64 protein-coding genes, 1 riboswitch and 1 other annotated feature (2 of these 66 only partly in view) are annotated in these 55,705 nt (G+C 52.0%); of the genes, 17 read left to right on the forward strand and 47 right to left on the reverse strand.

Annotated features, from left to right (window positions below; genetic code table 11):
* The 12 genes from EDC33_RS05805 to EDC33_RS05860 form a co-directional block, all read right to left on the reverse strand.
* Positions 1-205, reverse strand: partial view of a PD-(D/E)XK nuclease family protein gene (locus EDC33_RS05805; protein WP_124010499.1) — the 5' portion only. It extends 3,305 nt beyond the left edge of the window; only the first 205 of its 3,510 coding nucleotides appear in the window; the start codon lies at positions 203-205; the stop codon falls past the left edge of the window.
* Positions 206-253: 48 nt separating this feature from the next.
* The gene (gene lepB / locus EDC33_RS05810; protein WP_124010500.1) at positions 254-787 is read right to left on the reverse strand and encodes a signal peptidase I; all 534 of its coding nucleotides are present in this window, start codon (positions 785-787) and stop codon (positions 254-256) included.
* Between the two features lie 12 nt (positions 788-799).
* Positions 800-1,411 (reverse strand): TVP38/TMEM64 family protein, encoded by a 612-nt coding sequence (locus tag EDC33_RS05815; RefSeq protein WP_228311127.1) that lies wholly within the window; start codon positions 1,409-1,411, stop codon positions 800-802.
* 70 nt (positions 1,412-1,481) lie between these two features.
* The gene (locus EDC33_RS05820; protein ID WP_094906557.1) at positions 1,482-2,804 is read right to left on the reverse strand and encodes a glucose-6-phosphate isomerase; all 1,323 of its coding nucleotides are present in this window, start codon (positions 2,802-2,804) and stop codon (positions 1,482-1,484) included.
* A gap of 63 nt (positions 2,805-2,867) precedes the next feature.
* Positions 2,868-3,665: a tryptophan synthase subunit alpha gene (gene trpA / locus EDC33_RS05825; RefSeq protein WP_124010501.1), complete on the reverse strand. Its 798-nt coding sequence runs from the start codon at positions 3,663-3,665 to the stop codon at positions 2,868-2,870.
* Complete coding sequence (trpB, locus tag EDC33_RS05830; protein WP_124010502.1) at positions 3,662-4,867, reverse strand: tryptophan synthase subunit beta; 1,206 nt, start codon at positions 4,865-4,867, stop codon at positions 3,662-3,664. Before trpB ends, trpA begins: the two co-directional genes overlap by 4 nt.
* Complete coding sequence (locus tag EDC33_RS05835) at positions 4,839-5,474, reverse strand: phosphoribosylanthranilate isomerase (protein WP_124010503.1); 636 nt, start codon at positions 5,472-5,474, stop codon at positions 4,839-4,841. The genes trpB and EDC33_RS05835 overlap by 29 nt, the downstream gene beginning before the upstream one ends.
* Entirely contained in the window at positions 5,471-6,238 is a 768-nt protein-coding gene (trpC, locus tag EDC33_RS05840; RefSeq protein WP_094906561.1) for an indole-3-glycerol phosphate synthase TrpC, read from the reverse strand. The genes EDC33_RS05835 and trpC overlap by 4 nt, the downstream gene beginning before the upstream one ends.
* 1 nt (position 6,239) lies before the next feature.
* Positions 6,240-7,259, reverse strand: a complete 1,020-nt coding sequence (gene trpD, locus EDC33_RS05845; protein WP_124010660.1) for an anthranilate phosphoribosyltransferase — start codon at positions 7,257-7,259, stop codon at positions 6,240-6,242.
* Between the two features lie 317 nt (positions 7,260-7,576).
* Positions 7,577-7,810 (reverse strand) — a binding site (T-box leader).
* Positions 7,811-7,912: 102 nt separating this feature from the next.
* Complete coding sequence (locus EDC33_RS05850) at positions 7,913-9,103, reverse strand: MalY/PatB family protein (RefSeq protein ID WP_124010504.1); 1,191 nt, start codon at positions 9,101-9,103, stop codon at positions 7,913-7,915.
* A gap of 107 nt (positions 9,104-9,210) precedes the next feature.
* Positions 9,211-9,594, reverse strand: a complete 384-nt coding sequence (locus tag EDC33_RS05855; RefSeq protein WP_031547363.1) for a DUF302 domain-containing protein — start codon at positions 9,592-9,594, stop codon at positions 9,211-9,213.
* Positions 9,595-9,656: 62 nt separating this feature from the next.
* Entirely contained in the window at positions 9,657-10,253 is a 597-nt protein-coding gene (locus EDC33_RS05860; RefSeq protein WP_124010505.1) for a TetR/AcrR family transcriptional regulator, read from the reverse strand.
* A 136-nt stretch (positions 10,254-10,389) separates the two neighbouring features.
* Between EDC33_RS05860 and EDC33_RS05865 the strand changes: the two genes are divergently transcribed.
* Positions 10,390-13,698 (forward strand): efflux RND transporter permease subunit, encoded by a 3,309-nt coding sequence (locus EDC33_RS05865; RefSeq protein WP_124010506.1) that lies wholly within the window; start codon positions 10,390-10,392, stop codon positions 13,696-13,698.
* A gap of 80 nt (positions 13,699-13,778) precedes the next feature.
* Here the strand turns inward: EDC33_RS05865 and EDC33_RS05870 are convergent, their stop codons facing one another.
* The 9 genes from EDC33_RS05870 to EDC33_RS05900 form a co-directional block, all read right to left on the reverse strand.
* Positions 13,779-15,023, reverse strand: a complete 1,245-nt coding sequence (locus tag EDC33_RS05870; protein ID WP_124010507.1) for a Glu/Leu/Phe/Val family dehydrogenase — start codon at positions 15,021-15,023, stop codon at positions 13,779-13,781.
* 251 nt (positions 15,024-15,274) lie between these two features.
* The gene (locus EDC33_RS05875; RefSeq protein ID WP_094906566.1) at positions 15,275-16,519 is read right to left on the reverse strand and encodes a Glu/Leu/Phe/Val family dehydrogenase; all 1,245 of its coding nucleotides are present in this window, start codon (positions 16,517-16,519) and stop codon (positions 15,275-15,277) included.
* Between the two features lie 69 nt (positions 16,520-16,588).
* Positions 16,589-17,782, reverse strand: coding sequence for an ornithine--oxo-acid transaminase (locus EDC33_RS05880; protein WP_040105023.1), 1,194 nt, complete (start codon positions 17,780-17,782; stop codon positions 16,589-16,591).
* A gap of 93 nt (positions 17,783-17,875) precedes the next feature.
* Entirely contained in the window at positions 17,876-18,001 is a 126-nt protein-coding gene (locus EDC33_RS12865; protein WP_255620658.1) for a hypothetical protein, read from the reverse strand.
* Entirely contained in the window at positions 18,001-18,153 is a 153-nt protein-coding gene (locus EDC33_RS12640; protein WP_170156364.1) for a hypothetical protein, read from the reverse strand. The genes EDC33_RS12865 and EDC33_RS12640 overlap by 1 nt, the downstream gene beginning before the upstream one ends.
* Before the next feature lie 245 nt (positions 18,154-18,398).
* Entirely contained in the window at positions 18,399-18,773 is a 375-nt protein-coding gene (gene ygs / locus EDC33_RS05885) for a S1 domain-containing post-transcriptional regulator Ygs (protein WP_124010508.1), read from the reverse strand.
* A gap of 128 nt (positions 18,774-18,901) precedes the next feature.
* Complete coding sequence (locus tag EDC33_RS05890) at positions 18,902-19,162, reverse strand: DUF1871 family protein (protein WP_094906567.1); 261 nt, start codon at positions 19,160-19,162, stop codon at positions 18,902-18,904.
* Positions 19,146-19,349, reverse strand: a complete 204-nt coding sequence (locus tag EDC33_RS05895) for a hypothetical protein (protein ID WP_040105025.1) — start codon at positions 19,347-19,349, stop codon at positions 19,146-19,148. Before EDC33_RS05895 ends, EDC33_RS05890 begins: the two co-directional genes overlap by 17 nt.
* 128 nt (positions 19,350-19,477) lie before the next feature.
* Positions 19,478-20,068 carry a peptidylprolyl isomerase gene (locus tag EDC33_RS05900; RefSeq protein WP_094906568.1) on the reverse strand — a complete coding sequence of 197 codons (591 nt, stop codon included), beginning with the start codon at positions 20,066-20,068 and terminating at the stop codon, positions 19,478-19,480.
* A gap of 189 nt (positions 20,069-20,257) precedes the next feature.
* Here EDC33_RS05900 and EDC33_RS05905 point away from each other — a divergent pair, with 189 nt between their 5' ends.
* The 7 genes from EDC33_RS05905 to mnhG are packed head-to-tail and all read left to right on the forward strand — an operon-like array spanning position 20,258 to position 26,084.
* Entirely contained in the window at positions 20,258-22,672 is a 2,415-nt protein-coding gene (locus tag EDC33_RS05905) for a Na+/H+ antiporter subunit A (RefSeq protein ID WP_124010509.1), read from the forward strand.
* Entirely contained in the window at positions 22,641-23,108 is a 468-nt protein-coding gene (locus EDC33_RS05910; protein WP_031547384.1) for a Na(+)/H(+) antiporter subunit B, read from the forward strand. The genes EDC33_RS05905 and EDC33_RS05910 overlap by 32 nt, the downstream gene beginning before the upstream one ends.
* Entirely contained in the window at positions 23,108-23,449 is a 342-nt protein-coding gene (locus EDC33_RS05915) for a Na(+)/H(+) antiporter subunit C (protein ID WP_031547385.1), read from the forward strand. The genes EDC33_RS05910 and EDC33_RS05915 overlap by 1 nt, the downstream gene beginning before the upstream one ends.
* Positions 23,439-24,932: a Na+/H+ antiporter subunit D gene (locus EDC33_RS05920; RefSeq protein ID WP_124010510.1), complete on the forward strand. Its 1,494-nt coding sequence runs from the start codon at positions 23,439-23,441 to the stop codon at positions 24,930-24,932. The genes EDC33_RS05915 and EDC33_RS05920 overlap by 11 nt, the downstream gene beginning before the upstream one ends.
* Complete coding sequence (locus EDC33_RS05925; RefSeq protein ID WP_124010511.1) at positions 24,933-25,412, forward strand: Na+/H+ antiporter subunit E; 480 nt, start codon at positions 24,933-24,935, stop codon at positions 25,410-25,412.
* The gene (locus EDC33_RS05930; RefSeq protein WP_040105030.1) at positions 25,409-25,708 is read left to right on the forward strand and encodes a Na(+)/H(+) antiporter subunit F1; all 300 of its coding nucleotides are present in this window, start codon (positions 25,409-25,411) and stop codon (positions 25,706-25,708) included. Before EDC33_RS05925 ends, EDC33_RS05930 begins: the two co-directional genes overlap by 4 nt.
* Positions 25,701-26,084, forward strand: coding sequence for a monovalent cation/H(+) antiporter subunit G (gene mnhG, locus EDC33_RS05935; protein WP_229716611.1), 384 nt, complete (start codon positions 25,701-25,703; stop codon positions 26,082-26,084). Before EDC33_RS05930 ends, mnhG begins: the two co-directional genes overlap by 8 nt.
* Positions 26,085-26,129: 45 nt before the next feature.
* Here the strand turns inward: mnhG and EDC33_RS05940 are convergent, their stop codons facing one another.
* The 6 genes from EDC33_RS05940 to EDC33_RS05965 all read right to left on the reverse strand — a co-directional run bounded on the left by EDC33_RS05940 (position 26,130) and on the right by EDC33_RS05965 (position 30,400).
* Complete coding sequence (locus tag EDC33_RS05940) at positions 26,130-26,507, reverse strand: PaaI family thioesterase (protein WP_124010512.1); 378 nt, start codon at positions 26,505-26,507, stop codon at positions 26,130-26,132.
* Positions 26,500-27,987, reverse strand: coding sequence for a leucyl aminopeptidase (locus EDC33_RS05945; RefSeq protein WP_124010513.1), 1,488 nt, complete (start codon positions 27,985-27,987; stop codon positions 26,500-26,502). The genes EDC33_RS05940 and EDC33_RS05945 overlap by 8 nt, the downstream gene beginning before the upstream one ends.
* Positions 27,988-27,998: 11 nt before the next feature.
* Positions 27,999-28,316, reverse strand: coding sequence for a YuiB family protein (locus EDC33_RS05950; protein ID WP_179287267.1), 318 nt, complete (start codon positions 28,314-28,316; stop codon positions 27,999-28,001).
* Positions 28,317-28,388: 72 nt separating this feature from the next.
* Positions 28,389-29,594: an NAD(P)/FAD-dependent oxidoreductase gene (locus tag EDC33_RS05955; protein WP_094906572.1), complete on the reverse strand. Its 1,206-nt coding sequence runs from the start codon at positions 29,592-29,594 to the stop codon at positions 28,389-28,391.
* 129 nt (positions 29,595-29,723) lie between these two features.
* Entirely contained in the window at positions 29,724-30,083 is a 360-nt protein-coding gene (locus EDC33_RS05960; protein ID WP_040105035.1) for a HesB/IscA family protein, read from the reverse strand.
* Between the two features lie 53 nt (positions 30,084-30,136).
* The gene (locus tag EDC33_RS05965; RefSeq protein ID WP_040105036.1) at positions 30,137-30,400 is read right to left on the reverse strand and encodes a DUF1450 domain-containing protein; all 264 of its coding nucleotides are present in this window, start codon (positions 30,398-30,400) and stop codon (positions 30,137-30,139) included.
* Between the two features lie 103 nt (positions 30,401-30,503).
* Here EDC33_RS05965 and EDC33_RS05970 point away from each other — a divergent pair, with 103 nt between their 5' ends.
* Entirely contained in the window at positions 30,504-31,565 is a 1,062-nt protein-coding gene (locus EDC33_RS05970) for an NAD(P)/FAD-dependent oxidoreductase (RefSeq protein ID WP_040105037.1), read from the forward strand.
* A 41-nt stretch (positions 31,566-31,606) separates the two neighbouring features.
* On the opposite strand, the gene EDC33_RS05975 is transcribed toward EDC33_RS05970, so the two are convergent.
* A complete protein-coding gene (locus EDC33_RS05975; protein ID WP_031547410.1) occupies positions 31,607-31,849 on the reverse strand; it encodes a NifU family protein in 243 nt (80 codons plus the stop codon).
* 56 nt (positions 31,850-31,905) lie between these two features.
* On the opposite strand from EDC33_RS05975, the gene EDC33_RS05980 reads away from it, so the two are divergent.
* A complete protein-coding gene (locus EDC33_RS05980; RefSeq protein ID WP_229716610.1) occupies positions 31,906-32,256 on the forward strand; it encodes a YuzD family protein in 351 nt (116 codons plus the stop codon).
* Positions 32,257-32,295: 39 nt separating this feature from the next.
* On the opposite strand, the gene EDC33_RS05985 is transcribed toward EDC33_RS05980, so the two are convergent.
* From EDC33_RS05985 to EDC33_RS06000, 4 genes are all read right to left on the reverse strand, one after another.
* Positions 32,296-32,838 (reverse strand): biotin transporter BioY, encoded by a 543-nt coding sequence (locus EDC33_RS05985; RefSeq protein ID WP_124010514.1) that lies wholly within the window; start codon positions 32,836-32,838, stop codon positions 32,296-32,298.
* Between the two features lie 115 nt (positions 32,839-32,953).
* Positions 32,954-33,910, reverse strand: coding sequence for a 2-hydroxyacid dehydrogenase (locus tag EDC33_RS05990; protein ID WP_040105040.1), 957 nt, complete (start codon positions 33,908-33,910; stop codon positions 32,954-32,956).
* Positions 33,911-34,675 carry a TIGR01457 family HAD-type hydrolase gene (locus tag EDC33_RS05995; protein WP_040105041.1) on the reverse strand — a complete coding sequence of 255 codons (765 nt, stop codon included), beginning with the start codon at positions 34,673-34,675 and terminating at the stop codon, positions 33,911-33,913.
* Positions 34,665-35,096 carry a DUF86 domain-containing protein gene (locus EDC33_RS06000; protein ID WP_124010515.1) on the reverse strand — a complete coding sequence of 144 codons (432 nt, stop codon included), beginning with the start codon at positions 35,094-35,096 and terminating at the stop codon, positions 34,665-34,667. The genes EDC33_RS05995 and EDC33_RS06000 overlap by 11 nt, the downstream gene beginning before the upstream one ends.
* An 88-nt stretch (positions 35,097-35,184) precedes the next feature.
* Here EDC33_RS06000 and EDC33_RS06005 point away from each other — a divergent pair, with 88 nt between their 5' ends.
* Entirely contained in the window at positions 35,185-35,451 is a 267-nt protein-coding gene (locus EDC33_RS06005) for a DUF3055 domain-containing protein (RefSeq protein ID WP_040105043.1), read from the forward strand.
* A gap of 59 nt (positions 35,452-35,510) precedes the next feature.
* Here EDC33_RS06005 and EDC33_RS06010 read toward each other — a convergent pair whose 3' ends face one another.
* The 6 genes from EDC33_RS06010 to EDC33_RS06035 form a co-directional block, all read right to left on the reverse strand.
* Positions 35,511-35,927 (reverse strand): YutD family protein, encoded by a 417-nt coding sequence (locus tag EDC33_RS06010; protein WP_084217635.1) that lies wholly within the window; start codon positions 35,925-35,927, stop codon positions 35,511-35,513.
* A 5-nt stretch (positions 35,928-35,932) separates the two neighbouring features.
* The gene (lipA, locus tag EDC33_RS06015) at positions 35,933-36,853 is read right to left on the reverse strand and encodes a lipoyl synthase (protein WP_040105044.1); all 921 of its coding nucleotides are present in this window, start codon (positions 36,851-36,853) and stop codon (positions 35,933-35,935) included.
* Positions 36,854-36,993: 140 nt separating this feature from the next.
* Complete coding sequence (locus EDC33_RS06020; RefSeq protein ID WP_124010516.1) at positions 36,994-38,586, reverse strand: Na+/H+ antiporter NhaC family protein; 1,593 nt, start codon at positions 38,584-38,586, stop codon at positions 36,994-36,996.
* A gap of 82 nt (positions 38,587-38,668) precedes the next feature.
* A riboswitch (Lysine riboswitch) is annotated at positions 38,669-38,831 on the reverse strand.
* 47 nt (positions 38,832-38,878) lie between these two features.
* Entirely contained in the window at positions 38,879-40,195 is a 1,317-nt protein-coding gene (locus tag EDC33_RS06025; protein ID WP_040105046.1) for a bifunctional metallophosphatase/5'-nucleotidase, read from the reverse strand.
* Between the two features lie 10 nt (positions 40,196-40,205).
* Positions 40,206-41,027 (reverse strand): sulfite exporter TauE/SafE family protein, encoded by an 822-nt coding sequence (locus EDC33_RS06030; protein ID WP_040105047.1) that lies wholly within the window; start codon positions 41,025-41,027, stop codon positions 40,206-40,208.
* 72 nt (positions 41,028-41,099) lie between these two features.
* Positions 41,100-41,948 (reverse strand): DUF72 domain-containing protein, encoded by an 849-nt coding sequence (locus tag EDC33_RS06035; RefSeq protein WP_094906580.1) that lies wholly within the window; start codon positions 41,946-41,948, stop codon positions 41,100-41,102.
* Between the two features lie 256 nt (positions 41,949-42,204).
* Here EDC33_RS06035 and EDC33_RS06040 point away from each other — a divergent pair, with 256 nt between their 5' ends.
* From EDC33_RS06040 to EDC33_RS06050, 3 genes are all read left to right on the forward strand, one after another.
* Positions 42,205-42,630 (forward strand): cupin domain-containing protein, encoded by a 426-nt coding sequence (locus EDC33_RS06040; RefSeq protein WP_094906581.1) that lies wholly within the window; start codon positions 42,205-42,207, stop codon positions 42,628-42,630.
* 103 nt (positions 42,631-42,733) lie between these two features.
* Positions 42,734-43,438, forward strand: coding sequence for an ABC transporter ATP-binding protein (locus tag EDC33_RS06045; protein ID WP_094906582.1), 705 nt, complete (start codon positions 42,734-42,736; stop codon positions 43,436-43,438).
* Between the two features lie 17 nt (positions 43,439-43,455).
* Entirely contained in the window at positions 43,456-44,199 is a 744-nt protein-coding gene (locus tag EDC33_RS06050; protein WP_249036082.1) for an ABC transporter permease, read from the forward strand.
* A gap of 178 nt (positions 44,200-44,377) precedes the next feature.
* Here the strand turns inward: EDC33_RS06050 and EDC33_RS06055 are convergent, their stop codons facing one another.
* On the reverse strand, positions 44,378-44,935 hold the full coding sequence (locus EDC33_RS06055; RefSeq protein WP_124010517.1) for a thioredoxin family protein: 558 nt from the start codon (positions 44,933-44,935) through the stop codon (positions 44,378-44,380).
* 129 nt (positions 44,936-45,064) lie between these two features.
* On the opposite strand from EDC33_RS06055, the gene EDC33_RS06060 reads away from it, so the two are divergent.
* Positions 45,065-45,979 (forward strand): EamA family transporter, encoded by a 915-nt coding sequence (locus EDC33_RS06060; RefSeq protein WP_170156365.1) that lies wholly within the window; start codon positions 45,065-45,067, stop codon positions 45,977-45,979.
* A gap of 22 nt (positions 45,980-46,001) precedes the next feature.
* Here EDC33_RS06060 and EDC33_RS06065 read toward each other — a convergent pair whose 3' ends face one another.
* From EDC33_RS06065 to EDC33_RS06080, 4 genes are all read right to left on the reverse strand, one after another.
* Entirely contained in the window at positions 46,002-46,934 is a 933-nt protein-coding gene (locus tag EDC33_RS06065; RefSeq protein WP_094906586.1) for a prenyltransferase, read from the reverse strand.
* Between the two features lie 20 nt (positions 46,935-46,954).
* Entirely contained in the window at positions 46,955-47,281 is a 327-nt protein-coding gene (locus tag EDC33_RS06070) for a hypothetical protein (protein WP_040105055.1), read from the reverse strand.
* Positions 47,278-48,819, reverse strand: a complete 1,542-nt coding sequence (locus EDC33_RS06075; RefSeq protein WP_124010519.1) for an NAD(P)H-hydrate dehydratase — start codon at positions 48,817-48,819, stop codon at positions 47,278-47,280. Before EDC33_RS06075 ends, EDC33_RS06070 begins: the two co-directional genes overlap by 4 nt.
* Before the next feature lie 132 nt (positions 48,820-48,951).
* Positions 48,952-50,058 (reverse strand): alanine racemase, encoded by a 1,107-nt coding sequence (locus EDC33_RS06080; protein ID WP_124010520.1) that lies wholly within the window; start codon positions 50,056-50,058, stop codon positions 48,952-48,954.
* 318 nt (positions 50,059-50,376) lie between these two features.
* Here EDC33_RS06080 and EDC33_RS06085 point away from each other — a divergent pair, with 318 nt between their 5' ends.
* Positions 50,377-50,928, forward strand: coding sequence for a M15 family metallopeptidase (locus EDC33_RS06085; protein ID WP_094906589.1), 552 nt, complete (start codon positions 50,377-50,379; stop codon positions 50,926-50,928).
* A gap of 75 nt (positions 50,929-51,003) precedes the next feature.
* Here EDC33_RS06085 and EDC33_RS06090 read toward each other — a convergent pair whose 3' ends face one another.
* Both EDC33_RS06090 and EDC33_RS06095 read right to left on the reverse strand, forming a co-directional pair.
* On the reverse strand, positions 51,004-51,792 hold the full coding sequence (locus tag EDC33_RS06090) for a VLRF1 family aeRF1-type release factor (RefSeq protein WP_094906590.1): 789 nt from the start codon (positions 51,790-51,792) through the stop codon (positions 51,004-51,006).
* A gap of 109 nt (positions 51,793-51,901) precedes the next feature.
* Positions 51,902-53,095 (reverse strand): MFS transporter, encoded by a 1,194-nt coding sequence (locus tag EDC33_RS06095; protein WP_094906591.1) that lies wholly within the window; start codon positions 53,093-53,095, stop codon positions 51,902-51,904.
* 231 nt (positions 53,096-53,326) lie between these two features.
* On the opposite strand from EDC33_RS06095, the gene cyoE reads away from it, so the two are divergent.
* Positions 53,327-54,220, forward strand: a complete 894-nt coding sequence (gene cyoE, locus EDC33_RS06100) for a heme o synthase (RefSeq protein ID WP_229716609.1) — start codon at positions 53,327-53,329, stop codon at positions 54,218-54,220.
* A gap of 65 nt (positions 54,221-54,285) precedes the next feature.
* Here the strand turns inward: cyoE and sufB are convergent, their stop codons facing one another.
* Positions 54,286-55,683, reverse strand: a complete 1,398-nt coding sequence (gene sufB, locus EDC33_RS06105) for a Fe-S cluster assembly protein SufB (protein ID WP_124010521.1) — start codon at positions 55,681-55,683, stop codon at positions 54,286-54,288.
* A 15-nt stretch (positions 55,684-55,698) separates the two neighbouring features.
* Positions 55,699-55,705 carry the 3' portion of a Fe-S cluster assembly sulfur transfer protein SufU gene (sufU, locus tag EDC33_RS06110; RefSeq protein ID WP_040105063.1) on the reverse strand. 434 nt of this gene lie beyond the right edge of the window, so only the last 7 of its 441 coding nucleotides appear in the window; its start codon lies beyond the right edge, outside the window; its stop codon occupies positions 55,699-55,701.

A 55,705-nucleotide genomic window follows, 5' to 3' on the forward strand; every position in this document is an offset into this window, starting at 1 on the left:
ACACCGCAGTACGCAGACTCCCGACACTTGGGTTCTCCCCCGTCGGGTTGGTGATGATGTTCTCATAGCGTAATGTATTCTGGGTAGGGGTGACGATATAGATGCTCGAACCGAGCGGTGCTTCACTTGTGATGGCATCTATCTCATCGAACATGCGCTGTGTCTTTCCGGTTCCGCTGATTCCTGTCCAGATGTTGATTCCCATGTATTTCCTCCTTATGAGTAGACAAAAGACACCCCAAGGGGTGCCTTTCTAATCAAAATTTACTGCAATCCTATTGAATGGCCAGAACCTGAGCTGTACCTCACCGATGATCTGGGATTCATCGACGGTGCCGAAATCGCGGCTGTCGCGGCTCAGCGGCCTGTTGTCCCCGAGTACGAGGTACTGCCCTTCCGGTATGGTCTCCCCTTCGACCCCAAGGTCCTGGAGCGTAAAGTTATCCATGTACGAATCGGTCCTGTGCACAACGTAGTCCTCTTCCAATGGCTCACCGTTCACAAAGACCTGCTTGTCCTCCATCGTCACCGTATCCCCCGGCGTACCGATGACGCGCTTGACGTAGGCAGGCCCCGCCTCCGAATTGAAGACGACGACATCGCCCGTTTCATATTCCCCAAAATTGTCCATGAGCTTGTTAACGACCACCCTGTCCTCATCTTCGAAGGTCGGGTCCATACTGAGCCCGTCCACTGTATAGGAGACGAAAAGGAATGACCGGATGAGGACGATGAGCACGACGGCAATCAGGATCGCAACAAGCCATTCACCTATTTCCTTCTTCACTCGACTTCACCTCTATTTCTCTAATTTGCGGTTTATATATTTCTGGTACCATTTCGAAAAGAAATAGAGTACCACAAGGAAAATGATTGACACTGTCAACTGCAGCGGTGAAGTGAAGAATGAAGTGATGTCATATCCGACGACCGACATCAGCAGGATCATAATCGCTTTTGCTGCAATCAATATGGATAAGTATACGGTCTTTTTCATGTTGGATAAAGCCGCGATGACATTGACCGCAAAACTCGGCGTAAACGGCAGGGACAGCAATATCAGCAGGAAGGAGAAACCCTTCGTGTCGATGAAGTGCAGCATCCTCCCAAGCCGTTCATGCTTCTCGATGTATCTTTGGGCCGGCTTCCTGAAGAGGTATCGGACGAGCAGGAACACAAGGTAGCTTCCGATCACCGTGCCCGAGTAGCTCGCCACGAAACCCAATAAGAATCCATATGAATTGATGTTGATGATGACGATGGCGAACAGGGGAAGGAAGGCAAACAACGACTCGGCCATCGCAAGCAGGAAGCCCACGATGAGGCCAAGCGCCTCCACCTCTGCAAACAGGGACTCCATCCCTTCCCGGGTGGTCAATTTTTCAAACAGCTTTTCCAATTCCACACACATAACCTCGCACATTTAATAAAGGCTATATTACAGTGTAATATAGCCTGACTATCCTTCAATTATATAATTTTTATCCGAGTCTGTCATTCAATTGTTTTCTGAGGTCCTCAAATCCTGATTTTCCGAGCAGGGCGAACATGTTCTGCTTGTACGCTTCCACACCCGGCTGGTTGAATGGATTCACACCAAGCAGGTAGCCGCTCATCGCACAGGCGATCTCAAAGAAGTAGACCATGTACCCGAATGTATAGGCATCGAGCTTCGGCACATTCACAACCATGTTCGGCACGCCGCCGTCCACATGGGCGAGCACCGTCCCCTGCATGGCCTGGTGGTTCACTTCGTCCACCGTCATGCCTTCGAGGTAGTTCAGGCCGTCGAGGTCCTGTTCCTCAGCCTCGATCACCACATCGCTATGTGGCGTCTCCACATTGATGACGGTTTCCATCAGCATGCGGCGGCCTTCCTGGATATACTGGCCGAGCGAGTGGAGGTCTGTGGTAAAGTTTGCGCTGTGCGGCAGGATGCCCTTGTTGTCCTTGCCTTCACTTTCACCGAACAGCTGCTTCCACCACTCCCCGAAGTAGGAGAGGCGCGCCTCATAGTTAATCAGCATCTCCACATCGTATCCCTTGTTGTAGAGGACATTGCGCACCACTGCATACTGGTAGGCCGGATTCTTTTCAAGCGATGCCTCAGAAAGGTCGCCCATTGCGGACCGTGCACCTTCCATCATCTTTCCGATGTCGATGCCTGCGGCTGCAATCGGCAGCAGTCCCACTGCGGTCAGGACAGAATATCTGCCGCCGACGTCATCAGGTACGACGAACATTTCATATCCCTTTTCACGTCCGAGCGTATTGAGTGCACCCTTCTCCTTGTCGGTCGTGACATAGATGCGCTCTGCCGGATTGTCGTATTTCTCCTCGAGCAGTTTCTTGAAGACGCGGAACGCTATCGCAGGTTCGGTCGTCGTGCCGGACTTGCTGATGACGTTGATTGAAAAGTCCTTATCCTTCAGATGGTTCTTGAGCTCATTCATATAATGGCTCGACAGCTGATGTCCGGCGAATACGATCTCGGGGCCGTCCTGGCCGAATGTCGGCGTCAGCATTTCAACCGCCGCCTTCGCACCGAGGTAGGATCCGCCGATACCGATGACGACGAGCACATCGGAGTCGGAACGGATCTTATCTGCAGACTGCTGGATGCGTGAGAACTCTTCCCTGTCATAATTTTCGGGAAGGTCCACCCACCCCAGGAAATCACTGCCGGCGCCTGTGCCCTTGTGGATCATTTCATGTGCACTTGAAACGAAAGGCGCCAAGCCTGACATCTCTTCTTCACTCATGAATGGTGATGCATTTGAATAATCGAATTTAATATGTGTCATAGGTATCCTCCAAATAGTTTATCCATCATCCATATTGTAGATAAAAACAGGAGGCCATTTCAATTATTTTGTCGCATTCGCTGCAATATCGCGATTTTTGGGGATGAGCGTCCTTATTTCATCCGCCTTCCCTTCGTTCAGCAGGTTGACGATGCGGCTGCCGACGATGACACCATCACAGTGTGCACCGATCTTCTCCGCCTGTTCCGCATCATTGATGCCGAAACCGGCACAGACAGGCACATCACTCGCCTGGCTGATCTTCTCAAGATGGTCGTAGAGGGAGTCGACAAAGCCTTCCCTCACACCCGTCGTGCCGTTGACCGTCACTGCATAGATGAAGCCCTCAGCACCTTCAATGACTTCCTTGATGCGGTCTTCCGAACTCGTCAGCGTGATGAAGCGGATCATCGCGATGTCATACTTTGCAAGGGGCGCGCCGAATTCACGCTCTTCCTCAAGGGGCACGTCCGGGATGATGACGCCTGAGACGCCCGCTTCATGTGCCAGTTCCGCAAAACGGTGTGCACCGAGGCGGAGCACCGGATTGGCGTAGGTCATGATTACGACAGGGATGGATACCTCGTGCCTGATCCGTGCAAGTTCGACCAGCACCTTCTCAAGTGTGACCCCCTGTGCCAGCGCGCGCTGACCGGCCGCCTGTATGGCCGGGCCGTCTGCAACGGGATCTGAAAACGGGATGCCGAGCTCCACGATCGATACACCGGATGCTTCAAGCGATTGTATCTGTCCCTTCAGATTCTGGAGGCCGCCGTCGCCCGCCATGATATACGCGATGAACGCCTTCTCGTCCTCTGCTTTCAGTGTGCCGAATGCCTTTTCCAATTCGAATTTGCTCATAGTTCCCTTCCTTCCTCTCTTGTCTTGATCTGTGCCACGTCCTTGTCTCCGCGTCCCGACAGACAGATGACCAGTGTTTCATCCGGGGACATCCCTGCCGCCATCTTCACTGCATGCGATACCGCATGGGCGCTCTCGAGCGCCGGGATGATGCCTTCGGTATGCGACAGCAGCTTGAAGGCTTCAAGCGCCTCCTCATCCGTCACATGTTCGTATTCCGCCCGTTCGATATTCTTCAGGTGGCTGTGCTCCGGTCCGATGCCCGGGTAGTCCAGTCCGGCTGAGATGGAATAGGCCTCCTGTACCTGGCCTGCTTCGTCCTGCAGGAGGTGCATCTTGGCACCATGAAGGATGCCGATGGATCCTTCATTCAATGAAGCTGCATGCTCCCCGGATGGTATGCCATGGCCTGAGGCCTCGACTCCGACGAGACGGACCCCCCTGTCATCGATGAATGGATGGAACATGCCGATCGCATTGCTCCCTCCGCCGATGCATGCCACGACCGCATCGGGCAGCCTGCCTTCCTTATCGAGCATCTGCTGCTTCGTCTCCCTGCCGATGACCGACTGCAGGTCACGCACAATCTGCGGGAACGGGTGCGGTCCCATCGCCGAACCGAGGATGTAGTGCGTATCCTCGACATTCGCCACCCAGTAGCGCAGCGCTTCGTTGACGGCATCTTTGAGCGTGCCCCTGCCCTGGTCGACGCTGACGACTTTGGCGCCGAGCAGCTCCATGCGGAAGACGTTCAGCTCCTGGCGCTTCACATCCTCCTTGCCCATGAAGACCACGCATTCCAGGTCGAGCAGTGCACATACGGTTGCTGTCGCCACGCCGTGCTGTCCAGCCCCCGTCTCGGCAACGACCTTCTTCTTGCCCATCCGTTTCGTGAGCAGCGCCTGACCGATCGTGTTGTTGATCTTATGTGCGCCCGTATGGTTCAGGTCCTCGCGCTTGAGGTAGATTTTTGCCCCGCCGGCCTTTTCCGATAAGCGCTCCGCGTAATAGAGCGGGGATTCCCTGCCGACATAGTCCTTCAAGTAGTAGTTGAGCTCCTGCTGGAATGCTTCATCGTACTGGGCAGATTTATATTCCGCCTCCAGTTCCTTGATGGCACCCATCAGTGTCTCCGGCACATACCTGCCGCCGTATTCTCCGTAGTGGCCGTTTTCATTCGGCTGAGTGTAGATCTGTTTCATTTATATGCACACCTTTCATCTGTTCAGTCAATTCGAATATTTTCTTCCTGTCTTTCACACCATCCGTCTCCACGCCGCTTGAGATGTCGACATATGCAGGTGATACGGCTTCATATGCCTGACGGACATTGCAGCTGTTGATGCCGCCTGCGAGAATGAGGCGGCTCTGGTCCACGCCCGGGTGATCGAGGGCCGACCAGTCGAATGCATGGCCCGTGCCTCCCCGGTACCTGCCCGGCGGACTGTCGATCAGTATATAGTCTGCACTGTAGCGGAACATCTCCCGGATATCCGTCTGGCGGATGGAGAAGGCCTTGATTACCGGGATATCCAGCGCTTCTGCATAGTCCCGCGATTCGTCCCCATGCAGCTGTACAAAGTCCAGGCCGACCGCCTCGTATATCCGCCTCACTTCATCGATCGGCTCATTGACGAAGACACCGGTACAGTCTATGTCCTGCCCGACGGCGCGGACTATTTCACGCGCCTCTGCCACACTGATCTTCCGGCGGCTGTCGGCGAACATCAGTCCGAGCATGTCCACACCGGCATCCACTGCCCACCGGGCCGCTTCCACCGACTGGATGCCGCAGATCTTGATCTTCATCTGCGCGGCACCTTGAGTGAACGGGTGGTCGCATCCGGCTGCTCTGCACGCATCAGCGTCTCGCCGACCAGCAGGGCGCTTGCCCCTGCGTCCCGCATGCGAACAGCATCCGCTTCGGTCTTTATGCCGCTCTCAGCGATGAAGTGCGTGGAGACATCGCCATATTTTGCAAGCAGCCTTTCGGTGTTTGCGATATCCACTTCGAATGTCTTGAGGTCCCGGTTGTTGACGCCGATGAGTTCAGGGCTTATTGCGAGCGCCCGCTCCATCTCTTCTTCCGTGTGGACTTCGACGATCGATTCCAGGCCATATGTCCCGGCGTAGTCGTACAGACGTTTAAGCGTTTCGTCATCAAGGGCCGCCACGATGAGCAGGATGACATCGGCACCGTACAGGTACGCCCGGTCAATCTGCCGCTCGTCGATGATGAAATCCTTGTTCAGCACCGGTACACCGACTGCACATTTCACCGCCTCAAGATCCCTCATAGAGCCCTTGAAGTAGTTCTTATCCGTCAATACGGAGATCGCATCCACACCGCCTGATACGTATTTTGCCGCCTGTTCTTCAGGCTTGATGCCGATGTTGATGTCCCCCTTCGAAGGGGATGCCCGCTTCACTTCTCCGATTACGGCCATCGTCTCCGAGTCTTCAAGGCGTGCCCTGAAGGATACCGGCTTCCGGCTCCGGATGATCTCCTGGGCATCCAGTGATTTTATTTCAATGCGTTTATGTGAAATGATCTCTTCAAGTATTGCCGCCATTTTATATCCCGCCTTCTTGTGTATAGGTAACCAGATGGTTCAATTTCGCAAGTGCCCTGCCTGAATCGATGCTCTCCCGCGCCTTTTCGATGCCTTCCTCGATCGTCTCCGCCCGCTCTGCACTGAACAGCCCGAGTCCCGCATTCAGCAGGATCGTGTCGCGTTGGGCCGGTGTCGCCCGTCCGGAGAGGACATCAAGGAGGATCTGCGCATTTTCACCGCTGTCGCCGCCGGTGATCGCTTCCTTCGTATATGTCGGCAGGCCGACCGATTCCGGGGTGAAGGTCATATTTGTGATTTCACCGTCGGCAAGTATCGTCATGTGGTTCTCGCCGAGCAGGGATGCCTCATCCATCGAACCTGCCCCGTTGATGACCACGGCGCGTTTCCTGCCGAGACGCTTCAGCACCTGTGCCATCATCTCCACCTTATCCTTGCGGTAGACGCCGAGGAACTGGTAGTCCAGGGCTACCGGATTGATCAGCGGCCCGATCAGGTTGAAGATCGTCGGTACCTTCAAGTCGTGCCGCACCTTCATGATCTGCTTGATCTTCGGATGGGCGTGGGGAGCGAAAAGGAATGCGATGTCGTTCTTATCGAGCAGCGTATCGATATCCTCCGTGTCGAATGAGAGGGAGACGCCGATTTCACCCAAGACATCTGAACTGCCCGTCTTGCTCGTGATGCTGCGGTTGCCGTGCTTCGCAACCTTCACGCCCGCACCAGCCAGCACAAAGGCGGATGTCGTCGAAATGTTGAAGCTGTTCGAGCCGTCCCCTCCGGTGCCGCAGTTGTCCATCACGCCATCGATATGGCGGCGGATCGGCATCGCATGCCTGCGCAGCACTTCGACGAGTGCTGCAATCTCCTCCACCGTCTCGCCTTTCGCCTTCAAGGCCATGAGGAGTGCTGCGATCTCACTGTCGCTGACTGCATCCAGCAGCAGGATCGAGACTGCTTCCGACATCTCTTCGAAAGTAAGGTCCTCACGCTCGGACAATTTTGCCAGATAAGGTTTCATGCTTCTATTTACTGCTGGTTTGACTGCTTCTGATCTCATCATTTTTCCCTCCCAGAATATAAGAAATCCTCCATGGACCATGACTGGTCTATGGAGGACGATTTCACCGCGGTGCCACCTCGCATTGAGTCCGTACCGGACTCCTGCTCTTGCCGCGTAACGTGCGGCGGACGGACGCATTCCAATCAGGCCCATTCACGGAACATGCATGCATCGGTTTCCAGCTTCCCCGACTCTCTGTGCCATGCGGTGCTCCACTACTTGCTCTGATATGCGTTCTATCCCATTTTCTATACAAAAAGGCTCCCCTGTCTTTAAAAAAGGACGGGGAGCCGTGGTGCCACCTTTATTGACCGGTCGTGACCGGTCCACTCAAGATATGGACACATATGCATCCATATCAACCATGTAACGTTGGAAAGACGCCGGTGCCTTTCTGCGGCAGCCGGTTATACAGAAGTCCATTCACAAGATCATTGCACCGGTTCGCACCACCCACCGGCTCTCTTCAGCATGGAGAAATTGCTACTTCTCTTCTTCAATCAAAGGCTATTCAATTGATTGAATATTATAATAATACAGTCGCGGCATAATTACAACCCCTAATCGGAAAAAAGTTTTGCCGATTGCGGGAGACCCCGCCAATACAGGGTCTAGTCCAAGTCGTGGAATTCTTTTGCGATACGGTTCAGCGCCTCTTCAAGTACGGATCGTGGGGAAGGTACGCAGATCCTCTGGAAGTCGTTGCCTTCCGCGCCGAACATCTTCCCGTCCTCAAGCAGCACATTGGCCCTGTTGTAGATGCGGTCATGCACTTCCTCCGGTGTGATGCCGTAGCCCGAGAAGTCCATCCACAGCACATATGTGCCCGCCGGACGTTCGACTTTGACCTTCGGCATTTCGCGCGACAGGAAATCGATTACGAAGTCGATGTTGCCATCGATGTACTCCCTGACCTGGTGGAGCCATTCATCCCCTTCCGTGTAGGCGGCGATGAGTGCGGAGACCGTGAATGGACTGGGCAGGCTCATCCCCTGCTCCTCCTGGAACTGCTTCCTCAAGCCTTCATCCGTAATCACCACATTCGTACAGTGCAGTCCGGCGAGGTTGAACGTCTTGTTGATGGCCGTCAATGTGACGATGTGATCCGTGTGGGATGCGGCCTTGACGATCGGTGTGAAGGTCTCACCCAAGCGGATCAGGTCTCCATGGATTTCATCCGCGATGATGGTGACGCCATTTTCACGGCAGATGTCAGAGAGGCGTGCAAGATCGTCCTCCCTGAAGATGTTGCCCGTCGGGTTGTGCGGATTGCACATGATGAACATCGTCGTATCATCCTCTTTGGCCAGCTTCTCGAAGTCATCGAAATCGATGTGGTAATGCCCCGCTTCGTCCCGCTCCAGCCCATTGTTCTTCACTGTACGGCCATTGCCTTCAATCGCCGAAGTGAATGGCGGATACACCGGCCGCTGGATGATGACGCCATCCCCCTTTTCGGAGAATGCCTTGACCGCAATGTTCAGGGAATGCACCGTACCCGGGGCATATATGATCTCTTCCTTGTTGATTTCCCAGCCATATTTGTCCGAGAACCACTTCTGTATGGCTTCATAGTAGGCGGGGGGCGTAATCGTATAGCCGAAGATCTGATGGTCCACCGTCCGCCTCAGTGCCTCGACGACCGGTTCTGCCACCTGGAAGTCCATATCTGCCGTGAACAGTGGAATCGTATCCTCATCATATCGTTCCGTCAGGCCGAATTCCTTGATCAGTTCCCCGCCATCCCATTTCATGGCATAGGTGTTCCTTCTGTTTATCGGTGTATCGAAATCATATTTCATCATAACCGCTCCTTGTAGATATGTTCACATGGAACAATTATAGACTTTGATGCGGCGAACTTGAAATTATTCAACTTGAAAACCCCTCCAATAGGGAGAGGACCATCCTATACCGCCCTGTCCATGCATGTGACCAGGCGGTCCTCTATATCCTGGGCGAACTGCTTGAGCGCGTCATCATTGACCATTTCAATCAGTGCCGTCGGTTTAGGAAGGCCGATCTTCGTCGTACCTCCGTCTTCATAGACGACGATCTTGCACGGCAGGAAGTAGCCGACCATCTGGTTCTCCTCGAGGACGTTCTTTGCTTCCTGGGGATTGCATACTTCAAGGACACGGTATGGCTGATCGAACTCCAGGCCTTTCGATTCCAGCGTCTCCTTGATGTCGAAGTGCCACAGGACACCGAACTTCTCCTCCTTCAGGCTGGCTTCAAGTGATGATACTGCGTCTTCAATCGGCTGATCCGTCTCTACTGTGTAGTGGAACATGCATTCATCTCCTTGTCGAATCTATTTGCATAAGTACTCTACCCGTTAAGGAGGCTGATGATTCATGGAGCCTGCCGGTCGTTCAGCATGCGGTTGGTGATGTTCAATGTACCGATGTGTGCCACCCGCTCATACAGTGCACTCAATTCATGCTCCGTGAGGTTCTGGCCGTTCTCCACCCACAGCTGGTACATGTTGATCATGCCGGATATATGGTATTCGATGATGTATTCGTACTCGATTTCCTCCCTGATGCCCAGTTCATGCACGAAGTTCATGATGATCTGACGTACCCGTGCCTTCATCTCATGCGGAAATCTCGGGTCCCCCTCGGGACCAAGCAGTATGGCGATGCGGTCACCATGCTCATTGATATAATCGGAGACGCCGTTCAGCGACTCCTCTACCTTCCCGCCGTTCTCCCTGATCTCCTTCAATGGATCGAGGATCATGTCTTCTGTCGGCATCACTGCGGCCTTCTGTATTTCCAGCACTTCGTAGACATCGGAGAAATAGGTGTAGAAGGTCCCCCGGTTGTACCCGGCAAGATCCGTGATTTCCTTGACTGTGATCTTTTCCAGCGGCTTCTCCACATAGAGCGACCAGAATGCATCCAGGAGATTTTTCCGCGTCTCCTCTTTTCGACTTATTTTCGACATATTACTGCTCCTTTTCAACACTTGCCAGTGGATTGTATATTGAATCGATTATATAATTTAACTATCATTGAATATTATACAACATGTTGTTGGATAAAAGTATGCATTTTTCATATTAAATTAGGAGTGAAAATATTTGAAACTAGCGGATTTCTCGATAAAGAGACCCAAGTTCACCATCGTCGTAATGATCATACTGATCCTGCTGGGGGCCGTCTCGCTGACCCGCCTCCCGCTCCAGCTCCTCCCGAATGTGCAGCCGCCGATTGCTGCGGTTGCCACCACATACCAGGGAGCCGGGCCTGAAGAAGTGATGGAGGATGTCACCGTGCCGCTTGAGGCGGAACTGTCGACCGTCAGCGGATTGACCAACATCTCATCCCAATCCCAGGAAAGTTCCTCGATCATCCTTCTCGAATTCGGTTATGACATGACCATCGATGAGGTCGAGAACGAAATCATGCGGACAATCGAGAATACAAGTCTGCCCGACCAGGCGGGCGATCCCTCCTTCCTCGAATTCGACATCACGATGTTCCCGAGCATGACGCTTGCCGTTACCTCGGGCAATGACAGTGTCAGTGAATTCCAGGGTCAGGTCGATGATCTCATCGGGGAACTCGAGAACATCAACGGTGTCGCCTCGATCAGTAAGACGGGAAGCATCACCGAAGAGATTGCCGTCACACTTGATACGGAAGCACTCGAAGAGTATCAGTTGAGCCAGAGTGATGTGGCTAACATCATTGAAGCGAACAACATCTCCATCCCGAATGCCACCATCGTCGACGAAGAAGCACAGGAGGCCATAACGACACGGACGGTGAGCAGCATCGACGGTGTCGAAGAACTCCAGAACCTCGTGCTGATCGACCTGCCTGAAGATGCCGGCACCATCTCCCTCGATGATGTGGCCGATGTGGAAATACAGGAACAGGATAACGATGTCCTGACACGCCTCAACCAGGACGATGCGATGCAGATCGAAATGAGCCTCTCTTCCGATGCCAATGCATCGACAGTCAACGGCGAGTTCCGTTCCGTGCTGGAAGAACAGCTCGACAAGGAAGAATTTGAAAACCTGACGGTGGAGGTCCTTTATGATGAAGGCGAGTATATCGATATCGCCATCAACAGCGTCTACCTGTCCCTGATCAGCGGGGCCATCCTTGCGATGGTGGTGCTTTTCGCCTTCTTGCGCAACCTGAAGTCGCCGCTGATCATCGGGATTGCCATCCCGTTCTCCGTAATCACCACATTTGCACTGCTGTACTTCACCGATATCAGCATCAATATGATGACGCTCGGAGGACTGGCACTTGGAATCGGGATGCTTGTCGACAACGCAGTCGTCGTCATTGAAAACATCTACCGGCACCTCTCCATGGGCAAAACGCCGAAGCAGGCCGCAAGCGACGGTGCCAAGGAGGTCGCGGCAGCCATCACCGCCTCCTCCATGACGACAGCCGCAGTATTCCTGCCGGTAGTATTCGTCAGCGGCCTGGTTGGACAGCTGTTCACACCATTTGCAATCACAGTGGTATTCAGCCTGCTTGCCTCCCTGTTCGTCGCACTGACCGTCGTGCCGATGATTGCAAGCCGCATTTTGAAGGCACCGGATGAAAACAAAGAGAGGAAACGCCAGAACAAAGCCTATATGAGAGGGCTCAGGAAGCTCTCACGCTGGACACTCGCGCACCGCATGCTCGTTCTGGTGCTGACGGCAGTCATACTTGTCATCGGTGTCGTCGGCATCTATATACAGGGCATCGATCTGCTGCCGGAAAGTGACGAAGGCACAATGATGGTGGAAGTGGAAATGCCCCAGGATGCCATCCTCTCCGATACGGAAGAGACCATCGGACTGATAGAGGAGAAGCTTGAGGAGTACTCCGAAATCGAGACCTATATGAGTACCATCGGTTCCGCATCTACGATGAGCCCGGTCGATGAAAGCAATGTCGGGAACATCATGGCCACACTCGTCGGTCAGGGCGAACGCAGTGTCACCACCAATGAGTTCATCGAAGACATCGAAAGTGACATCGAAAATATCGATCCTTCCGCAGACATCAGCGTCAACCCGATGTCGCAGGCGGGAACCGGCTCGAATCCGAATACACTGACGCTCAATGTTGCGGATGAAGATTCCGACCGTCTGGCGGAATCTGAAGCAGCCATCATTGAAGCACTTGAAGATGATAGTGAGATTGAAGGCGTCACTTCCAGCCGTGAAGACATGATCCAGGAACTCCAGGTGCGCGTCGACCGTGCAGCTGCACGTGCGAACAACCTCCAGCCTGCCGAAATCGGCAGTTCCATCTACGAAGCGGCAAACGGCGTTGCCGCCTCCACTGTGGATGAAGGGGAGGAGTTCCTGACCATCAACGTCAAATATCCGGAAAGCATCCTCTCCAGTGTCGATGCCTTCCAGGATATCCAGATCGCCAACGGCCAGGGGGAATATGTCTCCATCGGTGATGTGGCCGAACTTGAAGAAGCGGAAATGCTGCCGCTCATCAACCGGGATGACCAGAGGGAAACGAGCGAACTGACGGTCAACTATTCTTCCGACATGAGCCTGAACGAAGCGGGCACCCACGTCGAATCCATCGTGGACGACGCAGAATTCGCTGATGAAACCGAGACTTCGATCGGGGGAGACCTTGAAATGCTCGAGGATGCAATTCCACAGCTCGCCCTTGCGATTGCACTCGGCATCATCTTCATCTACCTTGTGATGGTTGCCCAATTCGAATCATTCAAGCACCCGTTCGTCGTCATCTTTACACTGCCGCTCAGCATCATCGGTGTGATGTTCTCATTGATCATCACCAATAATCCGCTCAGCGTCATTGCCGTGGTCGGCATCATACTGCTGCTCGGCATCGTGGTCAACAACTCCATACTGCTCGTCGACTACATCAACCAGCAGAAGGAGAAGGGCATGCCGGTACTCGAAGCGATCGAAAAGAGTGTCCAGGACCGTTTCCGCCCGATCGTCATCACCGCGTTGACGACGGCGCTCGGCATGGTGCCACTCGCCATCGGCATCGGGGAAGGTGCAGAACTCATCGCTCCGATGGGCATCGTCGTCATCGGCGGTCTCATCAGCAGCACCTTCCTGACATTGTTCATCATTCCGATCATCTACAGCTACTTCGACAGTGAAACCCGCAAGATGAACAAGAAGTACATGACGCCGGATGGTGAAATCATCACCCAGAAGGAAATCGATGCACAGAAACGTGAAGAGGAAGCACTTCATTCCGAAAACGAATACGATTATAATTCGGAAGCCGCATATCCCGATGAATCAGATCATGATGCACCGAAAGTGCAGGAAGATCTGTCCGGACAGGAAACCGGCGGTTCCGACCGTGACTACATCGATGAGATGGAGCGGTTGATCGATAGAATGAAGAACGACCGAAGAAAAGAATAGAAGACAATACAAAAAGCCTGTTCTCCAAAGTATTGGAGAACAGGCTTTTTCGATGATGCAGGGTGGCCGGGCCCCGCCCCCTAGGCCCATCCTCTGAATCTGACTGCTTCTGAAGTCCGTTTGATGCCTACAGTATAGGCTGCAAGCCTCATATCCATATTCCGCGCTTCATGCAGGTCATATATGGTATCGAATGCGCTCTTCATCTTCTTCTCGAGCAGCTCCTGAATCTCATCCTCTTCCCAATAGAAGCCCTGCTTGTTCTGGACCCATTCAAAGTAGGAGACCGTCACACCACCGGCTGAGGCGAGGACATCCGGAATGATGAGGGCGCCCTTTTCCGTAAGTATGCGGGTCGCCTCTTCTGTGGTCGGGCCATTGGCCGCCTCACAGATGATGTCCGCCTTGATGCGTTCGGCATTCAGTTCAGTGATCTGATTCGCGATTGCTGCCGGGATGAGGACATCGCAGTCCAACTCAAGCAGTTCCTCATTCGAAAGGACGCTGACTGCCATATGATCTGCAAGATCAACTTTTTCCCGGTTGTCGAGGACATAGTCTATATCGATGCCTTCAGGATTGTACAGGGCACGGGAAGACCTTGAAATACCGAGGATCTTCGCTCCTTTGTCATAGAGCATCTTGGATATGTAGCTTCCTGCATTCCCGAATCCCTGGACGACGACGCGCGCTTCTTCGATCGGGATGCCCCTCTTTTCCATCGCCTGCTCGACACATATGACTGCACCCATGGCTGTAGCCGTTTCACGGCCTTTCGAGCCGCCGACGGAAATCGGTTTTCCTGTGATGAATTGGAACGGGTCATCCGAATTCTTCACGCTGTATTCATCCATCATCCACGCCATCACCTGGGCGTTTGTATAGACGTCGGGTGCTGGGATGTCCTTTGTCGGACCCACAATCTGGGAGACTGCCCGCACATAGCCCCGTGCGACCCCTTCAAGTTCCCTTGTGCTCATCACCCTCGGATCACAGATGACGCCGCCTTTGCCGCCACCATAGGGAATGTCGACGATTCCCGCCTTCAATGTCATCCACATGGACAGCGCCACGACTTCATCTTCGGTGACATCAGGGTGGAACCTGATCCCGCCCTTCGTCGGACCTGCAGCATCATTATGCTGCGCACGGTATCCTGTAAATACTTTCGTCGAGCCATCATCCATCTCCACCGGTATACGGACTTTCAGTACTCTGAGCGGCTCCTTGATGAGTTCATACATTCCCTCATCATACCCGAGATTATCCAGTGCCTGATGGATGATCTTTTGGGTGGATGTAATGAGATTTGATTTTTCTGCCATGCTTTCCTCTCCTTGTCAAACGATATTGCCGTCCACCGGATTGAATCTTTTATGTATATTTATAATAATATGATGCAAAATCATAATACAGTAAAAAATGTAAAGAATAATCGCAATGGACGTTATTATTAGAAATTTTCAACATATTCAAATATTTATAATAATACAATTGCCTTGATAAATCAAGGAAACTATGGATAAAAATTCAAAAAGGCCGGACAGATGTCTGTCCGGCCCTTCTTTTGTCGCGCTTAAGCCCAACCTCTATAGCGTGCAGCTTCAGCAGTACGTTTGATGCCGACGATATAGGCGGCAAGGCGCATATCGATATGCCGTTTTTCATGGAGATCATAGATCTCATTGAATGCTTTCTTTAGCTTGATCTCAAGCTTTTCATTCACTTCTTCTTCATCCCAGTAATAGCCCTGGTTGTTCTGGACCCATTCGAAGTAGGAAACTGTAACCCCGCCTGCAGATGCAAGTACATCCGGTACAATGAGTACACCTTTATCGGTCAGTATCTGGGTCGCTTCCTTCGTCGTCGGACCATTGGCCGCTTCACAGATGATATCTGCCTTGATGTTGTCTGCATTCTCTTCTGTGATCTGGTTGGCGATTGCAGCCGGTATGAGCACATCACAGTCGATGTTGAAGAGCTCTTCACCTGCAAGAACGTCATCGAACAGATTGGTCACCATGCCAAAGCTGTCACGGCGGTCAAGAAGGTAATCGATATCGAGTCCATCCGGTTCGTGCAGGGCACCGTTGGCATCTGAAATGCCGACGATCTTGGCTCCTCTGTCCGACAATATTTTGGCGAGGAAGCTTCCTGCATTCCCGAAGCCCTGGATGACGACGCGTATCTCATCCATCTTCTTGCCGCGTTTTTCAAGCGCCTGCTCGAGACACAGGATGACACCCATCGCTGTGGCACGGTCACGGCCCTGGGATCCGCCAAGCACTAGCGGTTTCCCCGTAATGAAGCCTGGAGAGTTGAATTCATCAATGATGCTGTACTCATCCATCATCCATGCCATGATCTGGGAGTTCGTAAAGACGTCCGGCGCAGGAATATCCTTAGTCGGTCCAACAATCTGGGAGATCGAACGCACATAGCCGCGGCTCAGGCGTTCGACTTCAGCGATGCTCATTTCCCGTGGATCACATATAATGCCGCCTTTACCGCCGCCATACGGCAGGTCGACGATACCTGATTTCAAGGTCATCCACATGGAGAGGGCAACAACTTCCTCTTCATTGACATCCGGGTGGAAACGTACGCCACCTTTCGTCGGTCCGACAGCATCATTATGCTGTGCACGGTAACCGGTGAACACCTTGACGGAACCATCATCCATACGCACCGGGATGCGTACTTTCAGAAGACGCATCGGTTCCTTGATCAGCTCATACATTCCCTCATCAAAACCGAGTTTATCCAAAGCCTCATGAATGATTGCCTGTGTGGAAGTGATAAGATTTGATTTCTCTGACATTTTATATCCGCCTCTTTTTTGGAACTGTTTTCAATGTTATTGTAACACATTAATTACTATTTGAAAGCGTTATTTGGACAGTACCTTCCTCACTCTTTCGAGCGCCCAATCCAGGTCTTCCTTCGATATGACAAGCGGTGGTGCAAAACGGATGACCGTGTCATGCGTTTCCTTGCACAGAAGACCGAGTTCTTTCAGCTCTTCACAATATGGACGTGCAGACTCCGTCAGATCGACGCCTATGAACAGGCCGCGTCCCCTGATTTCCTTTATCAATGGTGTGTCGATTTTTTCGAGTTCCGCTTTGAAGTATTCGCCAAGTTCATTCGAACGCTCGACAAGTTCTTCATCCACCAGTACATCAAGTGCTGCCTCCGAAACGGCACAGGCGAGCGGGTTCCCTCCGAATGTGGATCCGTGGGATCCCGGATTGAACACGCCAAGCACCTCTTTATCTGCAAGTATGCAGGAAATCGGGAAGACGCCGCCGCCGAGCGCTTTGCCCAGAATATACATATCCGGTTTCACATCATCCCAGTCCGTCGCGAACATTTTGCCTGAACGGCCAAGTCCAGCCTGGATTTCGTCTGCAATGAAGAGTATGTTGTGTTCGTCACACAATTCCCTGACTTCCTTGAGGAAACCTTCAGGTGGAATATTGATGCCTGCTTCCCCCTGTATCGGCTCGAGCAGTATCGCTGCAGTATTTTCGGTTACTGCATCCCTGATCTGTCCGATATCGCCGAAATCGACCAGCTTGATGCCGTCGAGCAGCGGGCCATAGCCACGGCGGTATTCCGCTTCCGAGGAAAGTGAGACCGCAGCCAGTGTACGGCCATGGAAGTTCTGGTTCATTGCGATGATTTCAGCTTTGTCGTCCTCTACACCCTTTACATCATAGGCCCAGCGTCTTGCTGCTTTGATGGCCGTCTCCACAGCTTCCGCACCGGTGTTCATCGGCAGTGCCATTTCCTTGCCGGCAAGCTTGCAGACCTTCTCATACCACGGTCCAAGCCTGTCGGAGTGGAAAGCACGGGATGTCAGGGTGAGCTTATCTGCCTGATCCTTGAGTGCCTGGATGATCTTCGGGTGCCTGTGCCCCTGGTTCACTGCAGAATATGCACTGAGCATATCCATGTATTCATTTCCTTCCGGGTCCCTGACCCATACACCTTCTGCCTCCGAGATGACGATCGGCAGCGGGTTGTAGTTCGGCGCACCATACTGTTCTGTCTGCTTGATGATTTCTTGTGATTTCGTCATTTTACATCCCTTTCCAAAAAACAGCGGATGGATTCCCACTGTTCTATTTGTGTTCTTGCTGGTGATGGAGCTTGAAACTGTTCGGAGCTTGTTTTACCTTGCACATGGAGTGTCAGGCAATCCGGCCAACCTGTTTCCGGGCCGGCGATGGAACATATTGAAGCCGACGAATGCCAGGCTGGAGATTTCCTCCTGCATGAGCATATCTTCATGCTTCATTACTGGTATTTCCCTACCTCAAGTTTACCTTCTTCTTTCCCGATTTCAATATGCTTTTTGATTTTTCCGGGGAAATGGCTGAGTGGTCCGGGATCGATGCCGGATTCCTTCCTGTCATCCATCATGACAAGCTCCCCTTTGTGCAGCATCACTCAGTAATCTTCCTTATAACAGTGAAGCACTATAAATAATAATGGACTTTTTTTCAGATTTTTTCAAGCTTTATGAAAAATGGGCTGCAGACCTCCCAATCCCCTTTGCAGGCGTGTTTTAATCTGCTTTTCCAGGATCAGGATTTGCGCCCCTGATATTTTCGGCAAATAAAAAAACTGCAGAGGATCACCCCCTGCAGATTCCATATTTCCGGCTGTACGTTTCGATTGTCTGGCCAGCTATGCTACTTCATGCGTCGTTTCGCCGTCTCTATCCAATCCGGCATCTTTTGTCTAAGGGACTCGAATCCATATTTTTCCGTATCCTTGATCTGGTCCAGGACGGAACGCCTATCCCGTTTCCTTTCCTCATTCTTGAAGTATTCATTATCCTTCAGAGTAAGGTTGAGTTTCCCATTCTTGTCCACACTGAGCACTTTCGCCTTGACTATCTGCCCTTTGGATAAAAATTGATTGACATCGTGGACGTAATCGTTCATCACTTCTGAAATATGAATGAGTCCTTCTTGATTATCAGGGGTTTTGACAAAAGCACCATACGGCTGGATACCAGTTACTTTGACCTTCACGAACTGGCCTGTCCGATATTTTTTTGCCACTTGGATTACCCCACTAACTTTCAGTAGTTCATACGCACTGATTATTTTATCATAATAGGAAGGGATTATCTAATCATAGGTCGGGAACAACGCAAAAAACCGCATGGAGAGCTCGGCTCATCCTGCGGTCAAGGTGCTTTATATAATTCCACGATCTCCAGTCCCTCTTCAGCCACCGGACGGATTTGTGCAAGCGGTATCTCCTCTTCAAACGAATGGAGGAAGATCTGCTGTATCTTCCGGCCCGCCGTTTCGACGTCCCGGGTGCTGTGAAGCACTTCCATGCTGTCATAGATTTCAGCATCATAGTCGAAGTCCTCCGCCGCCAGTCCAAGTGGGTCCCACTCCTTGAGCAGCCGATAGAGTTCGATGCTACCTTCCGGATTCATGGTACTGTTCCTGTTCAATTCTTTCCATCACCTGCTGCTCGAAACGCTTCATCTTCTCTTCCTGCTTTTCTGAATGCCTCTTTACGAACCGGTAGGCAAGGTAGGCAAGCAGTATGCACAGGGCAAGCATGAGGAGCGCAGGGATATACTCCGTCTTATCCTCAGGGAAATATAGAAACGGCATCATGATTAATCACTCCCCTTTACTCACTACAGTATAACAAACACCATTTATGTATGAATCCTTTATTAATGACTATTTTGTGAGCATTTTATGATGAAGGGAGAGGGCCTGGTGCCCTCTCCCTCATGATCCTATTCGGTGATTTCAATCGTTTCGATCTTGACATCCTCAACCGGACGGTCCTGCGCCCCCGTCTTCACTTCAGCGATCTTCTCGACGACATCCATGCCGCCGATGACCTGCCCGAATACAGTATGTCGCTGGTCGAGCCACGGTGTGCCGCCGCGCTCTTTGTATGCTTCGATGATTTCAGCAGGATACCCTGCGCCTTCAAGCTGTCCGAGCATCTGGGAAGGGACTTCCTTCGCCTGGACGATGAAGAACTGGCTGCCGTTTGTACCCGGGCCCGCGTTCGCCATGGACAGGGCACCGTACAGGTTGAATGCCTCGGTGGAGAACTCATCCTCGAAGCTGCCGCCGTAGATGCTTTCGCCGCCCATGCCTGTACCAGTCGGGTCTCCTCCCTGAACCATGAAGTCCTTGATGACACGGTGGAAGATCTGGCCATCGTAGTAGCCGTTCTTCGCGTGGGTCGTGAAGTTCTCGACCGTCTTTGGTGCGATGTCCTTAAAAAGCTTGACCTTCACATCTCCATGATTCGTGTGGATGACGGCCTGTACTTCATTACTGCCTACTTCTGTCGTTAACTGTGGGTAAGTCATGTTATGCCTCCTGATTTCATTTATTGCAGATTCAGTGCTTAAAATGTGAAAAATATGTGACATAAAACTGCTTTTTTCCTATTTATACTATACAGATATTTTCACTTTTTTCAAACCCTATACGTTTATTTACCCTATTGGTTACTGTATAATTGCTATATATATTGTGCAAATAAAGGAGGATACACTTTGGCACTGATACACTTAGCGATTTTATTACCTCTGATCGCCGCCATAGCAATCGGCGTCATCTACAGGTATTACAAACGCCTTCATCTGGGCTGGTTTGTTCTGCCGGTTCCACTCATTATTGTAATCTACCTGCTCACACTCGTACCTCGGGTGAGCAATAATCAACTGATTTATGAATCATTGGCGGTCATGCCGAGAATAGGCATGAATTTCGATGTGTACATAGATGGTCTTGGACTTTTATTTGCCATACTCATTTCCGGTATCGGAGCACTTGTCGTCCTTTACTCGATTGGTTACCTGTCACACAGGGAGGACCTTGGAAGCTTCTATGTCTACCTGCTCATGTTCATGAGCGCCATGCTTGGTGTGGTACTGAACGATAATGTACTGATGCTCTATCTCTTCTGGGAACTGACATCCATCTCCAGCTTCCTGCTCATCGCCTTCTGGTTCATGAAGGAGCGGTCATTGTACGGCGCCCAGAAATCCATGCTCATCACCATGGGCGGCGGATTCCTGATGCTCGGCGGATTCATACTGCTCTATATAATGACCGGCACATTCAGCATCAGGGAGATGCTGAACCAGGTTTCAGCCATCCAGGAGAGCCCTCTGGCACCGCTGGCGGTCGTGCTCATCCTGTTCGGTGCCTTCACCAAATCGGCACAGTTCCCATTCTACATCTGGCTGCCGGATGCAATGGAAGCGCCTACTCCAGTAAGTGCCTACCTCCACTCCGCCACCATGGTAAAGGCGGGCATCTACCTCGTGGCAAGACTGACGCCACTGTTCGCATTTTCGGAACTGTGGGTGTGGATCATACTCCTCGGTGGACTGATCACCATGGCTTGGGCCTCCTTCAATGCGATACGCAAGGATGACCTGAAGGCCGTCCTCGCCTTCTCGACGGTATCCCAGCTCGGACTGATCATGTCACTGCTCGGTCTCGGTGCCCTGAGCGTCGTGACCGGTGCAAACGAGGAATACTTCTCGATTGCCGTGGTCGCGGCAGTCTTCCATCTGATCAACCATGCGACCTTCAAAGGCGCACTCTTCATGGTGACGGGCATCGTCGACCATGAAGCGGGTACGAGAAGTCTGAAGAAGCTCGGCGGCCTGCTTACGGTCATGCCGGTGTCCTTCACTCTGACGCTGATTACAGCGTTATCCATGGCGGGGCTTCCGCCGTTCAACGGCTTCCTTTCGAAGGAACTCTTCCTTGAAGCGATGATCCACGTGGGAGATGCGAACTTCAGCGCACTGGCGGATGTCGCATTCATCTTCCCGCTGCTCGCCATTGTAGGCAGCATATTCACCTTCATATATTCCATACTGCTCATATACGGTGTCTTCTTCGGCAAACGGACTTATGATACGCCGAAGGAGCCGCATGAAGCGCCTGCGCTGATGCTCATCTCCCCGGCGATCCTGACTGTCCTCGTTCTTGTCTTCGGCTTCTTCCCGAACGTATTGTCAGGAACGATCATCGATCCGGCTGCAATGAGCATCATGGCGTCCGATACACCGCTCGAGACCCATCTATACATGTGGCATGGGTTCGCCAACCCGGCCCTGTGGGCAACGGTCTTCATAGTGATTACAGGCACCCTGTTGTTCTACTTCAGGGACAAATGGATGTTCATCTACGACTATCATAAGGACCGCTTCACCCTGAACTACCTGTATGACCAGGGGTTGATCTACAGCCGCTTCGGTTCACGGAAAATAACCGATTCGTACATGAGCGGCTTCATCCGCTCCTATCTCGTATATATATTTCTGTTCTTCATCGTGATGGGCATCCTCACGCTGCTGAATACAGGGATACGGATCAGCTTTGATGATATGGCGCCGGTCGGCATACACGAAATGGCCGTCGTGCTCATCATACTGGTGTCGATTGTCGTCATCCTCGGCACGAAGTCGCGCATGGTTTCCATCATCATGCTTGGGGCCATCGGATTCTCCATGTCGCTGTTCTTCGTATTCTTCAGGGCAGCCGACCTTGCACTGACACAGCTTGCCATCGAAACGGTGACGACTGCGCTCTTCCTGGTCTGCTTCTATCATCTGCCGAAGAACAGCAGACACCAGGAGCGTATGAGGTTCAAGCTGACGAACTTCCTCGTCTCCCTCGGGGTGGCGCTCATCGTCATCATCATCGGGCTTACCGCCTATTCGAACCGGCTGTTCGACCGCATCAGCGAGTTCCATATAGAAAATGTATATGAGCTTGCCGCAGGCGGCAACATGGTCAACGTCATACTTGTCGACTTCCGTGGGTTCGATACACTCTTCGAAACACTCGTATTCGGCATAGCAGGCATCGGAATATACAGCCTGATGAAACTCAGATTGAACAGAAAGGATGGGAATAATGAAGAACACGCTGAAGAAAGCCGGATATAATAAAGTTCAGAAACAGATGAACGATGTATTTCTCCAGTTCACTGCGAAATTGGTCTTCTTCATCGTCATCATGTTCTCCTTCAACCTGTTCTTCGCAGGCCACTATACACCGGGCGGCGGATTCGTCGGGGGGCTGCTCGCAGCAGCGGCACTCATCCTCCTTCTGATCGCCTATGACCGGAAGACGCTGGAAAGCATGGTGCCCATCGATTTCAGGTTGGTCATCACGATTGGACTGGTGTTTGCAGCAGGCATACCGACGCTCTCCTTCCTGTTCGGCACACCGTTCTTCACACACCAGCACACCTATGTGGAGATTCCGGTGTTCGGGGAAGTGGCGCTCCACTCCGCAGTCCTTTTCGACATCGGGGTCTTCCTTACAGTAGCTGCCACTGCCCTCCTCATCATCGTACTTGTAGGGGAGGCGGATGAATAATGGAACTGATCACAATCATATTGAGCGGCATCCTCATCGGCTCTGCCGTATACATGATGCTCTCGAAAAGTGTCTTGAGGATCATCATCGGCACTGCACTCCTCAGCCATGGGGTCCACCTCATGCTGCTCACAATGGGGCAGCTGAAGCGTGGGAACATCCCGGTGCTCGATGAAGAAGTATCCAACTACTCTGACCCGCTGCCGCAGGCGCTCATCCTGACCGCAATCGTCATTGCCTTTGCACTGACCGCCTATATACTGGTTCTTGCCCTGAGAAGCTATAGGGAGCTTGGTACAGACGACGTTGAACAGATGAAAGGAGTTCCACATGACGACTAACATATTGCCTCTATTGCCAATAATGATTCCATTCTTTGCGGGAATCATCATGTTATTTACAGGGCAGCGGCCATTGGTACATAGGGTGATTGCGACGATAAGCAGTCTGCTCATCATCATCTCTGCCATATGGCTGGTCGTCCTTGTCTATAGGAATGGCACGATTGCAACTTTCCTCGGAGACTGGGCCCCGCCCTTCGGCATCAGTGTCGTCATAGATATGGCGGCAGCGCTTCTGCTCCTTACAACCGCAATCATCACATTGTTTACCGTAATCTATTCCTTCCAGTCCATCGGTGTCGAACGTGAGAAATTCTACTACTATGTCATGGTCATGTTCATGATTTCCGGTGTGAACGGCGCGTTCTCCACCGGGGATATATTCAACATGTTCGTATTCTTCGAGGTCTTCCTGCTCGCTTCCTATGTACTCATCACATTGGGCGGCACGAAGATCCAGCTTCAGGAAGGATTCAAGTATATACTCGTCAACATGATCTCCTCGAACTTCTTCGTTCTTGCTCTCGCCTATCTCTATTCGGTGACAGGTTCACTCAATATGGCGGATATCCACACGAAGCTTGAAGGGTTTGAAGGAGAGTACAGCATCATGAGCCTCCTCGCCGTCGTCTTCCTTTTCGTATTTGCAACGAAGGCCGGGGTGTTCCCCCTCTACTTCTGGCTGCCGGGCTCATATTATGCACCCCCGATGCCCGTGCTTGTATTGTTCGGGGCGCTGCTTACGAAAGTCGGCATCTATGCGATTGCCAGGACATACAGCCTGTTCTTCATAGATAATGTCGAATTCACCCACCAGATGCTGCTTCTGCTCGCTCTGGCCACCATCGTCATGGGGTCCATCGGTGCACTCAGCCACGCGGATATGAAGCGCATCATCATCTACAACATACTGATTGCAGTCGGCGTCATTCTTGTCGGCGTATCGATGATGGATGAGTCCGGAATGCTCGGTGCGTTCTACTACCTGATCCATGACATGATAATCAAAGCGGCGCTGTTCATGCTTGTCGGCTTCCTCATCTACCGTACCGGGGAGACGAACGCCGAAAGGCTGGGCGGTCTGATCAAGATCCACCCCATTACAGGCTGGATGTTCTTCATTGCCGCCCTGTCACTTGCAGGAGTGCCGCCACTTCCGGGATTCTACGGCAAGCTGTTCATCGTGCAGTCGACGTTCGCCAACGACAACTACATCGCCGGCATCCTCGTGCTCATTTCAAGCCTTGTTGTGCTGTACTCCGTCATCAGGATCTTCATCAGCGCATTCTGGGGCGAGGATATGGACTTCAGCAGGCTGAAGCCGGTCAAGAGCGATAAGCTGCTCTTTGCCTCCATAGCGATGGTGATCGTCTCCGTCGCTTTCGGTCTCGCGGCGGATGCACTCTATCCGATGTTCGAGATGGCAGCGCAATCGTTCCATGATCCAGCCTCTTACTCTAATTATCTGCCGGAGGTGGAATAGATGGCATTACAAATACTGATCAATCTGGCCCTCGCCGCCCTTTGGATGTTCCTGTCCTCGAATTTCAGTGTGGCATCATTCACTGCCGGCTACCTGCTTGGGATGCTCGCAGTGTATATGCTCAGGAATTTCCTTCCGGGATCCTTCTACCTGAAGAGAGTCAAGGCGATCATCGTTCTTGTGTTCATCTTCATCTGGCAGATGATACTGGCCAACATCGATGTCGTCAAAGTCGTCCTGAGTCCGAAGGTTGACATACGCCCCGGATTTTTCGCATATCCATGCGATCTTGAAGATGAATGGGCAGTCAGTCTGCTTTCCGCCCTGATCACATTGACTCCTGGAACCATTGTCGTGGCCATATCGGATGACCATAATACACTGTATATCCATGGCCTCAATGTTGAGGATTCAGAAACGGAAATCGCCTCGATCAAGGACAGCTTCGAGCAGGCGATCAAAGAGGTGAAGAAACCATGAATACTTTCCTTGATATCGTCATCATACTGAGCATCATCATTCTTGCATTCTCGATGGTCGGCATGGTCTACCGCATGGTCAAGGGACCTTCGCTCCATGATAAGATCATGGCGCTCGATGCTTTCGGGGTCATGCTTATGGCGATGATTGCACTGATCGCCATGACCCTCCATACGACCTATCTGCTTGTGGTGATACTGCTCATCGGCATACTGGCCTATATTGCGACGATCGCATTTGCCAAATATCTGGAGAAAGGCGTGATTTTTGAAAATGATAGAGATCATAATGAGTAGCCTCATCGCCTTCTTCATACTGGGTGGTGCCTTCTTCACAGCCGTCAGTGCCATCGGTGTCATCAGGCTGCCTGATGTCTATTCCCGGATGCATGCAGCTTCGAAGAGCTCCACGCTCGGGGTAATGATGATGATGATCGGCACCTTCCTCTACTTCTGGTACATGGACGGCTACATGGACAGCAAGCTTTTCCTTGCCATCCTGTTCATCTTCATCACTGCACCGGTATCCGCCCACATGCTTTCACGCAGTGCGTTCCATACCGGCGTCACGCCCTACAAGCTGACTGTGCTGAATGAACTCAAACGGGACGAGATGGGCGAATCCGACGATACGGACACCCACCCGATCACAATAAAGAACTTCAAGAAATAAATAAAAAAGTGCAGTGGCACCCAAATGGGTGCCACTGCACTTTTTTCATCTCTTCTTTTTCACTGCCATGGTACACCGGGACAGGCAGACGAGTGATTCCTCCTCGTCCATGATCTCGATTTCCCATATCTGCGAGCTCCTGCCCTGATGCCGGCACCTTGCTGTGGCGGTCAGCCTGCCCGACTGCTTCGTCTTGATGTGGTTGGCGTTTACCTCCATGCCGAAGGTGATCTCATCTTCGGCAATAAGCCCTGTGGCTCCGCGGCTGGCGGCCGTTTCCGCCAATACCACATTTGCTCCGCCATGAAGGTAGCCGTATGGCTGGAGCACCTTCTCCGTAACCGGCATCCCCATTACCATGAGGCCCGGCTCATCCCGCACGACTTCAATCTCGAGCAGTTCGATCAGACCGCCGCTATTCATGGACATCCCCTGTCTCGAACAGCTTTACGATGGTGCGTATCATCACGCCTGTCGCCCCTTTGGGACCATATGGCGTTTCTTTATCCGATGTACCCGTCCCCGCAATATCGAAGTGGATCCACGGTGTGCCGTTGGCGAACTGCTTGATGAAGCAGGCCGCGAATGATGCTCGGCCTGGCTTCTCCACGTGATTCGTGAGATCTGCGACCTGCGACTGGCGTACATTCTGCTCCTCGATTTCGGAAATCGGCAGCTGCCAGATCTCTTCACCGGTATGCTTCGTCATTTCCACCAGCGGTGCGAGGAATGAAGCGTCCTTGTTCGTGAACACCCCTGTACGCTCTGTACCGAGTGCAGCCACGACGGCACCGGTCAATGTAGCGAAATCCATGATCAGGCTTGGTGCGTACTGGGAGGCATGGAAGACTGCATCCCCGAGTACCAGACGGCCTTCAGCATCCGTGTTCTTTATTTCCACAGACTGTCCGCTATAGGAAACATAGACATCGTCCGGCCGCATGGCATTTCCATCCACCATATTTTCTGCGAGTGCTACGACTGCGATGACATGGACCGGCAGCGACATCTCCGAAATGGCATGGACCATGCCGATTACATTCGCAGCCCCGCTCATATCATATTTCATTTCCGGCATGCCGGTCTTAGTCTTGATCGAATATCCGCCTGTATCGAACGTGATGCCCTTGCCGACCAGGGCGATCGGCCTGTGTCCTTCCGCTTCCGGGTGACGGTATTCGATGGTGACGAGCCGCGGCTTCGCCTTGGAGCCTTTGCCGACTGCATTGATCAGGCCATACCCTTCTTCTTCAAGCGCTTCCGCGCTCTTCACTTCTCCCGTCACATACGGATGGGAGCGGAATATGGCGGCGATCTTGTCTGCCATATGTTCCGGTGTCATGATGTTCGGCGGCGTCTCACTGAAGTTCCTCGCCATGGCAATCGCCGCACCGACTTTCCTGTAACGTGAAATCCTCTCTTCAACCGCTTCGCTGCTGGTGATCGAGAACATCGCTTCTTCAGAGAAGAGGGGCGCCTGGTCGGTCTTATATGTATTGAATTCATACACACTGATCTCCGCCATTATGCCCACCGCCTCCGCAAGCATGTCCATATCCACCGGGAACGTATCGAGCAGTATCTGCCCGCGGACCGTATCCGTATCTTTCATGAACTGGAACATTCTGCCCAGTGCTTCCGACAGCCTCACTGAATCAAGCTTGTCGATCGCCCCGAGTCCGATGGCGATGACTTTGCGGTAGTCCCGCTGTATGGTCACGCCAGTTGTCGTCACTGCTGAAAATTCCGTGGACAGGACATCCTCCTTGATGATGGCATCCATCTGGCCGCCAAGCAGCGTGTCCACTTCTTCATGATTCTCCATACGGGCCGGCTCATGCGGCAGCCCGATGATGATCGGTTCCTCTGTTGCGACATATTTGTCGCGATATTGAAATTCCATCATTTATCCTCCTAGAACATCTGATACCCGGCTTTGCGCAAGTAGCGGATCGTCATACCGGCAAGTATCGTCCCGACGAGCCCGCTCCCAAGCATCAGCATATCCGCCGGATGCAGATTCACAAGCCTCTCCCCAAGGGTGCTGAAAGCTTCAGATGTATTTGTAAAATATTCCGCTGATGAGATGCCATCCACGATGAGCAGGACGATGAAGGGGTATACACCCACCATCAGCCATGTCATCTTCAGGATCATATTCAGTATGAAGCTGATCCCGTAGAACAGGACGAAGAACAGCAGCATGGATATTGCAAGTTGTATTATTGACATTATTGGTTACCCTCCACATGAAAAAAAGGCACGGGCATTAAAGCAATACCCATGCCTGTCATATCAGTTGTATCAGAACATTTTTCCTTTTGAATAGGCGAGCAGTGGGCCACCGATTTTGAATATCGCCCTCGAATCGATGACACGCTTCATGAATGCCGCCTTCTTGCCTTTGATCTCACGGCCCATTACAAGTCCGATGCCATCTTTGGATCCGAGTGAACAGACGGTACCCCTGTCGTTGTAGGAGAACTCCTCGAGCCGTTCCCCTTTGAGTGAAAGCTCGATGTTCTTCGCTGTATGTTCACCCAGCTGCATGGCAATCTGGGCAGTCGTCGGCCATGGACGCTCAGTCTCCCCGTTCATCACCGCAGCGACGTCACCGATTGCATAGATGTTGTCGTACCCTTCAATGCGCAGATCCGGTCCTACGACGATGCGTCCACGTTTGACACCATCGAATGATTCTTCCATCAGGCTGCTGCCACGTACACCAGCCGTCCAGATGACGCTGTTCGCTTCGATCTGCTGCTTCTCATCATTCACTTCCACGACGAAGCCATCTTCATTCGCTGCAACGATCGGCGTATCGACCATGAATTTGACGCCACGGTCCTTAAGGAATTCAACAGCATATTCGACGAGGTTTTCAGGGAACATCGGCAGCATTTTAGGCGCTGCTTCCACACATGTGATGTTCACTTTGTTGTAGTCGATGCCATGCTTTTCACAAAGCTCCGGTACGCTTTCGACAAGTTCGCCCAGATACTCTATGCCTGTAAATCCGGCACCACCGACAAGGATGGAAATATCCTTCGGATCATTGGATTGCCTGTAGTTTGCAAAGTTCCGTTCGATCTCCTTGCGTGCTGCTGTAGCAGTCTCCGGGTTGACGATTGAATGCGCATGCTCCTCCATGCCCTCGATGCCGAAAGTTTCACTTTCGAAGCCAAGCGCTACGACAAGGATGTCATATTGGAATGTGCCCTGAGTCGTTTCCACACGCTGTTCATCCTTATGGATGGCAGTAACCTCAGCCGGTACGAAAACCACCTTCTGTGCATCGACCACCTTGTTGATCGGGTATACGCCCTCTTCCCAGTCGATTGTTCCTGCAGCCGTTTCATGCAGCCACGTAGCTTCATAGTGGTACTCATTCTTATTGATGAGTGTGATATCGGCATCTTGATGAGACAACAATTTCTGAAGTTTGGATACAGTCTGCAATCCGGCATACCCTGCACCCAGCACCAAAATTTTCTTTCTTTCAAAACTCATTATAACGTCACCTTTTCTCTCCATTTTTTTATACTGCACCTGAATTTGGGCATAATTAAAACCGCTAATATTAATCTCCTATAATATTAGCGATTTTCTTCACATATTTCAAGCGGTTTGGATGAATCTTTAGCAATCTTCCGGTTGGCCGGCGACTTCTTTAGTCCTGAATGAAGAGCCGCATCCACAGGCGAGCGTCGCGTTCGGATTGTCTATGGTAAAACCGCCGCCCATCAGGGACTGTTTGAAGTCGATCACAGTACCGTCTATGACGGGGATATCCTTCTTGTCGACTAGTACTTTAACACCATGGAATTCGTAGACTTCATCGTTCTCCGTCTGTTCGGTTTCAGCCGCCATACCGTATGTCAGACCGGTGCAGCCTCCACCCTGGACTTTGAACCTCAGGTAGCCATCTTCCATCTCGTTCTTCTCAAGCATGTCCTTCACTTCGTAGGCGGCGCTTTCCGTCAGAGTTACGTGAGACACATAATCACCCCTCGTTGATTTTTATTAATTCCAATTATAGAGCAAATGGACGTCTAACTCAAATCTTCGGTCCATTCTTCCATTTCCCGCTTGTTCCTGTCTATCCTCTTATATATCTTCTCAAGGAGCTTCTCCGGTGTCATGGCACTGACTATCTCGCCGTCCACAAGTACGAAGAATGCTTTGCTGCATAATCCGCAGTTGTTCAGGCAGCCATAGTCCAGCACATCGATTTCGGGATCGTCGTCCAGTGTCCGGTACACCTCTTCGGTGCCCTTCAGCATGTTTGATGAGCAGAACTCGACAAGGGTAAACATTGCACTCCCTCTTTCTCGGCATTATTGCCGACTTTCATTGTAGTTTATCGCGTTAAATATTATAATATAAATAATAGAATTTTAATACAAGGCGGTACTGACTATGAATACTATCGTATGTCTCGGAGGCGGCTATGGAAATATGCGCTTCATACAGCGCATCCTTCCAAAACTGCCCTCCGGCTACACCATCACCCTCGTGGACAAGAATCCTTTCCACGGGATGAAAACTGAATACTACGCCCTGGCTGCAGGGACGAAAAGTGAAAAGAACGTCCGGGTCGACTTTCCCGACGACGACAGGGTCAATATCGTCTTTGACACAGTCTCGGAAATCGACATCGACAGAAACAGGGTCATCCTCGAGAACCAGACACTGGACTATGACATGCTCGTCATCGGTCTCGGCTGCGAGGATAAATACCATGGCGTGCCCGGTGCTGAGGAACATACATACAGTATCCAGTCACTCCGGGAATCGCGCGCTACATACGAGAGCATCGGGGACCTCAAGCCCGGCTCCACAGTCGGCATCGTGGGTGCAGGCCTGAGCGGCATCGAAGTGGCCAGTGAGCTGCGCGAGGCACGCGAAGACCTCCACATCAAACTGTTCGACCGCGGCGACCGCATCCTGCCGATGTATCCGGCACGGCTCAGTGCCTACGTCAAAAGATGGTTCGATGACAATGACGTCGAAGTCATCCCGAACTCGAACATCGTCAAGGTCGAAGCCGACAAGGTCTACAACAATAATGAATCGCACGATCTGGACCTGGCGATCTGGACAGCCGGTGTACAGCCGGTGGAGGTCGTACGCAACCTGCCCGTTGAATTCGGGCCCGGCGGACGCGTCGTACTGAACCAATACCATCAGGTGCCGGGACACGAAAACGTCTATGTGGTCGGAGATTCGGCGGCACTGAAGCATGCACCTTCGGCTCAGGTCGCCGAAGGCCAGGCCGAACAGATTGCGGAAGTCATCGAGGATATCCTCAAGGGCAAGGCCCTTCCGGAAGAGATGTCGGACATCAAAATGCAGGGGATACTCGGATCACTCGGCTCCAAGGAAGGGTTCGCCTACCTCAAGGAACGGACGGTCACAGGCCGTATTGCCCGAATGTTGAAAAGCGGTGTACTCTGGATGTACAAACTGGGCAATAATTAACAAACAGCCCCCGCATCGCGGGGGCTGTCCATTTGGATGTATCAGAATACCTGTTCCACTTCCACAAATCCTGGTACTTCTTCAAGCAGTGCACGTTCGATTCCTGCCTTGAGTGTGATTGTTGAGCTTGGGCATGTGCCGCAGGCTCCAAGAAGACGCAGCTTCACAATGCCGTCTTCCACATCCACAAGCTCACAGTCTCCTCCATCCCTCAGCAGGAACGGACGCAATTTATCCAATACTTCATCGACTTGTTCAAACATCGTATCTTGTCCAGTAGTCATGAAATTCACTCCCTCTTATTTCATACGCAAATGATTATATGTATATTATAATGGATATGGAACAAAAAATCCATCATCTGAAAGGCGGATGTTACTTCATGAAATATGCAATCAATGTATACGGCCGTGATGTCGTATGTGCAAGCTGCGTCAACGCACCAGGTTCCAAGGATACGTACGAATGGCTTGAAGCCGTACTGTCACGGAAGTACCCAGATCATGAGCTCAAGTTCAATTATATCGACATCGACCATGAGGACAACCTGTCGGATTATGACGAGAGCCTCATCGAACGCATCAATGAGGATGAGCTGTTCTATCCACTCGTCACCGTAAACGATGAAGTCGTACAGGACGGCCATATCCGGCTCAAGCCGATACAGAAGACAATCGAAAAGGAAGCATGATTTTTGCCCCTGGGAAGCATTTCCCAGGGGCATTTTTCATCAACCATTCGCCAGGTGGAGTCCACGGGTATGGAGCATACGGGCAAACATGCTCGTCACTACAGCCACAGCCACATCCTTCAGTATGAATGGAAGTATCGCCACCTTGAAGGCAGCAACAGCACTCATCGGCGTGTCGAGTACCACATTCATGATGAAGATGAAGTACAGGAAGCCGAACAGGAAGATGACAGCCGTTGCAGCGAGTGCAAAGCTGATTGCCCGGGCAGATGAGGACTTGTATGCAGCACCGAATCCGGCAAGCCAGGCCGCAGGTATGTAGCCGACGATGAAGCCGAAGGATGGTGAAACAAGCGATCCGATGCCGCCTCCCCCGGCAAAGACGGGCAGCCCGACGAGGCCCATCAGCATATAGACGAGCGCACTGAGCGCACCGAGTTTCGGCCCGAGCATCAGACCGGCAAGAAGGACCATCGGCACCTGCATCGTCACCGGTACCGGACCGATGGGCAGACGGATCTGTGCACCGATTGCAATGAGGGCTGCAAACAGGGCAACGTAGAGAAGATGTTTCGTTGACATAAAACCACCTCTTTCCTTTATGTCTACCATCATATCACTAACGGAACCCTATGTTAACCTTTTATTTTTATAGGTTGACAATGAGCGGTGAAGACGGCCCATAGGGACGCCTTCCCTATTGGACCGGTGTAATCGGTTTGCCGCCGTTCAGCACTTCCATGATGTTGTTGACGCAGAGGTTCATCATGTTGTTCCTCGTATCCACAGATGCGCTGCCGATGTGTGGAAGCAGTGTCATGTTGTCGATGCCGATGAAAGGATGATCCCGTCCAATCGGTTCATTCTCATAAACATCGAGGGCAGCTCCCTTGATGTCCCCGTTCCTGACCGCTTCTGCAAGATCGTCCTCCACCACATGGGCCCCGCGGCCGATATTGATGAAGTAGGCACTCTCCTTCATCTGGCTGAATGCCTCCTTATCAAAGCGGTGTTTCGTCTCGCCGGTCAGGGGCGCGGCACATAATACAAAGTCCGATTCAGCCAGAAGGTCTTCGAATGAGACCAGCTCAGCACCCATGGACTCGCCGACTTCCGAGCGGCTGCGGTTATGGTAGAGTACCTTCACACGGAATCCCGACAGGCGTCTGGCGAATGCCGCGCCGATCGAACCCATGCCGAATATGCCCACCGTCTTGCCGAATACATCCGTACCTGCCATATGGTAGGGGCTCCAGCCGGACCATTCCCCAGCCATCAGCTCACGGTTCGCCTCCAGTACACGGCGTGCGGCCGTCAGCATGAGCGTGAAGGCCAGTTCAGCGGTCGTTTCCGTCAGCACATCAGGCGTGTTCGTAATGACGACCTCATTGGCTCTGGCCGCCTCCAGGTCGATATTGTCGAAACCGACGGCCAGGTTGGCCACCACTTTGAGGTTCTGCGCATTTTCAAGCATCTCACGGTCGACCTTGTCGCTGAGCATGGTCATCACGCCGTGGGCATCCTTCGTCTCTTCGAGGAAGCGTTCGCGCGGCATCGGCTGCTCATCTTCGTTCCATACAACCACTTCGAAATCCTTCTTGAGCTTTTCAATCATGTTCGGGTTGATCTTTCTGGTGATTACAATCTTCTTCACTTACTTCACACTCCATTCCTTCAGATGGTCGATCATATATTCAGGCTGTCTTTCCTGTTTCTTCACTTCCTCGGCCGGTGTGACCCCCGTATTGACGTGAAGGGTGTGCACACCATTGTCGAGGCCGGTGCGTATATCCGTGTCATAATTGTCCCCGACGAGCAGGACCCTGTCCTTCGGCAGCCCAAGTGTGGAAACCGCCGCCTCCAGTATGATCCCCTCAGGCTTTCCGATTACAATCGGTTCGACCCCCGTCGTACTGGCGAGCACCGACACCAGCGAGCCGTTCCCCGGAACAAGACCCGCTTCCGTCGGAAACTTCCGGTCCGGGTTCGTGGAGATCAGTTTAGCCCCTTCCGCAATCAGAAGGGCGCCGCGCGACAGTTTGTCATAGTTGATTTCCCTGTCGAGCCCCATCACCACATAATCCACATCGGCATCCGCCAGTGTGAACCCCGACTCCGCGAGGGTCGACTTCAGACTTTCTGAACCGATGACATGAATGCGTGCTCCGGGCTGTTCGTTCTCAAGATAGGCGGCTGTCGCCATCGCTGAAGTGTAGAGGGTTTCCGGATGGATGTCGAACCCCATGTCGATCAGCTTCTGGGCAGCCTCCTGCTGTGTCTTCGTCGCGTTGTTGGTCAGGAATACATAGGGTATGCCGTTCCTGTTGAGCCTGTCGATGAAATCGATGGCCCCGTCTATGACCGTGTTCCCGCTGTACATCGTCCCGTCAAGGTCGACGAGATACCCTTCATACTTCATGCTGGTCTCCCTTGAATGCAGTGATGGTCTGCCCCTCATTTTCGAAGAAGGCAAAGACATTCCCTTTGAAATCCCTATATGCCGCGAAGTGTGCCTGGAAGTCCTTCTTCATCGCTTCGTGGTCGAGCTTTGTATAATTGCGCGTCAGCTCGCTGCGCCATGTGAATGTTTCACTGAAATGGCGGTTGTCATCCGATGGGATCACCCCTTCATTCTCCATGATGTCCATGACGTCCTGGTAGCTCCCGGGGTCCCTCAGGATGAATCCATCGATGATCATGTTGCCGACATCCACCACGGCTTCGATCAGCATTTGGCATGTGCGTTCGAGCGCAAGCCCTTCGGCCTTATCGAAATCGGCTGTGAGCCCTTCAATATAGTCCAATCTTTCAAGCAGTATATCCTTATCTACAAAGTACATCCATCGACACTCCCATAATCGTTCTTTTGTAACTCTTCCTATAATATGATAGCATAATTCCAATACACTTGAACTGGAGGGGAATCCTTTGATTGACTTCTTTCTTTATGATGAATCAGAAGACACCTATACACGCTACGTCAGCTTTGTGGGTGAACATGGGCGGTATGACCTCGCCATCATCCAGACGGACCGCTATTTCGGCAAAAGCCTGGTCCTGAATACACAGGGGAGCCGTTTCGGCATCATCGGCCCGGATGACCTCGAAGAGGAAGGGTACATCGCCCATATACTCGGATACACCGATGACGAAGCCTCGGAGGTGGAGGCGTTCCTCTCGGAAGTCATCGCCTGACCAAGTACAGGTCCATATAAGAATCAAGCCTGCTCCCCAGACGGGGAAGCAGGCTTTTTTCATTCCCCATCCACAGGCTGGTGGGCGGCGAGTGTCTTGTTTTTCTTTGGTTCCGGACTGCTGTCCGCCTGGTCCCGTCCATTGGATGAATTTTCGGGGCCGGGGCTTTCTGTCTCCGCTTCCTGGCCGGCCTTCATTTCCGATTTCGGTATTTTCCGCAGTACGAAGTAGGCGCAGCCGAAATTACAGTACTCATAGAGGTAATCCTGTATGGCGCTGTATTTCTTGTCGCGTTCCACCTTCGATTTGCTGTCGCGGTAGAAGCCGGTCAGCCTGAGTTTCTCATAGCCGATATCCCCAACGATATAATCATATTTATTCAGCACTTCACTGTACTTCTTCTTAAATTGTTCTTCATCAAAAGCATCCCGGTAATCTTCCACCAGTTCAAAATGCATATGATCTATCGTAATCATAGTACTTACTCACCTTTCAAAAGTTCATCACCCTGGGCCTGTCTCGCCTTGGCAGCTTCATTCACCTGCTCGTCGGCATGATAGCTTGAACGGACCATCGGCCCTGCTTCACAGTGCTTGAAGCCTTTTTCCATCGCCACTTTCCTGAGCTTGCCGAATTCAAGCGGCGTGTAGTACTTCTGGACTTTGAGGTGCTTCCTTGAAGGCTGGAGGTACTGGCCGATCGTCAGAATGTCGACATCGTTCGCACGGAGGTCATCCATCGTCTGGTGGAGCTCCTCGACCGTCTCCCCAAGGCCGACCATGATGCTTGATTTGGTCGGGATGTCGGGATACATCTCCTTCGAACGTCTGAGCAGTTCAAGCGTCCGGTGATACTTCGCCTTCGCACGGACCCTCGGTGTCAAGCGCTCGACCGTCTCGATGTTATGGTTCAGTATATCCGGCTTCGCATCCATCAGTGTCCTGAGGTTATCATACTCCCCACCCATATCCGATGGCAATACTTCTATTGTAGTAAATGGATTCTCCTCGCGGACTTTCCTCACTGTCTCCGCGTATACCCTGGAGCCGCCATCCTTCAGGTCATCCCTTGCGACCGCGGTGATGACGACGTGTTTCAGGTTCATCAGCTTCACGGATTCCGCAACGCGGTTCGGCTCATCCCAGTCGAGTTCATTCGGCAGCCCCGTCTTGACTGCACAGAAACGGCAGGCACGTGTGCATATCGCGCCCAGTATCATGAATGTGGCCGTGCGGCGCTCCGCCCAGCATTCGTGTATGTTTGGACATTTCGCCTCTTCACATACTGTATGTAGGTTCTTCTCACGCATCATCTTCTTCAGGCCGGTATAGTTCTTATTGGTGTTCAGCTTGATCTTCAGCCAATCCGGCTTTCTAAGTATCTCTTCATTTTTTGTAGCCAATTTACAATGCCCTCCTTAATTAAATCAATATCATGTTCATATTATCATAATTATTCGAATAAAGTGGCAAAAAAGAAAAATTCTTCACTCAATGTCATACTATAAAAAAACCGCCACCCGGGGGTGGCGGCCAATTCAACCTATGATTCTGCACTCTCCTTGACGATCGGTGTATAGACGACTTTGGAGACGACCACGACGATGATGAGGAGCACCAGCAGTGTCAGAAGCGCAAGCGGAAGACTTGATGTCAGACCAAGTACCAGATACCCGGCCAGCGCGATCATAGCGGAGCCGATCGCATATGGCAGCTGCGTCATTACATGGACGATGTGGTTGCATCCTGCCCCCGTCGAGGAGAGGATCGTCGAGTCCGAAATCGGTGAACAGTGGTCACCGAATACTGCGCCTGCAAGTACTGCTGCGATGCTTGGCAGCAGCAGATCAGTCGCCTCGAGTGAAATCATGATTTCACCTGTGATCGGAATGAGGATGCCGAATGAGCCCCAGCTTGTCCCCGTGGCCAGCGCCATCAGACAGGCGACCGCAAACACGACCGCAAGCAGAATGCCTGTCGGCATATTCGAACTCTCGACCATGGAACCGAGCAGTTCGCCGGTGCCGAGCTGGCCGATCAGGTCACCGATCATCCATGCCAGGGTCAGCACGAGTATCGCCGGGAACATGGCCATGAAGCCGGTCTTAACACCAAGCCATATCTCCGTTTTGCCGAAGTCATCGTCGCTGTGTGTGTACCTGAAGAAGTAGAACAGGCTGAGCAACAGGCCGACGATGCCCCCGATGACGAGGGAGTGCGTCACGAGTGTATTTTCGAAGATGCTGAAGATGTCCATGGAACCGCCTGTCACTGCACCTGTTACGAACATCGCTATGATGACCGTAAAGGCGAGCCCCAGGATCGGTACGATCAGCGCCTTGGCAGAACCCTGCTGATGGACGGGGAGTTCCTCGTCCGTTTCGCCGGGTACTTCGCGCGTGTCCCCGACCACCTGTCCATCATTGATGGCGAGGGATTCATGCTTCCGCATCGCTCCGATGTCGAAGCGTGTAAGGATGACGATGAACATCATCGCCACTGCAGTCAGCACGTAGAAATTCATCGGTATCATATAGACGAATGCCTGGAACGGCGTCACCGCCACCATGCCCGCTGCGGCAATCAGCGGGGCCACAAGACCCATGATGCCTGCGCCCCAGCTTGAAATCGGGGCAATGACAGAAATTGGAGATGCCGTCGTATCGATCAGATAAGCAAGCTTTGCACGGGAGACATTGTATTTGTCCGTCAGGGGTTTTGCCACCTGCCCCACGATCAATGCACTGAAGTAGTCATCGATGAAGACGATGATGCCGAGCAGTGCAGTCGCCATGTTGGCACCCTTCCGGGATTTCACCTTCGTCAGCGCCCAGGCGGTGAAGGCCCTTGCCCCACCCGACATGTTGATGAATGCAGTCATGATTCCAAGGAGACTGAGGAAGATGAGGATGAATGCATTCCACGTATTGATGGCACCCCCATCAACGAAAATGATTGCGAAACTGCTCCATATCATCCGCAGTGTCTCCATTATATCCGCACCCGCAATGACGAACGCCGAGGTGAGGATGCCGACACCGAGACTGATACCCACTTTTCGCGTCAGCACCACAAGCAGCAGCGTAAGCAGCGGCGGGATGAGGGAGATGTACTCCCAGTTCAATATACTTTCCATATATATCCTCCTGAAAAACGATTTAGATCATAAAAAAGACGTCACAGCAGCATTACAGAATCAGCCACCGTGACGTCAATCACCAATATGTAGCGCATCATCGTAATGACAGTACCAGGACTCTTCGACCTGATCCCAGGATGTCACCCCGCCGGGTGCACCCTTCGGCAACTGCCCCTTTCCAGAAGTTCAAAGCATGCCTGCTCCCTCCTGTACTCATGGCCGTTGCGACCTCTACTTTCCGTTCTTCAATTGTCATAGAATATTATAGCATAATCTGCATACTTTTCAACTATAATTCCGTGCGGTACATCTTGACGATTTCCCTCAGGAACTCGGGCATCTTATAGACCTTCTTCGAATACCTGAACTGCGGGAATATCCTGCCGAATGTATACATGTCCAGCGTGCCGAGTTTATAGTGCCGGCGGTCATCGATCCGTTCGCCATTGATGTAGTATTCGCGTTCCGACTGGACATAGCCGATATTGTCCGTGACGAAGCAGCCGAATATATCACCGCGGAAGCCGAGCCCCCGGATGATGTCATCCTTGAACTCATGCTTCGACGCCTGATTGAACACTTCCTTCAGCTCACGTCCGGTCAATTCGATCTGGACCGTGTTGATCGCGTGCGGCAGCACCTTATGCAGATCATATTCCGTCAGGGTCCCGCCCTCGAAGGACTTCGCAATAAGCCCCGTATGGAGCAGGCTCGCATCACTGTCCGTGAACAGCCTGAGCATGCGGGCCAATGCCATGATGAACCGGCTGGTGGAATAGAGGGTCCGTTCGATCGGCGGTGCCTCTTCCTTTACGACCGTCGACATCATGTCCCGGCCGATTTCATAATAATGGTCGTCACTGCTCGACAGCAGATCGGTGTCGTAGAGTCGGGCATGCTTGCGGATGAGTGCGCGCCCTTCAAACTCCAGCGTCACCTCCCCCACAAAATCCCCGAACCTCCCGGCAGCGGCAAGCAGCGTATCCCCGATCCACTCACCCTCTTCGAAATAATGATGTGTATGTGAACTCAATATGACATCTATTTCAGGAAACATCATTGCGAGGGATTCATCATCATAGCGTCCGAGATGGCTCATCATGACGATGCAGTCGACCTCTGTATTGATCTCCGTGATGGCTTTCAAAATCCACTCGAAAGCCTCCGACACTTCCCAGCCCAGCGCTTTGTAGAAGGGCGTGAATTCGACCGTTGCGGCGATGAAACCGAATTTGATGCCATTGATCTCCTTGATGACATACGGCTTGAAGTATGGGGAGGTGCTCCCCACCTCACGAAGGTTGGCACAGATGACCTCGAAATCCGCGCCGTCGTACAGTGTCTTCAGGTCCTCCTTCTGGAGGGTGATCCCTTCGTTGTTTCCGATTGTGGCGATATCGCATCCGGCTTCGTTGAGGATCTCCACGTTGCCCTTGCCGAGTGTCGCCTCGGTATAGGGGTGGGAGCGATCTGCGTGATCTCCAAGGTCGACGTACACCATATCCTGCTTGTACTGCCGTTTCTTGTTGTCGAGAAAATCCTTTATCTTCAAATAGTTGTACAGATGACTATGTATGTCATTTGTATGAAAAAGCTTCACTTCCATCCAATCACCTCTAAATGATGGTCTGTAGAATCATGTATACTCCGAGCAGCAGAAGGACTGTGCGCAGCACGACAACGAGCGAATCAGAATTGAAGCGGTGGTTGGCCATTACGCCGATCTTGGCCCCGATGAATGCGGCGGGGACGATGAAGACCGCGTACCAGAAGTCCACATTCCCCTGCAGTATGTGTCCGGCTGCAGCAGCCGAGCCGGAAAAGAAGACCATCATCATGCTGGTGCCGATGGCGATCGTCGCCGGCATACGGAAGACGAGCAGCATCAGCGGCGTCATCAGTGCACCACCACCAATGCCGAAAAGCCCTGTGAAGAAGCCCACCACAAATGTCGAGATGATGGCAATGTAGGCCGGAAATCCATAGTGGTGGACCTCCCCCATGTTGTCCACATGGGGTTCCATATACCGTTCATCCTGAAAGATGGAAATGGGTTTTATCCTATCCCTGACGATGAGCAGGGTACTCAGGAATATGAGGAATATGCCGAAATACAGATTGAAGCTGTCTATGGTGAAGAGACGGCTGGCATACGACCCGATGAAAGCCCCGGGCATGATGCCGAGCAGGAAGAGACGGCCATTCTTCCAGTCCACCTGGTTGCTTCGTCCATAGGAGATCATCGCCGACAATCCGATGACGATCAGGATGATGCTCGAAGTGCCGACTGCACTCTGCGGTGTGATGCGGTCCAGGATCCCCATGTTGATGCCGAAGAATATGAGCAGCGGAACGATGATTACCCCGCCGCCGATACCGACGAGTGCGCCAAGGGCAGAAGCGGCAAGCCCGATCAATATAAGAATGATAAATTCCATAAGCGTGGCTCCTTTGAAAGACCAGGGGATCCTGGCTGTAATTGTGCATCAGAAATCTTCTTCCCTTTACTGCTAGAACAGCTTCAACTGTTTCGGGGAAAGCCCTTCATACCGTATACCCATCATTGACATGAAATCCTGCGCATTTCCTGCGGCATGGCCGCCGGAATTGTTGTTGAACACGATGTAGATGTCCTTCGTCTTGTGATTGAGGATTTCGACCTGCCTCTTCAGCCATTCCAATTCTTCTTCGTTGTAGTCGTAGAGATACCTGACTGTCCGCCATTCCTGGCTGCTGCGGTCCTTCTGTGTCCAGCCGTGGACGTTGCGCCCATGCAGCCTGATGAATGCCGTCCGGTCCGTCACCCGGTTGACGAATGGGATGCTGCCGATGCCGGCCTGGGGTTCGTCACAGATGCTGTGGATCATGCCGTTGGCGTCGAGGAATGACAATGTCTCCTCCCGGTAGCGTGTCTCGAACCATGTCTGGTTTCTGAACTCTACCGCCACCTTGTATGGTTCAAGCTGTTCCTTCGCATACTTTACATAGCGTATATTCTTATGTGTACAATCGAACCATGGGGGGAACTGCAGCAGGACGAATCCGAGTTTCCCAGCCTTCTCCATCGGGCGCAGCATATCCCGGAATGCGCTGAAGACATCCCTGATGGAGTCGTAGTGGTCGCGGTAGTCGCTGTGCCCCGTCATATACTGGTGTGCCTTGACGACAAACTTGAACTTGTCCGGCGTCTCATTGCACCATTTTTCAACCGTTGAAGTACGCTGGATCGCATAGTATGTCGCATCCAGTTCAACGATGGGGAAATGGGAGGCATAGGCCTGCAGCTTATCCTTCTTATTTACAAGGTCGGTATACAGATCATCATGATCGCCCCAACCCGTCAATCCAATATAGATCATAGAAATCACCTTAATTTATTGTAACATAATTCGGCCTGCCATTTGTATAAAGTCCGCATCAGAGATGCTATGCCAAGTATATTATTTATAATAATTACAATCTATGTTATAATTTATTTATAATAATTATAAATAATATGAGCATCTCTTTTGTGGATGACGGGAAGTTGATATAAGATGGTAGTTGAAAACGCAGCGATTATGGTTATTTATATTAATATATAGATAATAAAAGCATCTTAAGGAGATGACTGCAATGGCTCTTGATTTGAAGGACTATGGAAACGACCCATTTGTAATCAACATCGACGACGCTACACTGCAGAACGAAGACTACCGCGTTGCACTATGGACGGGTGAGGAAATCCAGATCACGCTCATGTCCATTCCGCCCGGCGGGGACATCGGTGGGGAGGTCCATGAAGGACACGACCAGTTCCTTCGCCTCGAAGCTGGACACGGCAAAGTGATCATGGGGGACTCTGAAGATGAAATCACTTTTGAAAAGGAAGTCGGCCCGGATGATGTCATCCTGATTCCAAAAGGCAAGTTCCATAATGTGATGACTGTCGGCGACGAACCGATGAAGCTCTATTCAATCTACGGCCCGGCACACCATCCCCAAGGAACCAGACAGGCGACGAAAGAGATCGCCATGGAGGAAGAAGCAGACCATCACTGATCTCTTCCCCACTGCAGGAAACAGCCATGCAGGTGCATGGCTGCATCATTCCTGCCATTGAAGAACCATCCCTGCCACTCTAATCTATAAGGAGCACATTCCCATGACTATAATAGAATTCAAAAACGTCAGCCACAATGACATTCTACATAATATTACCGGCCACTTTAACGAGGGGCGCATCACAACCTTCGTCGGACCCAGTGGTGCAGGAAAGACCACATGCCTGAAGCACATCAACGGTTTGCTGTCGCCCGATTCCGGAGAGATATTCTTCAGGGGCGAGAACATTGCTGATATGGATATGATCGAACTGAGGAAGCGCATCGGCATGGCCTTCCAGAGTGCACCAATGATCGGCGGCACCGTCTATGACAACCTCAACCTTCCAAAAGCCATCTTCGGTGAGACAATCGATGAGGCGCATGCTCTCGAGTGCCTCGAACGTGTCGACCTCGGCGGCATCCCGCTCGATCAGAATGTAAAGTCACTTTCCGGCGGGGAGAAGAGCCGCATCTCCATTGCGCGCACGCTCGTCAACCGCCCCGAGGTCCTGCTCCTCGATGAGATCACTGCGAGTCTCGACTACCGGATGGTGAAGGAGGTCGAACGGCTGATCGTCCGCCTGCAGCGCGAAAATAATGTCACCGTCATCTGGATCACCCACGACCTCGACCAGGCACGCCGGGTCAGCGATGACATGTGGTTCCTCAGAAGCGGAGAACTGATCGAATTCGGGGACGCCTCCTTCATCGACCAGTCGGATAATCCGCTCATCAGAAAATTCGTGGAGGGGGAAGAACTTTGAGTTATGCATAGCTTGCACTGTCCCTGATATTCATCGCCATCCCGCTCGGCTTGGCGATCGTGCTCAAACTCGGACTTGAAAAGGATATCATCATCGCCACCATCCGTTCGATCATACAGCTGCTGATCATCGGATACATCCTCACCTTCGTCTTCGAAAGCGACAGTCCGATCTTCATCATACTGATGATCATGCTCATGATCGCCGCTGCCACACAGAACATCATCAAGAAGGGGGACGGCATTCCGGGCATCACCTGGATGATCGTCCTCACCCTCATCGTGGTCGAAACGGTGACGATGGGCATCATGCTGAGTTTCGGCATCATCCCTTTCGATCCGGAAGAAGTCATCCCGATCAGCGGCATGGTCATCGGCAACTGTATGGTGCTGTCCCTGCTCTTCCTCAACAAATTCAAGGATGAGGTCGACCGCAGTGATGAAACCATCGAACTCATCCTGTCCATGGGCGGCCAGCCAAAAGTCGCCATCGACAAGAGTCTGAAGTCTGCAATCCAGACCAGCATGATTCCGACGATAGAAGCCCAGAAGACCATGGGGCTCGTCCAGTTGCCGGGCATGATGAGCGGCCTCATCATCGGCGGCGCCGATCCGATGGAAGCCGTCATGTACCAGCTGCTGATCCTGTTCCTCATACTGACCACCGCAGCCATGTCCTCCGTCATGGTCGGATATATGGCATATCCGAAACTGTTCAACCAGAAGATGCAGTTCATCGGTCTTCAGTATAAAACAAAGTAGATTTCGAGTCCGCTTCCGGTTGGAGGCGGATTTTTTATTTTTATGTCCCGGATGGATGGTGGGAGGGAGTTTAACTTGCCGTCGTTCCGCCTGCGATGGTGAATTAAGCCTCCAACTCGCCATCGTTCCGGCCACGATGGTGAATTGGACAAAAAAAGGTGCACAAATGTGCACCTGACTACAGCTTTTCCCCGAGGGTCTCTTTTATGCTTTCGTATGTGGCCTGCCAGAATGTCTCATCACCAATAAAGCGCGAAGTCAGCGTCTGGATGGCTTCTTTGAACTGTGCATCGTATTCCGGCGCATCCTTTTCCGGCAACCCGGCCATCAGCTGGTCGACTGCTGTCTGCACCGTTTCTGAACGCGGGCCCCAGTGCGCGACTTCTTCCCCGTCTTCATCAATGAAGATGAAGATGGGAATCGAACGGGATCTGCCGTTCGTCAAATACTGGTCCATCAGTTCGAGATTGCTGTCCCTCAGCAGCATACGTACTTCCATGTGGCTCTTTTCGGCCAGGTGCAGCAGTATCGGGATGTTCATCATGGCATCACCGCACCAGTCCTCGGTAAGGACGATGACCCGGAGTTTCCGGTTTTCCAGCTGCCTGAAAAAGTTTTCGTCATCCGGGATCTGGAATTCATCGTATACTTTCTGCAGATTCTCGCGGTGCTTTTCCATTTCTTCAATATACACTTCTGCTGTCATTGCCTGATCATACCAATGTTCGAGCGGCATCTTCTCTCCTCCAATATTCGTTTATCATCCCGATTATATCATTCCCTCGTACACCCAACTAATAAATGGGCATTGTATTTTTTGATGCCCTGGACTATCCTTTTAATAATAGAGAAGGGAGGCACAAGTATGGAATCGAATTCAAAACACCTCAGGGGCCTGATTTTTGTCCTGCTCGGTGCAACATTATGGGGCGTCGGAGGTACAGCTTCAGACTATATTTTCAGGAACACGCCGGTCACTGTGGAATGGTATGTGGCATTCCGCCTGACGGTGAGCGGCATCATCCTTCTTTTTGCATATTGGCTGTTTTCCCGGAAACAGCAGCCTGTCCGGCTCGACCGCCGCACCCTTGGCATGCTGATCATCTACAGCCTCCTCGGCATGACGATGGTGCAGTATTCATTCATGGCGGCAATCGGTTACGGCAACGCCGCCATCGCAACGGTGCTTCAGTATACGGGACCAATCTACATCATCCTGTGGCTGATCATCCGCAAATATGCAAAATGGACGTTCGCCGACGCCTTCATCATTCTCGGCATCATCACCGGCGTTGTGCTTCTTGCAACAAATGGAGACCTCTCAAGGCTGGTCGTCTCACCTCCCGCCCTGATATGGGGTCTGATATCGGGTGTTGCACTCGCATACTACACCCTGCATGCCCAAGTGCTCCTGTACCGTCTGCACCCGCTCCAGCTCGTCGGCGGTTCGATGCTCATCGGGGGGATTGCGATGAACTTCATCCATCCCATCTGGCAGTTTGATTTCAGCTTCGACTGGACGGTCGGGCTCATCACCATACTGCTCTTCTCCGTCCTTTTTGGAACGACCCTCGCTTTCCTTCTTTACATAACCAGCCTGAAGCACATCTCCTCAAAGGAAGGTGGCGTCCTCGGAACTGTCGAACCGGCTTCGGCGGTCCTGAGTTCAGTGTTATGGCTTAATATCAGCCTGGGATGGTATCAGATCATCGGCACCATCATCATCCTCGGGGTGGCCCTCTATATTTCAGTCGGCCGCAAGGAGAAGGAGAAAAAATAAAACCACCCTGCGGGGTGGTTTTTTACATAGCCGGAAACAGGCCCAGCCATATCGCTGTGACCATTGCCAGCAGAAGGAGCACTTTTTCGTAGGCGGTCACCTGTTCGACATCCCGTACCCGCATCCTGAGCACGAGATAGATGCCATACCCGAGCATGAGCAGCGTACCGATGGCACCGATCGGCCGGTCCCCTATCATGGAAAAGGCGATCAGACCCACCAGGATGAGATAAATCAGTGCAGGCAGGCCCGCACGGTTCATTCCAAACCGCTTCACTGCCCATACGACACTCGTTTCCTTCACAGGTGTCGCCCTGTGGTCGGCTCGGATATCAGGCACATGGTGAATCATGACCCAGGCCATGCACCAGATTGCGTTGATCGATGCATTCTGCCATGCCCAGGCGGGGATGTGATCCAGCATGATCCATGGTGCTGCCAAGCCCAGCAGCAGAAGGGAGGGGAATAGGCTCAGCCATTCGCCAAGGAAGGGGCGGTATGCAAACCTGAATGGGGCAAGGGAATATGTAGCCGCCCCCCACAGCCCGACCATGCACAGGATCGCGAGCTCAATCTGTCCGAAGAGGAAGAACAATGCTGCAGCAAACACAAGTATCGCCGTCACGATAAGACCTATACGCTTCAGCATGCCGAGGGTCATGGTGCCGGTCTGCAGCACACGGCTGCCGCCTGACAGCAGTCCCGGACTTTCCTGATCTGTACCGGAGTGGAAATCTGTGATGTCATTGAAGACATGGGTGAGCACACCGTGGACGAGAAACCCTCCGATCACGAGCAGAATGAATAATAGAAATAGATTGAACTTCGATACATCGTACCCGAACGCCAGCGGGAGCACTGTTGATATGATGGTTGCGATACTCGATGTCACGACCGCAACCACCCGCATGAGCATCCCGATCCCCCTGAAACTGTATGATCCCTGTTCTGCCATAAATATACCCCTTTCGCCCTTTATGTTATATGCTGTCGTGCATTGCGCAGTGCCTGTTCGATATCACGCTTCCAACGCTTCCTGCCATTGACGACAAAACGCATGGATTCACCACTTCTAAGGACGAGTTCCAGTCCGTTCGGGACCGGGAGCACCTTCATGATATGGTGGCTGATGAGATTCACATGCTCCACTTCCTCGAGTGCTATTTTCGATTTCTTGTTGTTCAGATTCATCGCGTGCGGAAAATGATATATATATTTCGATGTCAGGTGGAGTTTTCCACTTGTGGCCACGCCATTTTTGAACAGATTGCCGTTACCGCTTCTCAAAGCCTCTTCCTTCACTTCTTCTCCTCCATTTCCTTGAGTATCCCTTTGGCCGCTTCAATGACATCCCCGGGCGTGACGCCATAATGGGAATGAGTGCCTGCCGCCCTTTCACCAGCGGTTGCATGCAGATATACCGCAATCTGCATCGCTTCGGCTGCCTCGGCACCCTGGGCCAGGAAGGCAGCGATCATTCCTGTGAGGACATCGCCGCTTCCCCCTTTTGCAAGCGCATCATTTCCATGCGGATTCACCCAGAGCCTTTCAGGCGTCGCGATGATCGTCCGATGCCCCTTCAGTACGAGATTGACCTGATACTTTTCTGCAAAGTCCTTCGCAACACCCATCCTGTCGGCTTCAATATCAGCGACCGTCCGGTCTGTCAGATTGGCCATCTCGCCAGGGTGCGGCGTGAGGATGACGGGCCCATCGTATCGGACCAGCAGTCCGAGCCGGCCCTTCACATGGTGCAGTCCATCGGCATCTATGATGATCGGCTGACCATCCAGCTGCCGGATGATCTCTTCGATGAACGCCTCTCCTCCATCAAACCTTCCAAGTCCCGGTCCGATGGCCACTGCATTGACCTTTTCAAACAGTTCCGCCTCCACACCCGCGCCACTGAAATGGCCGTCAGCTTCCGGCAGGGACCGGAGGAGGGCCAGCTGGTTCTGCCCCGCAACGGCCGGATAGATGCCTTCCGGTATCGCCAATGTGACGAGGCCGGCCCCCGTCTTATATGCGGCATGGGCACTATAGAGCGGGGCACCGACAAACGGTCTGGAGCCGCCAATGACCAGCGCATGTCCGAAAGTACCCTTGTGCCCAAACTCCGCCCTCCCGGGCAGTGCCTGGACAGCCAGCTGCTCCGTGACCAGTTCGGGCAGCTTCATACCGATCCTATCCGCCAGCGTTCCCGGCACTGAAATGTCCTTCACTGCAAGCCGTCCGATGACTGAAGGCCCATCCTGTGTAAAGAAGCCGAGCTTCGGAAATGCGAACGTAATTGTTTCGTCCGCCCGCACCGCCACATTCTCCACCCGCCCTGTATCACAGTCGAGACCGGATGGCAGGTCCACCGCATATACATGTGCTGCATGGCTGTTGACCCTGTCAATGACATGGTCGAACGGCGCCCTTACCGCACCGGATATACCCGTACCGAGCATCGCATCTACAATCACATCAGATGAAGCAAGCGCTGCATCGAGCCGCCCCAGCCCTTCTTCAACGGAATGGAGCGGCAGTTCCCTCGCAGTATGTATCCGGTATTGCACCAGTGCATCGCCCTTCAGCTTCCCCGGGTCCACAAGCAGCCAGGGCGCCGGGGTATACCCTGCATCGGACAGCCGTCTGGCGATGACGAACCCATCCCCTCCGTTATTTCCACTGCCGATCAATATGACGATCGGCGCCGACCGGTCCGGGTATGACCGGATGATCTCTTCTGCAACCTGGTTGCCGGCAATCTCCATGAGGACGGCACCGGATATACCCACTTCATCGATCGCAAACTGTTCGATGGCGCGCATTTCATCCCGCTTCACAATTTTCATGTTCAACCCCCATTCGCCTTTTCTGCCATTATACACTCAATTGTTTGAAAATAAAAAATCCACGGCAAAGATTGCCATGGAAATATTCAGCCGCCTTTCATGCATTTCTCCATATCCAGCGCTGCGTCCACCCTATTGGAGTCTGCCCCTGGCATCGACCCTGATCTCTTCAAGCACTTCGTCCCCTGAAACCAGCCAGGCTGTATCATACAGGTTCGATACAGGACAGATGTGGTTCGGTATGATCCGCACCTTCTCCCCGACCGCCACATTCCGGTTGAACGCTTCATCGTAGATGATCGCATGTTCATCGAACACGGAATCGATATGGACCCCTTCATATTCCCTGAGGAGACCGAGTCCCTCGGTACGGGTGATTCCGGCATTCCTCGTCTGCATGGTCAGCCCTTTTGCGCCGACATCCGTAATGACTCGTGCCTGCGTCGGTTTGCTGATTACGCTCGTCAGCACTGACGCAGCACAATGTGCATACGTACCGATGACATTCGACTGCCCGGCGTCCATCAGGATATAGGTGCCCGGCCTGATTTCAGTAATGCCGTCAGGAATGTCGAAGCCCAGCATGAAGGGCGGTGTCGAGCCGATGCTGATGACTTCGGGAGGCATGTCCATCTCCCGGGCGAGCTGCGCAAAACCGAGGGTGCGGTGGGCACTTTCCTCATAGAGTGTCCTGCAGGCTTCAGCATCCTCCGCTTTGTATGTATGCCCATCGTGTGAGAAGACTCCCCTGAAGTGTACATTATCGCTCCTGCCTATCGTTTCGACCAGCTTCTTGAAATCATCCACTTCGATGATGCCGGAACGCTTTTCACCCACTTCAATTTCCACGACCACCTGTGCTTTCCGGCCGCTGCCCTTAAACACAGCGTCTGCTTCCTCAACATGATGGATACTGTCGATGCCGAATGAAATGTCGATGGTTTCGGAAAGCCGCCTTATGCGTCCCAGTTTCTTCCTGCCGACAATCTGATTGGCGATGAATATGTCATCGAGGCCCGCCTGTGCCATCACCTCAGCTTCCCCCACCTTGGCTACCGTAATGCCCTGGGCGCCCGCTTCAACCTGCCATCCTGCAAGTGCCGACATCTTGTGGGTCTTGGTATGCGGCCTCAGTGCCACCCCATTCCTGTCGGCAAAATCCTGCATTCCTTCAATGTTCTCCCGTACCCTTTCCCTGTCAATCAGAAGGGCCGGTGTATCAATATCCGAATAATGCATACTTCTACCTCCCATATATTCATATCCAATTCAATTCTATCATGAACCTCTTCAACAGACAGGCTTCAACATCCAACATCCAACATGCGGCAAGCCAGCATCAGCCCAATCTGCACTTGATCCATTACATTAAAAGATATCTTCTTTCATATAATAAGGTACATACATAGTGAAATTAATATCTAAAGTTTATTTAAAATTATATTACATTCGTATTACTGTTTCATATCAATTTTTCTATATTATTGAAAAATTAAGACATAATGATATCGTGAAACACGTACCATACAACTATGAAAAAGGAGCAGAACTACATTTATGAAGAACTTCAAATCTCTAGCACCATTGCTTTTCACACTTCTTGCTGTACCGAGTTTTGCATTCGCAAGCTTCAGCACCGCATCCGCCGACCAGTGGCACGAGAATACATATGAAAGCAGCCAGCCTCAGGGGCTGCACCCCATCGTTGCCGAACGTGCTGAAATATTGAGGCAGAGGGCTGCTTCCATCGGCATCGTCATCAGATTTACAGATGGTTTCCGTTCATTCGAAGAACAGGATGCCCTCTATGCCCAAGGACGTACGGAGCCGGGATACATCGTCACTAATGCCCGTGGTGGACAATCCTATCACAATTACGGCCTCGCGGTCGACTATGCGCTTGAAGTGGGTCATCAGGTCATCTGGGATATCGAATATGACGGCAACGGCAATGGCAGATCCGACTGGTTCGAAGTAGCACAGATGGCCAAGGAGCTTGGCTTCACCTGGGGAGGGGACTGGGAAAGCTTCCGGGACTATCCGCACCTCCAGATGGATTTCGGCTATTCACTGCATAACCTTCAGACAGGCAACCACTACCTGTACTGATGTTCATATGAACCAAAAATCACCCTGGTCAATATTGACCAGGGTGATTTTCATGATTTCTGGTGTACGCTGAACCTATATCAGCGTATCATAGACTTCCTTCACGATTTCATGGCTCGGCATCGGACCGAGGTTCTTCGTAATCGTACCTTTGAGATAAGACGCACTCATATGCGGTTCTATTTCCGCAACCGATTCCCGGCTGCCGACTAGATAGGCGCCGCTCAGTTTGCGCTCCTTGATCTCTTTCGACAGGCGCGGGACAAGGTTCTTGTACCAGCGCTGCCTGTTCTCATCGAACCGCCTCTGGAATGCGTCCTTGCCGGTTGCCCGGTCGACGGGCGGCGTCGCCTTGTCATAATCCACCCAGTCCTCCCGGTCAAGGTCCCAGCTGAAATGCCTTTCATCGAGAATCTCCCCGAGTGCCGTTTCTATAAAAGCGACATTCCTCTGCTGGATGACGATGATGCCTGTTTCAGGAAACTTCTGGTCCAATGCTTCCAACTGCTGTGTCTGGGCTTCAGTGCTCCAATGGAAGGAGGTGGTTACAGGCACCTGAAGGATCTTTTCCTCCCATAACTCGCCATCAGCCGATGCCGCAAGGAAATAGCTCTTCTGCATATTCAGCTGCTGTTCCTGAATGCGCGTTTCCATCCGGTCCAGAAGCTTCTTCAGTGCCTTCCCCTCTTTCGGATTTTCACTTTCCTTGACCTGGTCCTTCAATTCCTTCATGCCATTTTTCAAATGGATCTTCCATTCCCCATTCTGCTGGCCTTCACTGGCGTCCGTATTGAGATACATGGTGAGGATGCCGATGTCATCCGATTTTGCGTTGATCTTCTTTATGTCTTTTGTCATAGCCATATACGTGCTCTCCCCTTCTTCGTAAATTCATATTTGCGAAGCGGCACACATTTCTATTGCTTTCCACTTTCATACAGTCTACCCTGAAATATTTCATATGAAACATCGATCAAGCTCCGTTGCGGCCCACTGCAACCTCCCCGTCCCTTCTGCCATGCATGAAGTGATAGACCGCAATGCCGGCCAGGATCACCGCAACAAGCACCATATACATCCCACGATAGCCGAAGACGGGAACGATATATCCAAGCATCAATGGTCCAAGTCCGAGACCAAGGTCGAGAGCGATGAAATAGGTCGAATTGGCAAGCCCCATCCGGTGATGCGGAGTCAGCTTGATCGCGAGCGCCTGGGCGATGGACTGGAAATTCCCATACCCAAGGCCCATCAGTACTGCTGCCGCAAGAAACATCCACCCTGCGAAAGACTGGCTGAGCATCAGCATTCCTGTTGCGAATGAAATGAGGGCAGGATAGACCACGATATTGGCGCCCCTCTGATCCATCAGACGACCTGTGAACGGGCGCGACAGCAGCACCGACATGCCATAGATGAGGAAGAAGAAGCTGCCTGCTTCGACCAGGTCGATTTCAGCTGCATATTCGGTCACGAATGACAGGATGCCTGAATATGCAAGGGCCAGGACGAACATTGCGATCGAAATCGGGAGTGCACGCGCTTCAAAGTAGTCCGTAATCCTGAACCCCTTCCTGCCCGCCTCAACTTTGACCTCAGGAGGCTGCAGCGAAAGGCTGAGCACAAGGCTTAGGGCTGCCATGATGAGGGAGAAGAGGAAGATGCTGTTGAACCCAAACTGAGTCAGAAGCATCACACCGATCAAAGGCCCGATGGCTGTAGCCATGACCACACTCATGCTGAAGTATCCGATGCCCTCCCCGCTCCTTGAAGTCGGAATGATCTGTGAGACGATGGTGCTCGTCGCCGTCGTCGCAAGGCCCATTGCCAAACCATGCAGAAATCTGAGCACCATCAGCGGATAGAGGCCGAGCGGCAGAAAGTATAGTGACGTCGCCACCAGCACGGACACCGTGCCGATCAGCAGCATCTTCTTGTTGCCGACCACAGCAATCTGCTTTCCACCATAGAGACGGCCGAACAGGGCCCCGATGATGAAGATGCTGGAGACGAATCCGCCCATGCTGACCGAAGCATCGTATGTGTCCATGGCATATGTCGCCATCGTGACGAGCAGCAGGTATAGCGACAGCATGAGTATCAGATTGGCGACAGACGTGAATACGAAATCCTTCGTCCATAGTCTTTCCTTATATGTATCACTCATATGGTATTCAACATCCTTATCAATAGAAGTGGTTAGTCCGCCTAACTATTGTATTCCTTTTTATTCATCGTGTCCATGAATTCCGGAAGGTCCCGAAACTGAGATTTCCATCGGCCGCTTCCTGATGCGGTACATGCCGTTATGCTGTTATAATGGAAGATGAAGACTGTGCCGTCCATAGGACGGACCAATAAAATGCTTGTGAGGGAATACCTATTGGATAATCAACGAATGCCACTCCACCTAAAAATGGGCAGCTTTCTGGCCAATATGAAGAATCTGCTGAAAGGCAAGGTGCTGCTGGCCAACGTGCTCCCTGTCTTTACAGCATACTGGCTGGCCCTCTATTTCAGCGGTGCACGCTTCATGGACCACCTGGGACTGTTCCTGCTGACGATGGCAGGGAGCACACTTGTCATCTCAGGGGCACTGATGCTGAATAACTGGTACGAGAGTGACCTCGACATGAAAATGGACAGGACCCGGAACCGCCCGACGGTGACAGGCGCCTTTCCACTGCGCGCCGTACTGTGGGGAGGAATCGCGACGACGATCATCGGCCTCTCCATCATGATGTTCACCACCTTCGAGGCAACCATCTATTCATTCCTTGGCTGGTTCTTCTACGTCGTCCTCTACACATTCTGGACGAAGCGCAGATATACACTCAATACCATCATCGGCAGCATTTCAGGTGCATTCACCCCACTGATCGGGTGGGCCGTCATCACACCTGTGGATCATATCGTACCGATTGCTCTGTTCTATCTGCTTCTCATCTGGCAGGTCCCCCATACGTTCGCCATCGCAATAAAGCGCCTTGAGGACTATACCCGGGCTGGCGTTCCCATGCTGCCGGTCGTGAGCGGCGTCGATCTGACGATCCGCCAGATCATCATCTACGTGATTGCACTCCTGCCCTTCCCCTTCATTCTGGCCGATCCGATGGGCTGGGGCTTTTCCACATTTGCACTCGCCCTTACCATACTTTGGATCATACTCGCAGCAATGGGACCGAAAGCCGGGAACAAAAAGGTATGGGCACAGATGAACCTGCGTTACTCGATCATCTATCTGTTCCTCATACTTTTCTCTATGGTGCTCATTACATTCTTCACGGGGTGAGGAAGATGCTCAAAAATAAAAAGCCTTATCACACTTCATGTGTGATAAGGCTTTTCGTATATCGATTAACCGATGGAACCTTCCATTTCGAAGGAGATCAGACGGTTCATTTCGACCGCATATTCCATTGGCAGTTCTTTCGTGAATGGCTCGATGAAGCCCATTACGATCATTTCTGTTGCTTCTTCTTCTCCGATGCCGCGGCTCATGAGATAGAAGAGCTGTTCTTCTGATACTTTGGAAACTTTCGCTTCGTGTTCCAGTGAGATGTTGTCGTTCAGGATCTCATTGTAAGGAATCGTATCTGAAGTGGACTCGTTATCCATGATGAGCGTGTCACATTCGATGTTGGAACGTGCGCCATCCGCTTTCCTGCCGAAGTGGACCTGTCCCCTGTAGGAGACCTTGCCGCCCTGCTTGGCAATGGACTTGGAAACGATTGTAGATGATGTGTATGGAGCAAGGTGGATCATCTTAGCTCCGGCATCCTGCAGCTGTCCTTTGCCTGCAAGTGCGATGGACAGTGTCATGCCACGTGCGCCTTCGCCTTTGAGGAATACTGCCGGATACTTCATCGTGATCTTGGAACCGATGTTGCCGTCGACCCATTCCATTGTACCGTTCGCATCAACGAATGTACGCTTCGTAACAAGGTTGTATACGTTGTTCGCCCAGTTCTGGATTGTCGTATAACGGCAGTATGCATCCTTCTTGACGATGATTTCAACAACAGCGGAGTGCAGTGAATTCGTCGTATAGACCGGTGCAGTACACCCTTCTACATAGTGTACGCTTGATCCTTCATCACAGATGATCAATGTACGTTCGAACTGCCCCATGTTCTCGGAGTTGATGCGGAAGTATGCCTGCAGTGGTGTATCGAGTTTCACACCTGGCGGGCAGTAGATGAATGATCCGCCGGACCATACAGCCGAGTTGAGTGCAGCAAACTTGTTGTCCGTCGGCGGGATGACTGTCGCCCAGTATTCCCTGAAGAGGTCTTCGTTTTCACGGAGTGCGGAGTCTGTATCCTTGAAGATGACACCTTTGTCTTCAAGATCCTGCTCCATGTTGTGGTAGACAACTTCGGATTCGTACTGTGCGGAAACACCTGCTAGGTATTTCTGCTCAGCTTCCGGAATGCCGAGCTTGTCGAAAGTACGCTTGATCTCTTCAGGCACCTCATCCCAGGAGCGTTCAGACTGCTCAGAAGGTTTTACATAGTATGTGATTTCATCGAAGTTGAGTTCTGAGAGGTCGCCGCCCCATGTAGGCATCGGTGTTTTATAGAAATGTTTCAGCGCTTTAAGTCTGAAATCGAGCATCCATTCCGGCTCTTCTTTCATTTTGGAAATTTCACGTACAATTTCTTCAGTAAGGCCGCGGTCGGAACGGAAAATGGATACGTCTTCATCGTGGAAACCATATTTGTAATCGCCGACTTCTGGTGCTTGTTTAGCCATTTAAATCACTCCTTCTTATTGT

Source organism: Salinicoccus roseus (assembly GCF_003814515.1).
GTDB lineage: Bacteria > Bacillota > Bacilli > Staphylococcales > Salinicoccaceae > Salinicoccus > Salinicoccus roseus.

What these genes read in the sequence shown, in the direction of transcription:
- EDC33_RS05815 (WP_228311127.1), bottom strand. Translation starts at nt 1,411, where the DNA reads ATGTGTGTGGAATTGGAAAAGCTGTTTGAAAAATTGACCACCCGGGAA.
- EDC33_RS05820 (WP_094906557.1), bottom strand. Translation starts at nt 2,804, where the DNA reads ATGACACATATTAAATTCGATTATTCAAATGCATCACCATTCATGAGT.
- trpA (WP_124010501.1), bottom strand. Translation starts at nt 3,665, where the DNA reads ATGAGCAAATTCGAATTGGAAAAGGCATTCGGCACACTGAAAGCAGAG.
- trpB (WP_124010502.1), bottom strand. Translation starts at nt 4,867, where the DNA reads ATGAAACAGATCTACACTCAGCCGAATGAAAACGGCCACTACGGAGAA.
- EDC33_RS05835 (WP_124010503.1), bottom strand. Translation starts at nt 5,474, where the DNA reads ATGAAGATCAAGATCTGCGGCATCCAGTCGGTGGAAGCGGCCCGGTGG.
- trpC (WP_094906561.1), bottom strand. Translation starts at nt 6,238, where the DNA reads ATGGCGGCAATACTTGAAGAGATCATTTCACATAAACGCATTGAAATA.
- trpD (WP_124010660.1), bottom strand. Translation starts at nt 7,259, where the DNA reads ATGAAACCTTATCTGGCAAAATTGTCCGAGCGTGAGGACCTTACTTTC.
- EDC33_RS05850 (WP_124010504.1), bottom strand. Translation starts at nt 9,103, where the DNA reads ATGAAATATGATTTCGATACACCGATAAACAGAAGGAACACCTATGCC.
- EDC33_RS05855 (WP_031547363.1), bottom strand. Translation starts at nt 9,594, where the DNA reads ATGTTCCACTACACAGTAGAGACGGATCAGCCGATTGAAGACGCAGTA.
- EDC33_RS05860 (WP_124010505.1), bottom strand. Translation starts at nt 10,253, where the DNA reads ATGTCGAAAATAAGTCGAAAAGAGGAGACGCGGAAAAATCTCCTGGAT.
- EDC33_RS05870 (WP_124010507.1), bottom strand. Translation starts at nt 15,023, where the DNA reads ATGGCAGAAAAATCAAATCTCATTACATCCACCCAAAAGATCATCCAT.
- EDC33_RS05875 (WP_094906566.1), bottom strand. Translation starts at nt 16,519, where the DNA reads ATGTCAGAGAAATCAAATCTTATCACTTCCACACAGGCAATCATTCAT.
- EDC33_RS05880 (WP_040105023.1), bottom strand. Translation starts at nt 17,782, where the DNA reads ATGACGAAATCACAAGAAATCATCAAGCAGACAGAACAGTATGGTGCG.
- EDC33_RS12865 (WP_255620658.1), bottom strand. Translation starts at nt 18,001, where the DNA reads ATGAAGCATGAAGATATGCTCATGCAGGAGGAAATCTCCAGCCTGGCA.
- EDC33_RS05890 (WP_094906567.1), bottom strand. Translation starts at nt 19,162, where the DNA reads ATGAATCCGGAAGGTAGCATCGAACTCTATCGGCTGCTCAAGGAGTGG.
- EDC33_RS05895 (WP_040105025.1), bottom strand. Translation starts at nt 19,349, where the DNA reads ATGATGCCGTTTCTATATTTCCCTGAGGATAAGACGGAGTATATCCCT.
- EDC33_RS05900 (WP_094906568.1), bottom strand. Translation starts at nt 20,068, where the DNA reads ATGACTTACCCACAGTTAACGACAGAAGTAGGCAGTAATGAAGTACAG.
- EDC33_RS05910 (WP_031547384.1), top strand. Translation starts at nt 22,641, where the DNA reads ATGAAGAACACGCTGAAGAAAGCCGGATATAATAAAGTTCAGAAACAG.
- EDC33_RS05915 (WP_031547385.1), top strand. Translation starts at nt 23,108, where the DNA reads ATGGAACTGATCACAATCATATTGAGCGGCATCCTCATCGGCTCTGCC.
- EDC33_RS05920 (WP_124010510.1), top strand. Translation starts at nt 23,439, where the DNA reads ATGACGACTAACATATTGCCTCTATTGCCAATAATGATTCCATTCTTT.
- EDC33_RS05925 (WP_124010511.1), top strand. Translation starts at nt 24,933, where the DNA reads ATGGCATTACAAATACTGATCAATCTGGCCCTCGCCGCCCTTTGGATG.
- EDC33_RS05930 (WP_040105030.1), top strand. Translation starts at nt 25,409, where the DNA reads ATGAATACTTTCCTTGATATCGTCATCATACTGAGCATCATCATTCTT.
- mnhG (WP_229716611.1), top strand. Translation starts at nt 25,701, where the DNA reads ATGAGTAGCCTCATCGCCTTCTTCATACTGGGTGGTGCCTTCTTCACA.
- EDC33_RS05940 (WP_124010512.1), bottom strand. Translation starts at nt 26,507, where the DNA reads ATGAATAGCGGCGGTCTGATCGAACTGCTCGAGATTGAAGTCGTGCGG.
- EDC33_RS05945 (WP_124010513.1), bottom strand. Translation starts at nt 27,987, where the DNA reads ATGGAATTTCAATATCGCGACAAATATGTCGCAACAGAGGAACCGATC.
- EDC33_RS05950 (WP_179287267.1), bottom strand. Translation starts at nt 28,316, where the DNA reads ATGTCAATAATACAACTTGCAATATCCATGCTGCTGTTCTTCGTCCTG.
- EDC33_RS05955 (WP_094906572.1), bottom strand. Translation starts at nt 29,594, where the DNA reads ATGAGTTTTGAAAGAAAGAAAATTTTGGTGCTGGGTGCAGGGTATGCC.
- EDC33_RS05965 (WP_040105036.1), bottom strand. Translation starts at nt 30,400, where the DNA reads ATGTTTACCCTTGTCGAGTTCTGCTCATCAAACATGCTGAAGGGCACC.
- EDC33_RS05970 (WP_040105037.1), top strand. Translation starts at nt 30,504, where the DNA reads ATGAATACTATCGTATGTCTCGGAGGCGGCTATGGAAATATGCGCTTC.
- EDC33_RS05975 (WP_031547410.1), bottom strand. Translation starts at nt 31,849, where the DNA reads ATGACTACTGGACAAGATACGATGTTTGAACAAGTCGATGAAGTATTG.
- EDC33_RS05980 (WP_229716610.1), top strand. Translation starts at nt 31,906, where the DNA reads ATGGAACAAAAAATCCATCATCTGAAAGGCGGATGTTACTTCATGAAA.
- EDC33_RS05985 (WP_124010514.1), bottom strand. Translation starts at nt 32,838, where the DNA reads ATGTCAACGAAACATCTTCTCTACGTTGCCCTGTTTGCAGCCCTCATT.
- EDC33_RS05995 (WP_040105041.1), bottom strand. Translation starts at nt 34,675, where the DNA reads ATGAAGTATGAAGGGTATCTCGTCGACCTTGACGGGACGATGTACAGC.
- EDC33_RS06000 (WP_124010515.1), bottom strand. Translation starts at nt 35,096, where the DNA reads ATGTACTTTGTAGATAAGGATATACTGCTTGAAAGATTGGACTATATT.
- EDC33_RS06010 (WP_084217635.1), bottom strand. Translation starts at nt 35,927, where the DNA reads ATGATTACGATAGATCATATGCATTTTGAACTGGTGGAAGATTACCGG.
- EDC33_RS06020 (WP_124010516.1), bottom strand. Translation starts at nt 38,586, where the DNA reads ATGGAAAGTATATTGAACTGGGAGTACATCTCCCTCATCCCGCCGCTG.
- EDC33_RS06025 (WP_040105046.1), bottom strand. Translation starts at nt 40,195, where the DNA reads ATGGAAGTGAAGCTTTTTCATACAAATGACATACATAGTCATCTGTAC.
- EDC33_RS06030 (WP_040105047.1), bottom strand. Translation starts at nt 41,027, where the DNA reads ATGGAATTTATCATTCTTATATTGATCGGGCTTGCCGCTTCTGCCCTT.
- EDC33_RS06035 (WP_094906580.1), bottom strand. Translation starts at nt 41,948, where the DNA reads ATGATCTATATTGGATTGACGGGTTGGGGCGATCATGATGATCTGTAT.
- EDC33_RS06040 (WP_094906581.1), top strand. Translation starts at nt 42,205, where the DNA reads ATGGCTCTTGATTTGAAGGACTATGGAAACGACCCATTTGTAATCAAC.
- EDC33_RS06045 (WP_094906582.1), top strand. Translation starts at nt 42,734, where the DNA reads ATGACTATAATAGAATTCAAAAACGTCAGCCACAATGACATTCTACAT.
- EDC33_RS06055 (WP_124010517.1), bottom strand. Translation starts at nt 44,935, where the DNA reads ATGCCGCTCGAACATTGGTATGATCAGGCAATGACAGCAGAAGTGTAT.
- EDC33_RS06060 (WP_170156365.1), top strand. Translation starts at nt 45,065, where the DNA reads ATGGAATCGAATTCAAAACACCTCAGGGGCCTGATTTTTGTCCTGCTC.
- EDC33_RS06065 (WP_094906586.1), bottom strand. Translation starts at nt 46,934, where the DNA reads ATGGCAGAACAGGGATCATACAGTTTCAGGGGGATCGGGATGCTCATG.
- EDC33_RS06075 (WP_124010519.1), bottom strand. Translation starts at nt 48,819, where the DNA reads ATGAAAATTGTGAAGCGGGATGAAATGCGCGCCATCGAACAGTTTGCG.
- EDC33_RS06080 (WP_124010520.1), bottom strand. Translation starts at nt 50,058, where the DNA reads ATGCATTATTCGGATATTGATACACCGGCCCTTCTGATTGACAGGGAA.
- EDC33_RS06085 (WP_094906589.1), top strand. Translation starts at nt 50,377, where the DNA reads ATGAAGAACTTCAAATCTCTAGCACCATTGCTTTTCACACTTCTTGCT.
- EDC33_RS06090 (WP_094906590.1), bottom strand. Translation starts at nt 51,792, where the DNA reads ATGGCTATGACAAAAGACATAAAGAAGATCAACGCAAAATCGGATGAC.
- EDC33_RS06095 (WP_094906591.1), bottom strand. Translation starts at nt 53,095, where the DNA reads ATGAGTGATACATATAAGGAAAGACTATGGACGAAGGATTTCGTATTC.
- cyoE (WP_229716609.1), top strand. Translation starts at nt 53,327, where the DNA reads ATGCCACTCCACCTAAAAATGGGCAGCTTTCTGGCCAATATGAAGAAT.
- sufB (WP_124010521.1), bottom strand. Translation starts at nt 55,683, where the DNA reads ATGGCTAAACAAGCACCAGAAGTCGGCGATTACAAATATGGTTTCCAC.